Source organism: Actinoallomurus liliacearum (assembly GCF_039542035.1).
In the GTDB taxonomy this organism is placed as follows: domain Bacteria; phylum Actinomycetota; class Actinomycetes; order Streptosporangiales; family Streptosporangiaceae; genus Actinoallomurus; species Actinoallomurus liliacearum.
This window is the reverse complement of sequence record NZ_BAABHJ010000039.1, coordinates 1-57,671: the sequence shown is the minus strand read 5'-3', so window position 1 is coordinate 57,671 and position 57,671 is coordinate 1. Positions and strand designations below refer to the sequence as shown.

Sequence of the window (57,671 nt, the reverse complement as noted above, 5' to 3'; positions counted from 1 at the left end):
CTCGGCACGCCCGCCGTCCCTTGCGCGGAACCCCTCAAGGATCTCCATGGTGGTGGTCTTGCCTGCGCCGTTACGGCCGAGCAGCGCGAAGATCTCGCCGTGTTCGACCGTGAAGCTCACGCCGTTCACGGCCCGTACCGTGCCGTAGGTCTTGTGCAGGCCTTCCACCACGACCGCGGTGGTCATAGTCCTTCTCCCCTGTGCTTCGGTGGTCGTCGAGGTCAGCGATGCACGCAGGTGACGTCCAGCGTCAGGTCGACGTGCCGCCCGGCCATCAGGCGGGACGCCGTCACACCGAAGTCGTGACGGTCGACCCGCGTCGTGGCGCGTACGGTGAATGTCTCCGCGGCCACCTCGGAGCCTGCGATCGCCAGGCTCACGGGCCGCGAGACGTCGCGCACGGTGAGCGTGCCGGAGACCGTGGTGGTGTTCACGCCGTCGGAGACGAACGTGATCAGAGGGTGGCGGCCGGTGTCGAGGAACGTCGCCGACCGTACGTGCGCGTCCCGTTGGTCGTTGCCGGTGTGGAAGCTCGCCGCGTCGACCTCCACCCGAAGGTTCGAGTCGGCGAGCGGCTCGGCCACATCGATCGTTCCGCTGCGGATCGCGAAGGTGCCCTTCACCGGCAGCAGGCCGACGAAGTGGCGGCTTCGGAACGTGATGGAGGAGCGGTTCGGGTCGATCGTGTAGCGACCCAGCCGGGGGGTCGTCGTGACGGGATCGTTCGTCGTGGCCATGCCCCTATTCCAGGGCGGCGGGGCCCCGGTGCGGCAGGGCCGGCCGTCGGTTCCGGGAGCGACGAAGGGGCCACGCGCAGGGGGTGGCATACGACTTTCGTAGGGTCCGCCCAAGACGGACGTTCTGCGTGATTCCCGCGCGGGTGATACCGCAGCCCGCATTCCCTACGGTATGGGGCATGGCAGAGGGACCGTGGCACCAAGAGCACCGGGTCGCCCTGGACGTGGCGATCGCCGTCGCGTTCGGACTGCTCGACACCGGACTGACGCTGGTCCACGCCACCTGGTGGCCGGACCGCCCGGGCCCCCTTGCCTGGGTCATACTGGGCGTGCAGGCGCTCGCCTGCGGCTCGCTGGCCATCCGCCGCATCGCCCCGCTCACCGTCATCGGCGTGCTCGGCGCGTTCACGCTGGCGGTGACGCTGCTGATCTCACCGGTGGGCGCGCTGACGCCGGCGCACGACGGGAACTCCTGGGCCCCCCTGTCCACCGTGCTGGCCGCGTACGGGCCACTCTTCTACCAGCGCAACCGCAAGGCGGCGCTCGTCGCGCTCGCCGCCTTCACCGTCGTCATCATGCGGCCCTGGGACCCGTCGGTGACGACCATGACGATAGGGCTGCTGCGCACCGCGGTCGGCCCGCTGCTGGCGCTGTACTTCGACGCCCGCCGCCGGATGGTCTGCGCGCTGGTGGAGCGGGCCGAGCGGGCCGAGCGGGAGCAGCACCTGCTGGCCGAGCGGGCGCGCGCGGAGGAGCGCGCGCGGCTGGCCGGCGAAATGCACGACGTGGTCACCCACCGGGTGAGCCTGATGGTGCTGCAGGCCGGCGCGCTGCGCGTGACCGCCAAGGACGAGGCGACCCGGCAGGCCGCGGAGGACCTGCGGGCGACGGGCTGCCAGGCCCTGGAGGAGCTGCGCGACGTGGTCGGCATCCTGCGCGCCGCGTCCGACGGCGATCACACGCCCTCGGTGGGAGGCTTCGACGACCTGGTCGCCGAGTCGGTCGCGGTGGGGATACCCACCGAGCTGATCCAGGAGGGCGACCCGGCACTCGCCTCACCGGTGATGGGGCGCGTCGCCTACCGCGTGCTGCGCGAGGCCCTGACCAACGTGCGCAAGCACGCGCCCGGCGCGCGGGTGACCGTACGGGTCGAGTACGCGGAGACGCGGTTGCGGCTCACGGTGCACAACACGCCACCGACCGGCAGACCCAGCAGTGCCCTCGCCGGCTCCGGTTCCGGCCTGGGCATCACCCACCTGCGGCAGCGCGTCGAGCTGGTGCAGGGCAGACTGCGTGCCGGGCCCAGTCCCGACGGCGGGTTCGGCGTGGAGGCCACGCTGCCCGCGTACGTACCTACTGCGGAATCGACGGTGTGAGCATGCCCCGAGTGCTGTTGGTCGACGACGAGCCCATGGTGCGGGCGTTCCTGCGCACCATCCTCGGTTCGGCCGAGGACATCGAGGTCGTCGCCGAGGCACACGACGGGGCGGCCGGTCTTGAAGCCGTCCGGCGGAACCGCCCGGACGTCGTCCTGATGGACCTGCGCATGCCGGGCATGGACGGCCTGACCGCGATCGAGCGCATCAACGAGCTGGCGGACCCGCCGAACGTCGTGGTGCTGACGACCTTCGACGCCGACCCGTATGTGCTGCGTGCCCTACGGGCCGGGGCGACCGGCTTCCTGGTCAAGTCCACGCCGCCGGAGGAGCTGATCGGGCTGGTGCGCGCGGCGGCCCAGGGGCACACCGTCCTGTCGCCCGCCGCCGCCCGCCGGCTCATCGCGGTGTCGACGGACGGCCTGGCGGCCCGGGAACGCGCGCGCGAACTGGTCGGCACGCTGACCGAACGGGAGGCCCAGGTGCTGGCCGGCCTCGGCGAGGGCCTGTCGAACGCGCAGATCGCGGCGCGGCTGTTCCTCTCCGAGGCCACCGTCAAGGGCTATGTGTCACGCACCCTGGACAAGCTGGGGTGCGTCAACCGCACGCAGGCGGGACTGCTCGCGCACGACGCGGGGCTCATCGACTCGTAGCCGCGGGGGGGCGTCGGAGCTCCGTTCCGCCGCGGGACGAGCTCCGGCCGACCGCCGATACCTTGGGTTCCCCGCGCAGGCCAAGCGGTCTTTTTCATCGCCTCTTGATGATTTATTTGCACTCTCTTTACCGACATCGCCGGAAGAGGCCATCTCGCGACGGTGGAGTGCCCTCATCGATCAGCCAGTTCCTGTAGAGGAGAGCTTGATGGCCTCGTCTTTGAGGTTGTTCCGCCGGAGCATCGTCGCCGTCACCGCGGTCGGCGTCTGCGCGGCGGCCGCGGTACCCACCTTCGCGTCGGGCGGTGACCGGACCGACTCCGTACGCGCGGCGATCAAGAGCGGCCGGGCTCGCAACGTCATCCTCTTGATCGGCGATGGCATGGGCGACTCGGAGATCACGATCGCCCGCAACTACGCCAAGGGCGCCGCGGGTCGCCTGGCGATGGACACCTTGCCGCTGACCGGTGCGTACACCACGTACTCCGTGAACAAGGACGACCCGAGCAAGCCCGACTATGTCACCGACTCCGCCGCCAGCGGGACCGGCTGGGCCACCGGGCACAAGTCCTACAACGGCGCGATCTCGGTGACGCCGGACGGCAAGCCCCAGTCCACGGTGCTCGAGCTGGCGAAGAAGGCCGGATTCCGCACCGGCGACGTCACCACCGCCGAGCTGGGCGACGCGACCCCGGCGGTGCTGGCCGCCCACGTCGCCGACCGCTCCTGTGAAGGGCCCGCCGACATGGCCAAGTGCCCGCAGCAGGACAAGGTGAACGGCGGTCCGGGCTCGATCTCCGAGCAGCAGGTGCAGACAGGCGCCGACCTCTACCTCGGCGGCGGCAAGGCACGGTTCGCCCAGACGATCAAGGCTGGTGCGTTCAAGGGCAAGACCGTCCTCGACCAGGCCGCCGCCTCGGGCTACAACGTCGTCACGGACGCCTCCGGGCTGGCGGCGGCCAAGCCGGGCAAGAAGCTGCTCGGTGTGTTCGCGGACGGCAACCTGCCGCTGGAGTGGACCGGTCCGCTGGCGAAGGTCGGTGGGACGGATCCGGCCCGGTGCACGACGAACAGTCAGTTCAGCGGCCCGCACCTGCGCGACATGGCGAACAAGGCGATCAGCCTCCTCGACGCCCAGACCGAGCACGGCAAGAAGGGCTTCTTCCTGCAGATCGAGGGTGCGTCGATCGACAAGCAGGACCACGCCGCCAACCCGTGCGGGCAGATCGGGGAGCACGTCGAGTTCGACCGGGCGGTCCAGGCGTCGCTGGACTACGCCCGCCACCACCGTGACACCCTCGTCGTCGTCACGGCCGACCACGGGCACACCAGCCAGATCATCCCGGTCGAGACCCAGAGCCCCGGTCAGACCGCGACGCTGATCACCGCCGACGGCGCCAACATGAAGATCAACTACGCGACCAACACGCCGGGTCAGTCCCAGGAGCACACCGGCACCGAGGTCCGGATCGCCGCGCAGGGCCCGCAGGCCGCCAACGTGGTCGGCGTGACCGACCAGACCGACCTGTTCCACACCCTCGGCCGAGCGCTCGGCGTCCGAGGCTGAACCCACCCTTGACGCGTCGGCGGCCGTACGGCCGCCGGCGCGCGAAGCGAACAGACGAAGAGACGCGGACGCGTAGCCGGTTCACGGCGTCTGGACCTTGTCTGCGCGTCCGCGTCGCCGGGGACCGCTGACACAGTGATGGGATGCCGGCGGGCTCGTGACACCGGGCGGTCCGGCGGCATGAGAGCAGCGGACCCTCAGCCCGCGGGTTCGGGGAAGGGGTCGGACGGTAGCCGGGCCCACACGACCCGGCTACCGTCCGGCTGCCGATAGGTGCCGAATCGGCGCGCCAACGCGCCGACCCCGCATAGACCGAGCCCGCTCTCGGGCGGCGGCTCGCCCCGGGCGACGACCGTCTCGGCATCGGCCCGGGGAAGGACGGGTCCGCAGCCGCCTCCGGCATCGGTGACCTGGATCTGCGCGAAGCGGCCCCAACGCATCACCTCTACGGTGAACGCCCCGTCCGCCGACCCCGACCGTGAGTGCCGGACCGCGTTGGTGGCCAGTTCTCCGACCACCCAGGCGGCGTCGAACGCCGCAGCCGAGTCGGCCAGTAGGAACCGGATGAACCCGCGAGCGTGGCTGATGTGCTCCGCGGTTCCGGGGAACCGGCGCCGCCAGTACAGCGTCCCGGGCCGTCTGACCCGAAACCGGCCGCTCCGCGCGAGCCACTTCGCGCGCGCGATCGCGACGCTCGGCTGGAAACCGGTCGCGCCGACCTCACCATCTGGGCTGGAACCTCTCGTAGTGCTCACGGGACCAGAGTGGGCAGGCCCCGATGAGAGGAGTGTGAGACCGGGATGGCCGGCGCGCGCGCCGCACCACCGTGGACCGTCGTCCCTCAGACGGGCAGGTGAACGGCGATCACCGCGCCGCCGAGAGGCGGCCCGTTTCTCGCGTCCACGCTGCCGCCGTGGGCGGCGGCGATGCTGCGAACGATCGACAGCCCCAGACCGGCACCTGCCGAGCCTCGCGTACGGGCCGTGTCCGCCCGGGTGAAGCGCTCGAAGGCCGAGTCGACGAAGTCCGGCGGGAATCCAGGGCCATCGTCGGCGACCTCGATCGTCACCTGGTGCGGGTGGCGACGAATCGTCAGCAGCACCGCTCGTGCCCCCGCGGCGGCGCTGTTGCCGACGAGGTTCGCGATCAACCGGCACAGCCGGTCCGCGTCGGCGTCGACCACCGCCGGGTCTCCGGTGACGCCGATCCGCACGCCCAGGACCGGTTCCAGGCGGCGTGCCTCGGCGACCGCCAGATCGAGCAGGTCGAGGGGCTCCCGGCGCAGGAGCAGCGTTCCGGCGCGTTCCCGGGCCAGCAGCAGAAGATCATCGGTAAGCCGGGTCAGCCGGTCGGTCTCGATCAAAGCCGCCCCCAGCAGCCTATCGACCTGGCGATGCTCGCCGACGGTGGCACGGGCGAGTTCGAGCTGTCCCCGCAGGACGGCGATCGGGCCGCGAAGCTCATGACTGGCGTCGTCGACGAACGCGCGCTCTCGCTCGAACGCGACGCGCAACCGGGCCAGCAACGCCTCCAGGGTACGAGCCAGCTCCGCGATCTCGTCGTGGCCCGGCACGGTCGGCAACCGCCATCCGGTATCCAGCGAGGAGATCGCAGCCGCCTCCCGCGTCAGCCGGCGGACCGGCCCCAGCGCGGCGCGGATCACTCCCCAAGCGGCCAGCGCCAGCACGCCCACCAGCGTGGGAGCGGCCAGGAACAGGACCCACCCGAGACGGCTCCGGGCGACGTTCATCGGCCGGGTCGGTACCGCCACGGCGAGCACACGTCCTTCGCGGATCCGGCGCGTCAGCATCCGCACCGGTGTGCCCCGCGGCGGCAGCGATCGGTGGACCACCCGCCGGCCGGTCAAGCCGCGCACCTCCGAGACGCTCAGCAGCCGGACGCGAGCAAGCGGGGGCGAACCGATGATCAGCGTGCCGTCATCGGCGTACAGCTGCGCCAGCGGGTCACGACCGGCCGCGCCGATGTCCCCCCGCGTGGCCGCGGTCGCCACATCGTGACTCCGCTCGGCCAGGTCCTCGTCCAGGGCGGCGTTCAACTGCTCGACGAGCAGGACGTACAGCAGAATGAGGCAAAGGATCAGCGCCACCGACGTGCCCAGCGTGAAGGCCAGGAGCAGCCGGCCGCGCAGCGAGCCCGGTGCCATCCGCACGGCGGCTCACCTCCCCGATCTCATGGTCCTCTCATCCGGGCCGGCCCACTGTGGACCCATGAAAGCGACCACACCTTCCATCCACTCGGCGGGACCCGAGGTCACTCACCACTGCGGCCACGGGCGCGACCGGACCCGGCGCGCTCGCCGGCTCGCCGGCGACCTGCTGGGGTCCTGGTCCTTCCTGGGTGTCGTCCTGGTCGTCATGGCGGTCGCTTTGGCGCTCATCGGCTCGTACGGTCGTGGCCTGAGCTCCGCCGCAGCCCTCGACGTCATCATGCCCGGTATCGCCCTGGCCTCCTTCTCCCTGGTCTTGATGGCGGTTCACCGCGCCGACCGCACCGCCGACCTGTTGGCCATGCGTCACCTCGCTGCGGCCAGGCGGATCGAGGCGGCCGGTAAGGAGATCTTCAGCGAGCTCAACCAGATCAACTCCGGGCTGGCCCGGCTGACCGCCCGGGTCGAGACGATCAGGTTCCAGTGCCGGGTCACGGCCGAGGCGGAGCAGGACGAAGCCGAGCGAAGCGGCAGGTCATAGGCTGTGTGCATGCGGTTGCTCCTCGTCGAGGACGACCCCGCGATGGCCGCTACGCTCCAGCGCGCCCTGCGAGGAGAGGGATACGCCGTCGATGCCGTCGCCGGCGGCACGGACGCGTTGTGGAGCGTGTCGGAGATCGACTACGACGTGGTGGTCCTCGACGCCATGATCCCGGCCCCGGACGGGTTCGAGGTCTGCCGCCGCATGCGCGAGCAGGGCCGGTGGACGCCGGTGCTGATGCTCACCGCCCGCGACGCGGTTCCCGACCGAGTCCGCGGCCTGGACGCGGGCGCGGACGACTACCTGACCAAACCGTTCGCGCTCGAGGAACTGTCCGCGCGGCTGCGCGCGCTGATCCGCCGCGACCCGGCCGATCGCCCGGCCGTCCTCCGGGTGGCCGACCTCACCCTGGATCCGAGCACCCGCTCCGTACGGCGTGGCGACGTCGACATCCGGCTCTCGCCGAAGGAGTTCGAGCTGCTGCACGAGCTCATGCGCCGACCCGACCAGATCCTCAGCCGCACCCACCTGATCGACCACGTGTGGGACTTCGCCTACGAGGGCGGCTCCAACGTCGTCGACGTCTACATCCGGTACCTGCGCGACAAGGTCGACCGTCCCTTCGCACGCGACACCATCAGGACCAGCCGAGGCGTCGGCTACCGCATCGACTCCGGCGCCTGATCATCGGCACGAACCGACGGAGGCGCTCAAGACTCCCGGCGACCCGCCGGCTCAGTGCCGGAGACGGACCGGGCCGATGAGACCGGACACGCACTGGCCCGGGAAGACGAAGTGGGTGGGGCTCACCACGTCGAGATAGGGCGCGAGCGTGCCGAACACCACGATCTCCAGCTCGTTCGGGCCGGACCGGACCAGCTCCGTCAGGTCGAAGCGGTACGGCGAGCACACCCTGACGCCCGCCGACCGGCCGTTCACGATCACCTCGGCGGTGCCGCGGACGCGGCCCAGGTCGAGCGTCGTGTTCGTCCCGTGGTCCAGCTCGATCCGGCGGCGGTACCGGACGCCTCCGCTGTGCTCCGCGAGTCCCACGGTCGCCCAGTCGCCGAGTTCGATCCGGCCGGGGCCGACCTCGAAACGGACGGGTGCGGCGAAAGCGGCACCTTCCTCGTATCCCGGCAGCGTCCGCACCCGCACGGCGGCGCACCGTACGCCCGGCCCGCCGTCGAGGTCGACGCCGCGGGCCGGCGGTCCGGCGGTCCCGGCCGGATCCGCCGTGGTCACGGGGCGCTCGGTGCCGTCGACGAAGACCCGCACGTCACCGTGCAGCCGCAACTCCATCCGGGTGGCACCGGGCGGGACGGCGAGGCGGAACCATTCCACCCGCTCCGGCCCGGTCCGCGGCACGGCGAACACCACCGGAAGCACACAGGTGTCGTCGCCCGCCTCGGACGGCTCCAGCCAGGCGGTCCCGGGCAGCGGATGGGGTCGCCGCCACAGGTGCAGCGCGGCCGGATCGCCGTACTGCCGGCGGCGCGCGGCGACTCCGACCGCCACGCCGTCCCGCACCGCCCGCCAGGTCCCGTCCGGCGACGAGACCCCCGGCTCCGCCGCCGGGCCCGGCGCGTCGTCCGCCCGTAGGGGCGGGTCGCCGTCCGGCGGGAGTCCCGCGCCGGACGACGCTCCCCCGGTGGCGGCCGGTCCCCGCCCCGCCGGACCGCCCGGCGGCGTGCCGCCGAAGTCCCGGTCGACGAGGATCGCGGCGGGGACGTCCCGCTCGGTCAGTTCCACGGTCAGCTCGTTGGCCCCGGCGCGCAGCGCGCCCGCCACGTCGTACCGTCGCACCCGCGGGGCGTCGTGCTCGGCGTAGGGGTCGAAGCCGCCCTGGCGACCGGCCTCGGTGCCGTTGACGAGCACCCGGCAGGGCTCGGCCGCCGCGATCTGCAGCACGGCGCGGTCCGGCACGGCATCCAGGTGGAGGCTCGTGCCGAGCGCGACGTGGGCGCCGGGCCGTGGGGGTCCCGCCGGGCCGATCCACTCCGGCCTCCGGTACCGACGCGGGTCCCGGACCAGGGCGATGTGCGCCCGCAACCGTACGTCCTCGTCGGGGACGAGACGCAGGTCGAGCACGTGTCTCCCCGCGCCGAGCCGCACCGGGGCGGTGGCGAGGTACCCGCCGTCGTCGACGGGCGGTTCCGCGCCGTCCAGCCAGACGGTCTTGGCGGCCGGCGCGCCGACCGCGAGCGTCGCCTCGACGGCCTCCGGGACGATCAGCACGGTGCGCAGCCGCACCGCCTGCCCCGCGGCCACGTCGCCCAGGTCGAGGAACTCCTCCGGCACGTGCCCCTTGGGACCCAGGGTCTCGCGGTGGATCGGGTCCTTGTGGATCCCGCGCGACGTGGAGTAGCCGAGCGGCCGCCACCCCGCGCCGGCCTCGGGCCACGGCCCGGGCAGGTCGCCGGGGCGGGCGGGTCCGACGGCGAGCGCGTGCGGGCCGAACGTCGCGTGCGCGAGCGTCCAGGCCGCGTCGTCGTACCCGGCGTCCGCCCAGCCGTCCCGCAGGCCGTCGTCGCCCGCCGCCTCGACCCGATGCCGGAACGTCCGCCGTGCCGGTCCGGGCGGCTCGCCGGCCGGCCGGGCGAAGTCCCCCCAGGTGTTGTCCAGCGTGCCGATGAGCTCCATGTCCCAGGTGGCGCCCAGGTCGCGCCACCCGGCGGCCTCCTCGGACGCGGCATCGTCCTCGCCCGGGAGGTCGTGCAATCCGGCGGGTCCCTCGGACGCGACACCGGCTCCACCGGATGCGCGGCCGTCGCCGGAACCGGCGGTCTCCGGCGTGCCGTCGCGAGAGCCCGCTTCGGCCGTGGCCGTCGGGGCCGCACCCGACGCTCCGAACGCCGGACCGTTCGGAGCGTCGGGCGGTCCGGCCGTGGCCGGGTCCGGGAAGATGAGGAGGGCGGCGGGACCGTCGTCGAACGGGACCACGACCTCGGTGACGTCGCCGTTCCGCTCGTACGCGAGCGGGCGTACCGTCCCGCCGAACGGGCCGGCGAGCAGCGGCTCGCCGCGTACGCCGCGCACCCGCACGCGTGTCTCGGTCGCATACCGGCCGGGGTCGAAGTCGTACGTCGCGTCCAGCCAGCCGAGGTCGATCCCCCGCTCGTCGGGACGGCCGACCGACACGTCACTGGCGTGCGGGACGGCGGCGGTCACGAAGACGAGCGTCGCGCCGTCGACCGCGCGGACGAGGACGGGCACCGGAGCCTCGACCCGCGGCGGTCCGGGCACGGTCAGCTCGCCGGCGGAGCCGACGAAGGCCGCGCCGGGCACCGACGGGTCGGCGAAGCGTTCGCGCAGCCGCGTCAGGACGTCGCCGGTCCCCGGCGATGCGCCGACGGTGCGTTCGGGCAGCGCGCCGACGGCGATCACGTTGCCGCCGGCGGCGGCGAACTCGTCCAGGCGGCGGGCCGTCTCGGCGTCCAGCACGGTGCAGCCCGGCAGGATGATCGTCGCGTACGCCTCTCCGGCGACCCGGAGCCGCCCGTCCGACACGGTGGCCCGGTGCACGGAGTCGTCGTCGATCACGTCGGCGTCCAGCCGCAACCGGTCGAGGGTGCCGGGGACCGTGTGGAACCACGCCATGTCGCCGACGAGTTCGCGGTAGATGCTCTGGGCCCGCGCGGCGTCGTCGTCGACCCCGTCGAGCCGGGCGCCGGCCTGCGCGGTCGTGGTCGGCAGCAGCACCGCCACGTCGCACACGTGGTCGCCGAGGGACAGCGCGGCGCACAGCCGGGTGACCGCGTCGGCGAAGACCTTGTGGTGCGCCCAGTACGGCTGACGCCAGTCGGTGGACGGCGGCGCCCACTCCCACCAGCCGCCCTTCGTCGTGTAGTAGACGGCGTGCGGGTTGTAGAGGTTCGCGCCGGTCCGCAGCCAGGGCAGCAGCCAGTCGAAGGTCTCCTCCAGCGTGCCGCCCCAGCCACTGGAGTGGAACGCCTCGATCCAGGTGCGCGGCCGCCCGTACAGGTGGGCCAGGGACGAGTGGATCCGCGCGTCGCCGTGGTGGTCCGAGCCGGGCGCGCCGAACCACCGGTGGGTGCGCGCGTAGTCGGCGTACAGCCGGACGCCGTCCACCGGGTCCCCGGCGCGGGCGGGGTCCTGCTGGTCGCAGCCGTGCAGGAGGCCGTGCCGGTCGTGCCACTCGGCGAGCGGGCGGAAGAACGCCTCCTCGGCCAGCTCGGCGCGGGTGCGGTGGTAGTCGTGCCGGACGTCCGCGCCGCCCGGCTCGCCGGTCCACAGGACCGGCAGGTACGGGGTGAGGTCGTAGCCGCGCCGCCGCTCGAACTCCTCGGCGAAGTGCGGCGACCACGTCGGCAGGGCCGGCAGCTCGTCCTGGAACGACCCGACGATGACCGAGCCCAGCCGATGCGGCAGGCGCCGTTCGAACTCCCCGTGCACGCGGTCGAGGAGGGTGGCGCAGGCGTCCGCCGACAGGTAGTCGAAGCCGCGGCGGACCACGCCGGTGCGGTGCAGCCAGCGGCCGGCGTACTCCGGCACCTCCTGGACCAGCCGGGCCTGCAGGTCGGCGCCGGAGAACCCGAGCTGGTCGTAGAACCACAGGGAGGCGCCGAGTTCCGCGGCGTCGGCGCAGACACCGTCGAGCAGTTCCCACCACGGCTCGGTGAAGAACGCCGGGTCGTCGGCGTCGGAGCCGAACATCGGCCCCGACGGCGCGAGGTTGAGCACGACCAGGTTGTGCACGCCGCCCGCGACGAACCGCTCGAGCTGCCACCGCAGGCGGGCGCGGTCCAGGCGTTCCCCGCTCCACCACCAGATCGCGGCCGGGGAGAACTCCGGCGGCGGATCGCGCAGCACCGCCGCCAGCCTCGAGGGCAGGCCGATCATCCCTTCAGCCCCCCGGCGAAGCCACGGATGACGTAGCGCTGCAGCACCAGGAAGACCACGATGATCGGTAGCGCCGCCAGCACGAGACCGGCGAAGACGAGACCGTAGTCGGAGACGTACTGCCCGACGAACGAGAACACCCGCACCGGAACCGTCTCCTTGGCGGAGCCGCCGAGGTAGAGCAGCGGCGTGAAGAAGTCGTTCCAGATGAACACGGCGTTGAGGATCAGCACCGTGCCGGTGATCGGCCGCAGCAGCGGGAACACCACGCGGGTGAACGCCTGCAGGTGCGACGCGCCGTCGATCAGCGCCGCGTTGGCGTAGTCGCGGGGCAGCGCCCGGATGAACCCGGTGTAGAGGAAGATCGTGAACGGCAGCTGGATGCCGGTGTAGAACACGATCATTCCTTGGTACGTGCCGAGCAGGCCGAGCTGGTCGACCAGCTTGAACAGCGGGATCATCCCGAGCTGGAACGGCAGCACGATGCCGAGCAGGAAGAGGACGTACAGCGCGTAGCCGAGCCGGGAGGCGCAGCGGGCCAGGAAGTACGCGGCGAAGGAACCGAGCGCGATCAGGCAGACCAGGCTGGCCACGGTGATCATGGTGCTGTTGAGCAGCGCCGAGCCCAGCGACGCCTTCGACCACGCGTGGGAGTAGTTGGCCAGCGTCGGCGCGGTCGGCGGGGACAACGGCGTGCTCGCGATCTGCTTGGGATCCTTCAGCGAGAGCACGATCAGCGCGTACACCGGGAACAGGAACGCCAGCCCCACCGCGATCATGACGAGTTCGAGGGCGAACGTCCGCAGGCCGTACCGCAGGTGCGTCATGCCGTGACCTCCCTTCTCCGTAGGTAGGCGATCTGCACGAGCGACACCGCCGCGACGAACAGGGCGAGCACGAGCGCGATCGCGGTGCTGTACCCGTACTTGCCGTACACGAAGGCCTGCTTGTACAGCACCGTCGACAGGGTCTCGCTGGCGTAGCCGGGGCCGCCGCCGGTCGCGGCGTACACCTGGTCGAACAGCTTCAGCCCGCCGATGGTGGACAGCATCACGTTGATCGTCAGGGACGGCGCGAGCAGCGGCCAGGTGACGTAGCGGAAGCGCTGCCAGCGGCCGGCGCCGTCGATCATCGCGGCCTCGTGCAGCTCCGGCGGTACCCCTTCCAGCCCGGCGAGGAAGATGACCATCGAGTAGCCGGCGTACTGCCACACGACCATCCCGGCCACCGACCACACCGTGAGCGAGGGGTCGCCGAGCCAGTCCTGCCGCAGCCCGCCCAGGCCGAGCATGCCGAGGATGCCGTTCAGTCCGGCGTGCGGGTCGGGGTTGTAGACGTACTTCCACAGGAAGGCGATCATCACCGGGCTGACCACCGCGGGCGCGAAGAAGATCACCCGCAGTGCGGTCCGCGACTTGATCCGCGCGTGCACGCCGAGCGCGAGCAGCAGCCCGACGCCGTTCTGCACGATGACGATCGCGACGGTCAGCAGCAGCGTGTTGCGCAGGGCGCCGACGGCCCGCTCGTCACCGAACAGCGTCCGGAAGTTCGCCAGGCCGTTGAACGACTTGTCGCCGATCCCGCTCCAGTCGGTGAAGGCGTACACGACGCCCGAGACGCTCGGGTAGAGGACGACGAGCGCGTATACCAGCAGCGCGGGAGCGACGAACCACCACGGCGGGATCAGCGCGCCCGTCCGGCGACCGCGCGCCGCCGGGCGCGTGGTCGCCGAGCGGGTGGCACGACGGGTGACGAGCGTCATGACTTCTTCCGGTAGATCTCGTCCATCTTCGCCAGCCCCTTGTCCACGGTGGTCTTGCCGGCCAGCAGGTCCTGGACGACGGCGAAGTGGGTCGGCTGGACCTCGGCGTTCGGCCACGCCTGGTCCATGAAGGGCACGGCCTTGTTGCCCTCGATGAACGGCAGGAACGGCTCCAGCACCGGGTCGATCTTGGAGTTCGCGTCCCGCTTGAGCGGGATGCAGGCGACCGCCTGCGCCCAGCGGTTCATGTTCTCCGGCTTGCCGAGGAACTCGATGAACGCCTTGGCCGCGTCGGCGTTCCGGCTGCGGGCGCTCACGCCCAGGCCGACGACGACGCCCGCGGGGATCCACACGCCCGCCTCGGTGTCCGCGCCCGGGAACGGGAACATCCCCAGGTCATCCGCGTTGGTGGCGGCCTTGCGGAAGTCGGGCAGCACCGCCGACACCTGGACGGCCATGGCGGCCTTGCCGGTGGCCACCATGGACGTCTGCTGCTCGTACGTCGTGCCGTTGGGGTCCGGGTTGAAGAATCCGCGTTTCTGCAGCTCCAGGTACATGTTCATCGCGTCCCGCCAGCCCGACTGCGCGAAGCTCGCCGAGCCCGCCTTCATCTGGGCGTCGAACTGCGGGTTCTTGGCGTACACGGTCGACGGCACGAGCGCGTACGTGATCAGCTGGGTGACCCAGGCCGTCTGCGCGCCGAGCGCGATCGGGATCTTGCCCGCCTTCTTGAGCTTGTCGCACACGTCGAGGAGCTCGGTCCAGGTCTTCGGCGGTTCGACCTTCGCCTGCTCGAAGACCTTCTTGTTGTAGATCGCGCCGATCACGCTGGACCCCGCGGAGTACATGAAGGTCTTGCCCTCGAGCTGGAACGCGGGCTTGAGGCCGGCCGGGATCACCTGGGTCCACTGCTGCTTGCTGAGGTCGGCGAGCAGTCCGGCCTGCGCGATCTCCACCATCGACATCGCGCTGCCGCTGCCCGGGTAGACGACGTGCACGTCGGGCGCGTTGCCCGCGCCGAGCTGGGTGCGCAGCGAGGTCTGCACCTGGTCCGTCGGCGCATAAGACGTCGCGAACTTCGCCTGTGTGTACAGCTTGGTCAGCTCGTCGAGCGCCTTCTGCTGGTCGGCCACGCCGACGAGGCGCAGCGTCTTCCCGCCGCCGCCGCCCGAGCTCGATGATCCGCCGCACGCGGTCAGCGCCGCCGGCATCGCCGCCACGGCGGCGAATCCTCCCGCCGCCCGCAGGAACTGCCTGCGGTTCGGCTCGAATCGCGATGTCATCGGGTCCTCCTTGTGGTTCGGTGAATCCCCCGAGACGTGATGTGTTCTTTCAGCGCCGCCACGCGCGGTGATCTCGCACCGGGGCCATGCCCGCGGTCATACGGCGACCTCGTACGCGATCTTGTGCTCGTCGAATTCGCGGAGCGCCTCCGCGGACGCCCCGGCGTCGACGATCACTCGGTGGAACGCGCTCAGCGGGGCGACCCGGTGCAGCGCGGTCCGGCTCAGTTTGGTGTGGTCGAGCAACAGCACGTTGCGCGCGGCGCGGGCGAGCATCGCGCGCTTGACCGAGACGATGTGCTGCTCCTGGTGGTACGCGAAGCCGCCGGAGACCGCCGAGGTGGACACAAAGCACAGGTCCACCTGGAGAGAGTCGATGGCCTCGATGCAGGACACGCCCAGGAAGGAGTTGTGCAGCGGGTCGTAGTCGCCGCCGAGGGCCATCAGCCGTACGTCGCGCACCTGGGACAGCAGGTTGAGCGACTCCATGAAGTTCGTGACGACGGTGAGCGGGGTGATGCCCGCCAGCCGCCGGGCGAGCGCCAGCGTGGTCGTGGAGTCGTCGAGCATCACGGCCATGCCCGGCTCGATCATCTCGGCGGCCTTCGCGGCGATCGCGTCCTTCTCGAACTGCATGGCCTTCATGCGGAAGGCGACGTTGCTCTCGAACACGCCGGAGGGCTGCGCGGTCACCCCGCCGTGGTACTTGCGGACGATGCCCTGGTGCTCCAGCTCGTCCAGATCCCGGTGGATCGTCATGAGGCTGACCTGGAACCGCTCGGCCAGCTCCGCGGCGGTGGCCGAGCCGTGCGTCAGCACGTGCTCGGCGATCTCCTCTTGCCGTCCGGCGGGTCCGCGCCTGCCGGCACGCGTTCCGGTACCGTCCATCCGCTCCTCCGTCAGATCAGCGACATAACACTCAATGCCGTGATCTTCACATCCACGTCGGGTGGTTTCCGGATCTTGTAGCACGCATGTAACCGACGTCAAGCCCCCGTTATCGATCGGACATAAGTCCAGCGGAGACCTGCCGTAACCCGGGCGACGCGTGCGCCGCGCCCACCCGGCCCGGCCGGAGTTCACGCGTTGACGTGTGGTTTTAAAACCGAGATAACGCGCGAATCAGGCGTCCGGGAGAACCGGCTCGCGCGGCACGAGCGGGAACGGGGCCTGCTCGGCGAACCGCTGCCGGTAGGCGGTCGCGGTGAGGCCGAAGTGCGCCTTGAACCGGCGGGCGAAGTAGTTCTGGTCCGGCCAGCCCACCGACCGGCTGATCTGCGTGATCGGCTGCGCCGTGCGCAGCAGGAGCGAGGCCGCGATCTCGGCCCGCAGCCGGGACAGGTAGGCCATCGGCGGCAGGCCGGTGGCGGTCTTGAACACCCGTACGAGGTGGCTCGGTGTGATGTGCAGTTCGCCGGCGAGCTCGGCGAGCGTCCAGGCGTGCGCGGGACGCGACTCCAGCAGTCGCATCGCCCGCACGGCGGCCGGATGGGTCGGGGGCCGCCCGGCGGGCACCCCTTCGGCGGCCGCGACGGCGCGGGCCAGCCGGGTCGTGAACAGCAGCAGCCGCCCGATCACGGCGCCGCGGTCCGCCGCGGGCCCGAGCCGGCTCAACTCGCGGAGCTGCGCCGTGCACTCCTTCAGCGCGGCCGGGTCGAGCGTCGTGCTCAGCGTGCCGCGCCGCTGTGCCGACATCGGCCCGGTCCACAGCAGGTGCCCCAGGAGTGGGTCCTCGCGGGTCCAGGACAGCTCGTGCTGGAGCAGCCCGGTGCTGACGCAGCAGTTGTAGAGGGCGAGGTCGCGGCACCGTTCGTAGCCGTGCCACACACCTGGGCGCAGCACCATGACGTCGCCGGACCGCAGGTCACGGCGGCCCGCCGGGGAGTGGTGCACGCCGACGCCGCCGACCACCACCGCGATCTCCAGGAAGCTGTGCGTGTGCGCGACATGGGACCGCGCGTGCACGTAACGGCCCGCGTACGCGGGCGCGCCGCCGGTGAGATACGTCAGGCCGGCCCGCGACAGCTCCACCGGCTCGGTCATGGGGCGAGATTAGCGCGATATCAATTTCGTGCTACTCGAAGCTCATCGCGGGCTATTCGGCCGGGTCGGCCACGCCGCATGATCCCAATACCGACGACGCGAAGAGTCCGAGGCCGGAGCGGTGCCCTCGGCCCGACGGCGGACTCGAAACGGCACCGGGACCTGCCCGGTGCCGCAGCGGACGGATCAGAACGTCCAGCGAAGGACCCCTCTATGGCCGACGACCGACCGAACTTCCGCCACACGATGACCCGGTGGAGTGCCGCGTGAAGGTGACGGACGTCCGTTTCGAACACCACCGCGAGGCTCTCGGCATCGGCGTACACCGGCCGCGGGTGTCGTGGACGACGGTCACCGACGCGACGGGCTGGCGGCAGACCGTCCGGCAGATCCAGGTGCTCGACGAGGCCGGCACGGTGGTCTGGGACACCGGCCGGGAGAAGACCGGCGAGTCCGTGCTGGTGCCCTGGCCCGCGCCGCCGCTCGCCTCCCGGGACCGGCGCCGGGTACGCGTGCGGGTCTGGGGACCCGACGGCGCCGGCCCGTCGCCGTGGAGCGAGGCGGTCCCGGTCGAGGCGGCCCTCCTGAGACCGGGCGACTGGACCGCCGCGTTCGTCACCGGCGGCGCGGACCGGTTGCTGCGCCACGGCTTCGACCTGCGGGACGGATTCGTCTCCGCCCGGTTGTACGCCACCGCGCTCGGCGTCTACGAGATCGAGCTGAACGGCACGCGGGTCGGCGACCACGTGCTGGCGCCCGGCTGGACCAGCTACCGGAACCGCCTGCGGTACCAGACGTACGACGTCACGGACCTGCTGCGTCCCGGACCGAACGCGCTCGGCGCCCTTCTCGGCGACGGCTGGTACCACGGGCGGCTCGGCTGGGCCGACGGCTCGGCGTACTACGGCGACGAGGTCGCGCTGCTCGCCCAGCTGGAGGTCCGGTACGCCGACGGCACGATCGACCGCGTCGGCACCGGCCCCGGCTGGACCTGCGCGCCCGGCCCGATCGTGGCGTCCGACCTGTACGACGGCGAACGCCACGACGCCCGGGCCGAACCTCCCGGCTGGTCGATGCCCGGCTTCGACGACGAGGCGTGGGGGGCGGTGCGCGTCGTGGCCGCCGACCCGGCCCGGCTGGTCGCCCCCGACGGGCCGCCGGTGCGCCGTACCGAGGTCCTCGAACCCGTGGCGGTCACCGAGTCGCCGGACGGTCACCCCATCCTCGACTTCGGGCAGAACATCGCCGGGCGGCTGCGCATCCGGGTCAGCGGCCCGGCCGGGCGCGTGGTGACCCTGCGCCACGCGGAGGTGCTCGACGAACGCGGCGGCCTGTGCGTCCGGCCACTGCGCACGGCCCGCGCCACCGACGAGTACGTGCTGCGCGGCACCGGGACCGAGGAATGGGAGCCGCGTTTCACCTACCACGGGTTCCGCTACGCCGAGGTGCGCGGCTGGCCGGGGACGCTCGACCCGGCCGACGTGCGCGCCGTCGTCTGCCACACCGACATGACCCGCACCGGCCGGTTCACCTGCTCCGACCCGATGCTGAACCGCCTGCACGAGAACGCGGTGTGGAGCATGCGCGGCAACTTCGTCGACCTGCCCACCGACTGCCCGCAACGCGACGAGCGGTTCGGCTGGACGGGCGACGCGCAGGTGTTCGCGCCGGCCGCGGCGTTCCTGTACGCGTGCGGCGGCCTGTTCGCCTCCTGGCTGACCGACCTGGCCGCCGAGCAGCACGACGACGGCCTCGTCCCGCCGTACGTTCCGTACGTGAAGGTCGAGGGCGACGGCGCGCAGCCGGCCGCCGCCTGGGGCGACGCGGCGGTGATCGTGCCCTGGACGATGTACCGGCGGTTCGGCGACCGGGACGTGCTGCGCCGCCAGTACCCGTCGATGCGCGCGTGGGTGGACGGCATCGCCGCGCTGGCCGGTGACCGGTACGTGTGGGACACCGGCTTCCAGTTCGGCGACTGGCTCGACCCGGCCGCGCCGCCCGACCGGCCCGACGCGACCCGTACTCCGCACGGCCTGGTCGCCACGGCCTACCTCGCGTACTCCGCCGGCCTGGTCGCCCGTACGGCGGAGGTGCTCGGCGAGACCGCGGACCGGGAGCGGTACGACGACCTGGCCGGACGGGTCCGCGCGGCGTTCCGCGCCAAGTACCAGGGCCCGGACGGGCGGCTGACGGGCGACTCGCAGACCGGGTACGCGCTGGCGCTCGGCTTCGGCCTGCTGGAGGACGCGGCGAGCCGCCGGGCCGCGGGCCGGCGCCTCGCCGAGGTGGTCCGCCGCGATGGGCACCGCATCGGCACCGGGTTCGTCGGCACGCCGCTGGTCTGCGACGCGCTGTGCGACGCCGGCGAGCACGAGACCGCGTACCGCCTGGTGCTGCAACGCGCGTGCCCGTCGTGGCTGTACCAGGTGACGATGGGCGCCACGACGATCTGGGAGCGCTGGGACAGCCTGCTGCCCGACGGCACGGTCAACCCGGGCACGATGACGTCGTTCAACCACTACGCCTACGGCGCGGTGGCCGACTGGCTGCACCGCGTCGTCGCCGGTCTCGCCCCCGACGAGCCCGGCTACCGGCGCCTGCTCGTCCGCCCCCGCCCGGGCGGCGGCCTGACCCACGCCTCCGCCACCCTCGACACCCCGTACGGCCGGGCCGAGGCCGGCTGGCGGCTGCTGCCGGCCACGCGGGAACTCCAGGTCGAGGTGCTGGTCCCGCCGAACGCGACCGCGCGGGTGATCCTGCCGGCCGGCGAGACGACGGACGTCACCGCCGGCCGCCACACCTTCCGCGCGCCGTTCGGCTGACCAGTGCCCCGTCGGGCTCGTCGACCAGACGTTTTGCCCGGCCATGGCGAGGGCGGGTGTGTCACCGGGGTGGGCGTGGTGGGCCTGCGGGAAGGCCGCTCGTGACGCGGCCGCATACCCCACCGAAAGGGAAACCATGACACTGCAGATGATCAACACCCTCATCGAGCCCGCCGCCAAGCATGGCGTCACGGCGATGTCCGGTGGCTGGGGCTACTTCACCGCGAACGGAGACGTGATCCTCGACGTCGGAGCGCCCTGGATCACGCCGACCACTCTGGTGTTCGCCTCGATCGTGGAGGTTGACGGAAACAACGCGCCGATAATGGGAGACGCGCGCATGACCGTCCGCAACATCGAGCCCTACCAGGGGGGCATCCGGACCTGGGTCACGATCGATTGGGGCAGCCCCCTGCGAGTACGGGTCAGCTATTCCTGGTCGGAATGACCTGTCACCGCGCCGACGGGGAGATCCGCACGGTTCGGTGACGAGTCCCACGCGCGGCCCCGCAGGACTGCGGGGCCGCCTCGCCTGGTCTCCGGCACCATGACGGACTGCGGGGCGCCGCGATCAGTGATGGTGGTCGTCGTGGATCGCGGGGTCGGGCTGATCCTGGGTGGCGGCCCAGGTGGCCAGGAGGCGGAGGTTGTCGGCGCTGGGAGTGTCGGGGGTCGCGGTGTAGATGATCAGGGTGAGGCCCGGTTCGGAGGTCAGGGTCATGGCCTCGAAGTGGAGTTCGAGGTCGCCGACGGCCGGGTGGTGGATCCTCTTGACGCCGGTGCGGTGGTACCGGACGTTGTGGTCGGCCCAGCGTCGCCGGAAGACCTCGCTTCGGGTGGACAGTTCCCCGATGAGATCGGTGAGGGTCTTGTCGTAGGGGTTACGTCCGGCGTCGGCGCGGAGGATGGCCGCGATGTCGTCGGCGGCCTTGTCCCAGTCGGTGAAGAACTCGCGGGCGGCGGGGTCGAGGTAGATGAAGCGGGCGGTGTTGGCGGGGCGGCGGGGATCGGCCAGGATCGGCGCGTACAGGGCACGGGCCAGGCGGTTGGTGGCCAGCACGTCGTGGTGGTCGTTGCGGATCCAGGCGGGCGCGTCGCCGATGGCGTCCAGCATGTGCTGGAGCGCGGGCCGTAGCCGCCGGGCAGGGGCCTTGCGGCGGGTCGCGGCGGACGCGGGAGCGCGCCGAGCGAGATCGAAGAGGTGCTCGCGTTCGGCGTCGTCGAGTTGCAGGGCGCGGGCGACGCCGTCCAGGACGCCGTCGGAGGCGCCGGACAGGTTGCCGCGCTCGAGCCGCACGTAGTAGTCGACCGAGACGCCGGCCAGCATCGCGACCTCCTCCCGGCGCAGCCCCTTCACCCGGCGGTTGCCGCCGTAGGCGGGCAGGCCCGCCTGCTCGGGGGTGACACGGGCCCGGCGGGAGGCGAGGAACTCCTTGATCTCGGCGCGATCGTCCATGCCCCCACGGTATGCGCACGGCCGCTCGGCGAAGCAGGTACTGGCATTACCTGGAACGACAGGCACTGCCGCCACCTGGCAAAAGGCCGTTTCCTGGAGATGGGCCGCGTCGGCGGCCCGGGCCGTCCCGGCCGCCCTGCGGCGGGCGAGCGGCGCACGACGGCAGCGAGCAGACCAAGGAAGAGAACGAGGCCCAGATGCGCATGATCGGCCGCTGACCCCGACCATCCGGCCTCGTACGATCTGTTCCCCCCGATTAGCCAGACAGGAGTTGCCCATGCGCGGCACGATCATTCACGGCCCCGGCGACATCCGTTTCGAGGAGCGCCCCGACCCGACGATCATCGAGCCCACCGACGCGATCGTCCGCACGGTCGCGACCTGTGTGTGCGGCTCGGACCTGTGGCGGTACCGCGGCATCAACGAGGTGCCGCAGCCCACGCCCATCGGCCACGAGTACGTCGGCGTCGTCGAGGAGGTCGGCTCCGCGGTGACGTCGGTCCGGCCCGGCCAGTTCGTCGTCGGCGGCTTCCTCACCAGCGACAACACCTGCCCGCTCTGCCGGGCCGGCGCGCACGCCAACTGCCGGAACCGCACCGGTTACGACGGCTGCCAGGCCGAGCTCATCCGCGTCCAGAACGCCGACGGCACCCTGCTCGCCACCCCGGAGCGGCCGGCCGACGACCTGGTGCCCGGCATCCTGGCCCTCTCCGACGTGATGTGCACCGGCTGGCACGCCGCGGTCTGCGCGGACGTGCGGCCCGGCGGCACCGTCGTCGTGGTCGGCGACGGCGCGGTCGGCCTCTGCGGTGTGCTCGCGGCACGTGAGCTCGGCGCGGAACGGATCATCGCGATGAGCCGCCACGCGGACCGGCAGGCGGTCGCCCGCCGGTTCGGCGCCACGGACGTCGTCGCCGAGCGCGGTGACGCCGGTGTCGAGGCGGTCAAGGAGCTCACCGGCGGCGTCGGCGCCGACTCCGTCCTCGAATGCGTCGGCACCGACGAGTCCGTGGCGCAGGCGCTCCGCTCCGCCCGCCCCGGCGGCATGGTCGGCTGGGTCGGCGTCCCCCACATCACCGACATCCCGCAAGAGCACATGTTCTGGAAGAACGTCGGCCTGCGCGGTGGCCCGGCCCCGGCACGGGCCTACCTGCCCGACCTCCTCGAGCGGGTCTGGGAGCACCGCATCGAGCCGGGCGAGGTCTTCGACCTGACCCTGCCGCTGGAGAAGGTGGCCGAGGCGTACGCCGCGATGGACGAGCGCCGAGCCATCAAGGCCCTGCTGCGGCCCTGAACCGGCGCCTTAAGCGATCTCAGAGAGATCTCAATCGCCTTTCACGTTCGTCTTGGCGGGCTTTCAGCCGGGCCTTCTAACGTCTTTCCTGTCAGCGCCGAACGGCGAGGATGACGAAGGAAGGATACGGCAATGAGCTTCCGTAAGATCGCCCCGATTCCCCCGAAGAAGAAGCCCGCTCCGAAGCCGCCGCGCAAGCACCACGGCAAGACCACCAAGCCGCTGCCCAAGCCGGCCGGCCAGCGCTGACCAGCCGAAGAGGGGAGCCGACGGGCCTCATAGGCCCGTCGGCTCCCCTCTTCACCGGCCCGAGGAATTGGTGGTCATGCATCGCTCGCCCGCGAAAGAGGGGTCTTCCGGAATTTCATCGCGGGAGGCGTTCCGCCGTTTCTGGCCGTACACCCGCGGAATGCGCCGATGGCTCGTGGCCGGCGCGCTCCTCCTCATCCTCTCCACGGCCTGTGAGGTCGTCGCGATCCGGCTGTTCGGTGACATCACCGACCGGGTCCTGGCCGCCAAGAACCTGCACGCCTTCTGGACACCGGCCTTGATGTGGCTGGGGGTCACGGTCCTGTCGGGCGTCGCGACCTTCGGCGGGAGCTACCTCACCACCCTGGTCGGAGAGCGGTTCCTGCTCCGGCTGCGCGACGCGGTGTTCGCCCACGTCCAGCGGCTGTCTCCCGACTTCCTCGACAACCGCGACCTCGGTGATCTCATGATCCGGCTCACCGGGGACATCGAGGCGATCGAGCAGTTCGCCGCCTCCGGCGTGATCAGTGCGGTCACGGCGGCGGTCGGCGCGGTCTTCTTCGCGGGCGCGGCGCTGTCCGTGCGGTGGGACCTGGCGCTCGTGTCGTTCGCCGTCGCCCCGCTGTTCTGGCTCGCGATGCGGAACTTCACCGCGCGGTTCCGGGACGCCGCCGTCCAGGAGCGGGAGAGCGACGGCGCGCTGACGAGCGTGGTCGAGGAGAGCCTGTCGAATCAGGCGCTCGTCCAGGCGTACAACCGGCAGCGGGCCGAGCAGCGGCGGCTGCACCGGGAGGGCCTGTCGTGGCTGGAGGCCAAGATGGCCGAGACACGCCTGGCCGCGCTGTACGAGCCGCTCGTCCAGGTCATCGAGACGGTGTGCGTCCTCGTCGTGCTCGGCCTCGGCGCCTGGGAGCTCACGAACGACCGCGTCACCCTGGGCGGCCTGCTGTCCTTCGCCGCCTACCTCGGCTACCTGTACCCCCCGATCCAGAGTCTGGGGCAGGTCACCCTGACGGCCTCGGAGGCGACCGCGAGCGCCGAGCGGATCGTCGAACTCATGGAGACCCCGCCCGCGGTGGCCAACCGTCCGGCGGCCCGTACGCGGACCGCGCGACGGGGACGGGTGGCGTTCGACAACGTCACGTTCTCCTACCCCGGCAAGGACCGGCCCGCGATCGAGAACCTGTCGTTCCGCGCCGGGCCCGAGGAGCTCGTGCTGCTGACGGGGCCGAGCGGTTCGGGCAAGTCGACCATCACCAAGCTGCTGCTGCGGTTCTACGACCCGCGGTTCGGACGGATCCGCCTCGACGGCGTCGACATCCGCGAACTGTCGCTGGCGACCCTGCGGGACACGGTGACGCTGATGCAGCAGGAGACCATGCTGTTCCCCGGCACCGTACGCGACAACATCGCGTACGGCAGGCCGGACGCCACCGACGAGCAGATCGTCGCCGCGGCGCGGTCCGCCGAGGCGCACGACTTCATCGCGGCGCTGCCCCAGGGGTACGACACGCCCGTCGGGCAGCGGGGCCGTCTGCTGTCCGGCGGGCAGCGGCAGCGGATCGCCATCGCGCGGGCGATGCTCCGCGACAGTCCGGTGCTGATCCTCGACGAGCCGACCACCGGCCTGGACGCGCCGACGGCCCGCCGGGTGCTGGAGCCGCTACGGCGGCTGATGGCCGGCCGTACGACCATCCTCATCACCCACGACCTGCACCTGGCGCCGGAGGCCGACAAGGTCATCGTCATCGGCGGGACGCCCGAGAACACGGGAGGCCTTCAGCGAACGGCGGCCGTGCCGCACAGGTAGACCGCGTCGTCGAGCAGGGCCTCGGTCACGCGGACTCCGGTGAGCCGCTCGGCCAGCGCGAAGGCGGCCGTCGTGGTCGGGCCGGTCTCCTCACGATCCTCCTCCAGGTCGAACCCGATCTGCCTCATGTCCTCGAGGAGGGCGTCCGGGGTGCCGCCCTCCCGGTTACGGGCGAACAGCGGCTCGAACTCCAGCCGGACGTCGCCGTCCTCGATCCAGGAGAAGTCGCCGACGCCGTTGCCGCCGTTGTAGCGGTGCGAGACGAGCCGGGTCCCCGCCGAGACCGGGCCCATGGTCGAGGGAGTCACGCCCAGGTGGCCGTTCACCTCCAGCGCCAGGGTCCAGTCGCCGCCGTCCCCGGCCACCGTCGTGGCGCCGATGAACTGGACGTCGCCGTAGTGCGGCTCGTCCCAGTACTGGAACGAGAGGTCGATGAACTCATCGGCGAGTTCCAGGGCCTCGAACATGATCCGCGCACCGAGCCGGTCCATGAACTCCTGTGGCGTGATGCCGCGTACGAGGGTCAGGCAGTACGCCGAGAACAGGCCGCCGTCCTCATCGGCGCCGATCCACGCGTAGTCGGCTGCGACGGCCTTCGACCGTCCGAAGTTCGTTGACACGAAATCAGGATCATAGGTGTGCGGCGCCCTGCGGCGAGGGCAGCGCGTCCTCCCGGCCGGGCCCATGGCAGGGCGAAACGGCGGGACGACCGTCGAGCTACATCCGGTTCACCATTAATTCTGATTTTGATACGCCCAAATCGGCATGGAACGCGCCATAATCCATCTGTCGGCCAGTCGACAGCCCCGGTTTCGGACCTGCCGACCCCCACCTCGGCACCGACCGCGGATCGGCCGTTCCACCGACCGCGCCCGCCACCGGCCGGCGCGCCGCATGACGCAAGGAGTCCCCGCGAATGCCGCTCATGGAGCCCTACCGGATCAAGGTCGTCGAACCGATCCCGGTGACCACCCGCACCCAACGCGCGCAGGCCCTGGCGCGCGCCGGGTACAACCTTTTCGGACTGCGCGCCGACGAGGTCACCATCGACCTGCTGACCGATTCGGGCACCGGAGCGCTCTCCGCCGCCCAGCAGGCGGCCGCGGCGATCGGGGACGAGTCGTACGCCGGAGCGCGATCCTTCCATCGCTTTCGCGAGGTGGTCGAGGATCTGACCTCCTATGAGCACATCTACCCGGTGCACCAAGGACGCGCCGCCGAACGGATCCTGTTCGCCACGCTGCTCAAACCAGGCCAAATAACGCTCAGTAACACGCATTTTGACACGACGAGGGCGAACTCCGAACTGATCGGGTGCGAAGCCCGGGACCTGCCCTGCCCGGAGGCCGCGGACCTCGACAGCCACGAGCCGTTCAAGGGGAACATCGATCTGGCGGCCCTGGAGGCCGCGCTGACCGGCCCGGACGCCGGCCGGGTCGGCCTGGTCATCATGACGATCACGAACAACGGAGGCGGCGGCCAGCCGGTCTCCATGGCCAACCTGGAAGCGGCGTCCGAGCTGTGCCGGCGGCACGGCGTGCCGTTCTTCCTCGACGCCGGGCGCTTCGCCGAGAACGCCTGGCTGGTCACCCAGCGTGACCCCGAGTACGCCAATACCGACCCCCGCGACGTGGCCAAGGCCGCGTTCCGCCTCGCCGACGGGTGCCTGGCGAGCCTCAAGAAGGACGGGATCGCCCACATCGGCGGCCTGCTCGCGATGCGCGACGGCGACCTGGCACAGCGGTGCGAGGTGATGCTGACCGCGACCGAGGGCTTCCGCACGTACGGCGGCCTGGCGGGCCGGGACCTGGAGATGCTGGCCCAGGGGCTCGTGGAGGTGACGGACCCGTACTATCTCCGCTCGCGCGAGGCTTCGGCCGCCCACCTGGCCGAACTCGTGAACGCGGCCGGTGTCGACACCGTGCAGCCGCCCGGCCTGCACGCCGTCTACCTCAACGCGGGACGCCTGCTGCCGCACATCCCGCCGGAGCGCTTCCCCGGTCACGCGCTGGCCTGCGCGCTGTACCTGGAGGGCGGCATCCGGACCGTCGAGCTCGGCACGCTGATGCTCGGCAAGGAGGGCGCCGAGGGCGAGGCGGCGACCCTCGCCCCGTTCGAGCTGGTCCGGCTGGCGCTCCCCCGCCGGACGTACACCCAGAGCCACCTGGAGTACGTCGCGGAGGTCATCGGCATGGTGGCCAAGCAGGCCACGCTCGTGCCGGGCTACCGCGTCGTCGAGTCGCCGCCGATCCTGCGGCACTTCAACGCGCGGCTGGAGCCGGTCACCGAGTAGGGCGCCCGGCTCGGCGAAGGACGATTCGAGGGGCGCGGCCGTTTCATGACCTCTCACGTAATCGCCACGGTGCGGGCCCAGGCGGCAATCTCGATCTCGCAGCCGCCGAACAGAGCAGGAGACGACGACATGACCGCCATCAAGGCGCCCGCAGCGGCCCCCGTCCGGGTGACGGCCGCCCCCGGCTGGGGGACCCTGCTGGTCCTCCTCACCGGGGTCTTCATTACCACTCTCGACTTCTTCATCGTCAACGTGGCGATCCCGGCCACCCAACGGGACCTGAACGCGACTCCGTCGCAGGTCCAGTTCCTCGTCGCGGGCTTCGGGGTGGCGCTGGCGGCCGGGCTGATCACCGCCGGGCGGCTCGGTGACCTGTACGGGCGGCGGCGGATGTTCGCGATCGGGCTCGCCGCGTTCACGCTGGCCTCGGCGGCCTGCGGGGAGGCCCCGACCGCCGGGTTCCTCATCGGCGCGCGGGTCGCGCAGGGGCTGGGCGCGGCGCTGCTGATGCCCCAGGTCCTGGCGATCATCAACACCGTCTACACCGGCGAGCACCGGGCCAAGGCGTTCAACGCCTACGGCGTCGCGATGGGCTTCGGCGGCGTGTTCGGGCAGCTCATCGGCGGCATCCTGATCAAGACGGACATCGCCGGTCTCGGCTGGCGCACCATCTTCCTGATCAACGTGCCGGTGGGCGTGGCCGCGCTCGCGCTGGTCCCGCGCCTGGTGCCCGAGTCCCGCTCCGCCGCCGGCGCCCGGCTGGACCTGGCCGGCACCGTGCTCGTCTCGCTCGGCCTGGTCGCGATCGTCTTCCCCCTGGTGCAGGGCCGCGAGCAGGGCTGGCCGATGTGGACGTGGGAGTGCCTGGGAGCGGCGGCCGTCCTGCTGACGGCGTTCGCCCTGTACCAGCGGCGGGCCGCCGCGCCCCTGGTGGCCCCGGCGCTGTTCCGGAACCGCTCGTTCACCGTCGGCGCGACCGTCAGCCTGCTGCACGCGATGACGATGGGCTCGTTCTTCCTGGTCCTGGCCCTCTACCTGCAGCAGGGACGCGGACTGTCCGCCCTGGAGTCCGGGCTGATCTTCCTCCCGCTGGGCCTCGGCTACTTCCTGTCCTCCACGCGCGCCGCCGCGGTCGCCGCGAGGCTCGGACGTCAGGTCATCGCCGTCGGCGCGCTGGGCATGGCGCTCGGGTACGTGGTGCTCGCGCTGACCGCCTCCGAACTCGGCGAGCACGGCGCCGTCGGCTGGGTCATCCCCGGCCTGGTGGTCGCGGGCGCCGGGATGGGCCTGGTCATGGCGCCGCTGCCCGCGCTGGTGCTGGGCGGGGTCGAGCCCGCGCACGCCGCCGCCGCGTCCGGCGTGCTGAGCACCGCCCAGCAGGCCGGCGGCGCGATCGGGGTGGCCCTGATCGGCGTGGTCTTCTACGGCGCGCTCGGCACCTTCCCGCACGCCTTCGCCGCCGGCCTGATCCTGCTGATCGTCCTGGACGCGCTGGTCGCGGCCCTGGTCCAGGCCCTCCCCCGCGCACGGTAAGAGCCGCGTCTCCCCTGCCGCGGCCCCGCCTCCGGACGTTCCTCCGTCCGCCCCGCCTCGACGCGCCGCGTCGAGGCGGGGCGGACGTCTGTGCGGCGTGACGCCCACCCCACCTTGGGTGACGCTTCGGTTACTCGATGGGATCAATGTCGCACCACGTGGCGATTGGCGCACGGACCGTCACTCACCATCATGAAGCTGGCCTTCACCCCAACACCGGACGTACCGGAAGGACGAGCAGATGGCGAGCGAGTTCCAGCGGAGAAAGATCGCCGGAGTGTTCGAGGCGATGGACACCGACGGCGACGGTTTCCTCCGGGAGGGCGACTTCGCGGCGCTGGCCGACCGCTGGATCGCGATTCGCGGCACCGACGACCATGCCCGGCTGAGCTCGATCATGATGGGCTGGTGGGACACCCTGCTCGCGGCGGCCCGTCCCGGCGACGGGCGCGAGGGGAAGGTCACGCTCGATGAGGTCCTGTCGGTCGTCGATCGGCTCGGCGCCATGCCCGACGCGGTCACCGGCACCGCCGAGGCGATGTTCGAGGCCGTCGACGAGGACGGGGACGGGCGTGTCTCCGCTGAGGAGTACAACCGGCTCATCGAGGCGTGGAACGGCCGCCCGACCGACACCGACGCGATCTTCCCTCTCCTCGACCTGAACGGTGACGGCCACCTCTCCAGGGAGGAGTTCGTCCGGCTGTGGACGGACTTCTGGGCCGGCGACGACCCGGAGGCGCCCGGCACCTGGGTGTTCGGACGCTTCGAGCTCCCGATCGGCTGACCGCCGCCGAAGAGGCGCGCTACCCGTGAGACGGGCGCGCCGCACCGGCCAGGCCGTGCCGGTGGAGGAACGCGTCGACGAGCCCGTCGGTGAAGTCGTGGCCGACGGGCTCGCCGGTGACCAGCACGCGGTAGTAGAGCGGACCCACGAGCCGATCCGTCCCGGCCGTCAGGTCGAGGCCGGCGGGAAGCCGGCCCCTGTCCACGGCCCGCTCCAACGGCATGCGGTCGCGGCGGCGTTGCGCGTCGAGGTACCTGGACCGGAAATCCCGGGCGAACGCCGGATCCTGCTGCGCCTGGGCGATGAGGGCCCTGAAGACGGCGCCGGGGTCGGACTCGCCGAGGAACCACGCCAGCCGGCGCAGATGGTCCCGCAGGTCGACGGCGAGATCGCCGGAATCGGGCGGGGCCAGGTCCTCGGACGCGTCCTCCAGCGGGGCGTCCATCAGGACGTCGGTCTTGGTCTTCCACCACCGGTAGATGGTCTGCATGGCGACGCCGACCCTGACCCTGAGACGAAGACCTGCGGCGCGTCGGGGCGCCCGCTGCCCGTCGGGTCGGAGAACAGCAGGGCCACGCGCCCGTCGCGGCGTACGTTGAGCGCCTTCTGCGCGAACGCCAGCGAGGTCGTGACCAGGAACGTCCCGTCGTCGTACCGCCAGGCGGCGGTCGGCCAGGTCAGCGGGGTGCCGTCCCGGCCCAGGGTGGTGAACTCGCAGGTCCGGTACGCGGCGATGGTCGCGGCGAGCTCCGCGTCGATGGTCGTCATCACGATCAGTCTCCCGGAATCGCTTCGGGTCTCGCGGCGAAACGCGGCAAACTCGGGCATACGGACCGAGCGGCTCAGGATCATGGGCGTTCAGAAGGAGGCGGCGTCGAACTGCTCGAGCAGGACGTCGGCCAGTGTTCCGCCCTCGGTGGTGGGCTCGCGGCCCTCGAGGGCCTGGTCGGCCCAGATGACCTTGCCGTTGGTCGTGTAGCGGGTTCCCCAGCGTTCGGCGAGCTGCGCCACGAGGAACAGGCCCCGCCCGCCTTCGTCGGTGGTGGCGGCGCGCCGGAGTCGTGGTGAGGTGCTGCTGCCGTCGGAGACCTCACAGGTCAGGGAGCGCCCGTAGAGCAGCCGCACCTTGATCGGCGATGCTCCGTATCGGATCGCGTTCGTGACCAGTTCGCTGAGGATGAGTTCGGTGGTGAAGGCGATCTCCTCCAGGCCCCACTCCCGTACCTTCGCAGCGCACGCGGCCCGTACCGAGGGGACCGCCGCCGCGTCGACCGGAACGTCCCACTCGGCCACGTGTGAGCGTGGGACCAGCCGCGTACGCGCCACCAGCAGCGCGATGTCATCGGCGGGATGGGCCGGCGCGACGGAGTCGATCACCGCCTGACAGATCTGTTCGGGGGTGCGTCCGTCGCTGTGCCGCAGCGTGCGGCGCAGTTGCTCCAGCCCGGTGTCGATGTCGCGGGTGCGGTCCTCGATGAGCCCGTCGGTGTACAGCACCAGTCGTGAGCCCTCCGGCAGGTGCAGCTCGGTGGTCTCGAAGGGGTAGCCGCCGAGTCCGAGCGGAGGCGAGGCCGGTACATCCGGATAGGTGACTGTTCCGTCCTGGTACACCACCGCCGGGCCGGGGTGTCCGGCGCGGGCGAGCGTGAAGGTGCCCGCCACCGGGTCATAGATCCCGTACAGGCAGGTGGCTCCGATCACCTCGTTCCCGCTGTGGCCTTCGGGGTTCGGGCCGGTGTGCTCCTCCCCGTCCATACAGGCGACCAGTTCGTCCAGGTGCCACAGGACCTCCTCCACCGGCAGGTCCAGCGTGGCGAAGTTGTGGGCGGCGGTGCGCAGCCGTCCCATCGTCACCGCGGCGTGCATCCCGTGGCCGATGACGTCGCCCATCACCAGGGCCACGCGTGCTCCCGGCAGCGGGATCAGGTCGAACCAGTCCCCGCCCACCCCCGCCTCGGCGGGCAGGTACCGCCAGGCCACCTCCAGCGCGTCCTGCTCCGGCTGCCGACGCGGCAGCAGACTCCGCTGCAGCGTGACCGCCATGGCGTGCTCCCGGGTGAAGCGCCGCGCGTTGTCGATGGCGACCGCCGCCCGCGCGGTCAGCTCCTCCGCCAGCAGCAGGTCCTCGTTGTCGAACTCCGGGGTCTCCCGGACCCGGTAGAAGCTGGCCACGCCCAGCGGGACACCCCGCGCCTGCAACGGCACGGCCACCAGCGAGCGCAACCCCTGCTCCAGCGCTTCGCCGGCGCGCTCGGGAGCCTCTTCCCGCCATGCCCGGGCCTGCCGCAGGTCCGCCTGCAGCAGGCCGTACCCGCGCTCCAGCGCCCGGTTCTGCGGCGCCGCCGGTGAGAACCACACCTGCTCGCCCACCGGCCACAGCGGCTTGATCCGCTGATCACCGCCGATCGCCACACGCCGCAGCCGCCATCGCCCCGCCGCCGGCTCCTCCCCGCGCAACGTCGCGTCGATCAGGTCCACCATGACCACGTCGGCGAACCCCGCAACGGCCACTTCGGCCAGTTCCCGCGCCTCACGGACCACGTCCAGCGTCGTTCCGATCCGTACCCCCGCCTCATAGAGCAGCTTCAACCGCTCCCGCGTCGCCTGGGCCCGCCCCGACACCGCGGCCAGTTCCGTGGTGTCCCGCAACGTCACCACGCTGCCCGTCTGCGCCCTGCCCGGGAACGTCGGCCGCTTGTTCACCGCCAGCAACCGGTCCTGCGCCAGATGAACCTCGTCGGTCACCGCCTCACCGGACATCAGCACCCGCGTCATGTCCTCCGGCAGCCCCAGCTCCCGTACATCCCGCCCCTGTGCGTCCGCCGACAGGCCCAGCAACCGCTGCGCCTCGTCGTTGGCCAGCACCAACCGCCCACCCGCGCCGGTGATCAGCACTCCCTCCCGCACCGCGTGCAGGACCGCGTCGTGATGCTCGTACATCCGCGTCATCTCCGCCGGGCCCACACCGTGCGTCTGCCGTCGCAGCCGCCGGGACACCAGCGCCGTCCCGGCCGCGGCCAGCGCCAGCGCCGCCACTCCGCTGCCCACGGTGATCGGCAAGTCCGAAACCCACTGGCTCGTCACGCCCTGGATCGTCTTCCCGGCGGACACCATCCCCACCACCGCGCCGTGCTCGTCGAACACCGGCACCACGGCCTGGACGAACATTCCGCCGCCCGCGGGGGTGGGCGGCCCGCCCGCCCGATTCTCGATGGTGGTGTGGCCGTGCAGCGCCGGTTCGATGGTGCCGACGAAGTGCTTCCCTATCTCGCTCGGATAGGGGTATGTGTAGCGGATGCCGTGGGTGTTCATCACGACGATGAAGTGGACGCCCGACCTCTTGCGGGCCGCTTCGGCACGCGGCTGCAGCACCGCCGTCGGGTTCGGTCCGCGCAGCGCCTGCGCCACCCCGGGGGCGTTGGCGAACGCCTCGGCGGCGACGACCGACTCCCGACGCCCCTGCCGCAGAGCGTCATGCGCCGCCTGATACACCTCCATCGCCACCGCGGCCGCCACCAGCAGGACCACGATCACGACCTGCAGAAGGAACACCTGCCCGGCGACGCTGCGCAGGCTCAGTAGAGACACCCGGCGATCGCGCGGGCGTCCGGCGGACAACTGACGGGAAGGCTTCCGGAGATGCCGGAAAGCTGCCTTCATGTCCCATTCATAACACCACGATGAGCGCCCAAACGCCCCCGCCTGGCCATTGCCACAAGCCGCGGGCGGGGTCATCGCCTGATCGCGGGCGAATGATGTGTCTCCCGGCGGCCGTCGCCACGAGAACGGCACACTGTTCATGTGGCCGAGATGATCGGTTCACTCATCCATCACCGGCACCGGCGATCGTGCTCCCCGGTATCGATCGACAAGGAGTACCTGATGGCCGAGTCCCCGAACGAGTCACCCAACCGGGTCGCCAGGCGACAGGTCCTGCGCGGACTGGGCGGGCTGGCCGTCGCCGGGCCTGTCCTGGGCCGGGCGGGCAGCGCCGCGGCCCTGGTGACCACCCCGGACCAGGCCGGAGCGCCCGCACCGGAACAGTTGCACCTGCAGTTCGGCGCGGACGCCGCCCACGAGATGGCGGTGTCCTGGGCCGCGCCGCAGCGGGTCCGCCGTCCGGTCGTCCGGCTCGGCAGGCGGGGTCACGGCCTCGGTTCGGAGATCCCGGCCGAGGAACGGGTCTACACCGAGGCCCTCACCGGGGAGACCGTCTTCACGTACCACGCCGTCCTGCCCCGGCTCGCCGCCGACACCCGCTACGAGTACCACGTGGCGCACCGCGGCGCGGAGCCGCTCAGCGGGTCGTTCCGCACGGCGCCGCACGGCCGGTCCAAGGGCTTCCGGTTCACCAGCTTCGGCGACCAGGCGGTTCCCGCCAAGGTCGGCAAGGGGCTCGGGCCCGCGACGCCGAACGCCGGCTACATCGTCGACGCCGTGGAACGGCTCGACCCGCTGTTCCACCTGCTCAACGGCGACCTGTGCTACGCGAACGTCAGTGACGCGCCGGTACAGACGTGGCAGTCCTTCTTCAACAACAACCAGCGCTCGGCGCGCAACCGCCCCTGGATGCCCTGCGCGGGCAACCACGAGAACGAGGTCGGCAACGGCCCTGAGGGCTACCTGTCGTACCAGACCCGCTTCACGCTCCCGGGCAACGGATCGCGGGAGTTCGCCGGCAACTGGTACGCCTTCACGGTGGGCCCGATCCGGGTGATCTCCATCAACAACGACGACGTGTGCCTGCAGGACGGCGCGTTCAGCGCGTACCGACGCGACAACGTCCCCGGTTACAAGGCGAAGGGGTACGACCCCTACATCCGCGGATACAGCCACGGCGCGCAGAAGGCCTGGCTGGAGCGGACGCTCCGCGCGGCGAGCGAGGACCCGGCCATCGACTGGATCATCGTCTGCATGCACCAGGTGGCGATGTCCTCCGCGCACTTCAACGGCGCCGACCTGGGGATCCGCCAGGAGTTCCTGCCGCTCTTCGACAAGTACGGCGTGGACCTCGTCGTCGCCGGGCACGAGCACCACTTCGAGCGGACGTTCCCGGTCAAGGGGGTGCTGCCGGGCAGCTCGCTGCTCACGCCGGCGCCGCAGGCCGACGACGCCTCCGTCATCGACACCACCAAGGGCGCGGTGCACATGATCATCGGCGGGGGCGGGCACTCGTCCGCGACGCCGTGGTCGGCGTTCGACTCCCCGCACGACGGCGTGGTGATCTACGACGTGGGTCCCGGCGACCCGACGACCCAGCGCGCGTCCAAGCTCACCACCGAGCCCGCTCCCTGGTCCGCGTACCGCGACCTGCAGCGGCCGTACGGCTTCGCCTCGTTCGACTTCGAGCCGCACGCCCCGGGCGGGAACACCCAGATCACCGTCACGCACTACGGCGCCGACCTGGGCTCCGCCGACTACCAGGAACTGGACCGTTTCGTGCTCCGCAAGTCCCGCGGCGGGCACCGGGACTGACGGCCACGGGGCGACGTCCCCGCTCGTCATGTCGCATTACGGCCGGGCCGGTCGGTGTCAGCGCACCGATCGGCCCGGCCGTAATTCGTCTGTCAGGTAATCGATGAAAGGTCGTTGACAGTCCGGAACGGGCGTCTTAACGTCCAGGCGACCACTTTCGAACATTGTTCGATATGCCGAACAATAGGACGAGAGGCCCGCCATGAATTTCCTGTCCCGGCTTCGCCGTGTGCGAAAAAGACTGATGTCGGTGGGCGCGGCGAGCGCGCTCGCCGCCGGCCTGCTGGCCGGCGTCTCCACTCCCTCGAACGCCGCGACCTCACTGCCGTGTGACATTTACGCTGCGGGCGGCACGCCGTGCGTGGCGGCGCACAGCACGACCCGCGCCCTGTACGCCTCCTACAACGGCCCGCTGTACCAGGTACGCCGTTCCTCGGACAACACCACCCGCGACATCGGCGTGCTCAGCGCCGGTGGATACGCGAACGCGGCGACCCAGGACTCCTTCTGCTCCGGCACCACCTGCCTGATCACCGTCATCTACGACCAGTCCGGCCGGGGCAACAACCTCACCCAGGCCCCCGGTGGCGGTGCCGCGGGCGGCCCCGACAACCTCGCGGTCGCGACCGCCGCGCCCACCACGGTGGGCGGCCACAAGGCCTACGGCGTCTACGTCGCCCCCGGCACCGGATACCGCAACAACCACACCAGTGGGATCGCGACCGGAGACCAGCCGGAGGGGATGTACGCCATCTTCGACGGCACCCATTACAACGGCGGCTGCTGCTTCGACTACGGCAACGCCGAAACGAGCAGCAACGACACCGGAAACGGCCACATGGAGGCCGTCTATTTCGGGAACATCAAGGTCTGGGGTTATGGCGCGGGCAACGGCCCGTGGGTCATGGCGGACCTGGAGAACGGCCTGTTCTCCGGCGTCAATCAGCACTACAACGCGAACGACCCGACCGTGAACTACCGGTACCTGACCGCCATTGTCAAGGGCGAGCCGAACCACTGGTCCATCCGCGGCGGCAACGCGCAGTCGGGTGGCCTGTCCACCTTCTACAACGGGGTGCGGCCCAACGTCTCGGGCTACAACCCGATGCACAAGGAAGGGGCCATCATCCTCGGCATCGGCGGCGACAACAGTAAGGGCTCGGCCGGCACCTTCTACGAAGGCGTGATGACCTCCGGCTACCCCTCGGACGCCACCGAGAACTCCGTCCAGGCCAACATCACCTCCGCCGGGTACTCGACGTCGACCGGCGGCGGCACCGGCGGAACGCTCACCCCCGGATCGTCGATCTCGCTGCGCGCGACGACGGCCTGCTGCACCGACCGCTACATCCGGCACCAGAACGACCAGGCCGTCACCTCGGTGATCAACTCCTCCAGTTCGTCGCTCGACAAGAACGACGCCACGTGGATCGTGCACAACGGTCTGGCCAACAGCTCCTGCGTGTCGTTCGAGTCGAAGAACTATCCCGGCGACTACCTGCGGCACCAGAACTTCCATCTGTACCGGCAGACCAATGACGGCAGCACGCTGTTCGCCGCGGACGCCACCTTCTGCCCGCAGACCGGCAAGAGCGGCCAGGGCACCTCACTGGCCTCCTACAACTACCCGGACCGGTTCATCCGCCACTACGACAACACCGTCTACATCGCCAGCGACGGCGGCTCGAACTCCTTCGACAGCGCCACCTCCTGGGCCGACGACGTGAGCTGGGTCGTCGACCAGCCCTGGGCATAGCCACCGGCGCGCCACCCGAGGCCCGGTGCGGAGGCGGCACCTCCGCACCGGGCACCACCGGTTCCGGGAGCCGGCCGGCGGCCGGGGTCACGGCAGCAGCAGGAGCTTGCCGGTGGTGGCGCGGGACTCGATGTCGCGGTGGGCCCGCGCGGCGTCCTTCAGCGGGTACCGTCCGCCGATCTCGACCTGGAGTCGTCCGTCCTGGACGAGGTCGAAGATCTCCGCGCTGTGCCGTAGCAGCGCCTCACGGGTCGGGATGTGGTCGAAGAACGTCGGGTAGCAGATCTTGATGCTGTTCGGCAGTTCCGTGATGGTCACGACGGGGACCGAGCCGATGAGGACGCCGTAGTACAGCAGCGTGCCGTTCCTGCGCACGACCCGCATCGACGCCCGGAACGTCGTCTCTCCCCCACCCTCGAACACGGTGTGCACGCCCTCGCCGCCGGTCAGCTCCAGGACCGGTTCCACGAAGGCGTCTCCGGTGGAGACCACGACGTGGTCCGCCCCGATCCGGCGGGCCAGCTCCGCCTTCTCGGGGGTGGAGGCCACCCCGATCACGGTCCCGCCGCGCGCCTTGATGAGCTGGGTGAGCTTCTGGCCCACCCCGCCGGCCGCCGCGTGGACCAGCGTCACCTGCCCGGGCTCGACGGGCGCGGCCTCGGTGACGAAGTGGTGGGCGGTGATGCCCTGCATCATCACGCTCGCCGCCACCTCGTCGGAGACGCCGTCCGGCACGGGTACGGCGCTCGCGGCCGGCAGCGCCAGTTGCTCGGCGTACGAGCCGTAGGCGTAGACCCAGGCGACCCGGTCGCCGACGCGGAACCCGGTCACGCCCTCCCCGAGCGCACTGACCTGACCGGCCCCCTCCACTCCCGGCACGAACGGCACCGGGCCCACCGCCGTACCGAGACGCCGCGTCCCGGTGTCCATGAAGTTCACTCCGGCCACGCTGACATCGACGCGGATCTCGCCGGGGCCCGGTTCCGGCGTCGGGCGCTCCCCGATCCGCAGTTCCTCCGGGCCGCCCAGCCGTTCGACGGTGATCGCCTGCATTGTCCTGCACCTTCCTGTCGGTCGGCGTCCACACTCGCTCCGATAAAATGGACCCGCAAGTCCAAACCGGGGGGTGCCATGCTGACCGCCAAAGGAGCCGCGACCCGGCGCCGCATCATCGAGGGCGCGGCCGCCGAGATCCGGGAGAACGGCATCGCCGCGCTCACGCTGGACGACATCCGCGCCCGCACCTCGACCAGCAAGAGTCAGATCTTCCACTACTTCCCCGGCGGCAAGGAGGACCTCCTGCTCGCCGTCGCCGCCCGTGAGGCCGACCGCGTCATCGAGGACCAGCAGCCGCACCTCGGCGACCTGACCACCTGGCAGGCGTGGCAGGACTGGCGGAACGCCGTCGTCCGGCGCTACGAGCAGCAGGGCGTCCACTGCCCGCTCGGGGTGCTGATGACCGAGCTGGGCCGTAGTACGCCGGCGGCGCAGGCGCTCACCGCCCGGCTGATCGAACAGTGGCAGGCGGCCCTGCGGGCCGGCATCGCGGGCATGCAGGCGACCGGCGAGGTCGACCGGCGGCTCGACGCCGACCGTACGGCGGCCGCACTGCTCGCCGCGGTGCAGGGCGGGGTGACCATCCTGATGTCGACCGGACGGATCACCCACCTGGAGGCCGCCCTGGACACCTCCCTGGCCCTGCTGCGCCAGAGCGTCGACGGCGAGCCAAATGTAATCGGTTAAAACGATGACACCCCTTGAAATCCTCCTCGGTCATCGGCCAGACTAATTACATGCGACATGCGTTCCCCTGTGGCAACACCGCCCTCGACTTCGTGGGGACCCTCCGCGCCCGGCGCAACCCGGCCCCGCTGGAGATGCTGGACTCCCCGGAGAGCCTCGACGCGTGGTTCCACGAGTCGGGACTGGTCGACGGCGAGACCCACTGCCGGCCGGCCGACGTCTCGACGGCGGTGGCGCTCAGGGAGGCGATCTACTCACTCGTCGCCGCGCGGCCGGCCGGCGAGGATCTCGACGAGAGCGCGCTCGCGCTGGTGAACCGCACGGCGCGCACCCCCTCGGCGATCCCGCAGCTCACCTCCGCCGGGCGGCGCGTCGAGGCCACCGCGGAGCAGGCCCTGTCCTCGGTCGCGCGGATCGCGATCGACCTGCTCAGCGGGCCGGAGGCGCAGTTGCTCAAGGAGTGCGGCCGGCCCGAGTGCACCCAGGTCTACGCCGACCACTCGCGCGGGTCACGCCGTGAATGGTGCTCCACGAAATGCCGCAACAAGGTGAACGTCGCGGCTTACCGCGCCCGCGTACGGGAGGGGCGGCGGCCCGCCGACACCCGACCGCGATGACACCGGTCTCCGGGAGACCCCGGAGACCTCCACCCTGACCACGCCGGGTCGCCCTGCGACCGCGGTGGCGGACACGCCTGCCCTCGATTCCCCGGGCACGCCTGCCCTCGATTCCCCCATGACCCCTTGATCAGTGGGCCGGCCCATGCGCGGGCCGGTCCACCGATTCCCCCTGGAAAGGACCAAGCCTTGAGACGACTGGTCGTCTTCATCATGGCGATGGTGCCGTTGCCGGCGCTGGCGCCGGTCACCGCCGACGCGGTGACCACGAAAGCGCGCACGAGTTGTACGGCGCCCGCGACGACGGCTCCCCCAGGAGCGCGGGTGGAGTCGGTGAGCGCCGTCCACGAACCGGGCGGCACGATCTCCTTCCCGCCCCAGCCTCCGGTGCCCGCCCCGCCGCCGATCAGCGGAGTCCCGGCCTACTGCGACATCACCGTCACCCTCACGCACCCGGGGGCGAACGACCACGTGCGGATCAAGGTGCTGCTGCCCGAGTCGGGGTGGAACGGCCGCTTCCAGGCGGTCGGGGGCAGCGGGTACGCCGCCGGCGACTTCGGCGCTCCGCTGATCGGCGCGGTCAAGGCGGGGTACGCGGCCGCCTCCACGGACGCGGGCCATTCACTGTCGTTCGTCGACGCCGGTTGGGCGCTGACCGCCGACGGGAAGGTCGACCTGCCGCGGCTCCGCGACTTCGCCTCCCTGGCCCCACACGAGACGGCGGTGGTCGGCAAGCAGGTCACCCAGCGCTTCTACGGCCACGGCCCGGCCTACTCCTACTGGAACGGCTGCTCCACCGGCGGCCGGCAGGGCTATATGGAGGCCCAGCGCCACCCCACCGACTTCCAGGGCATCGTCGCCGACGCACCCGCCCTGGGCTGGGACCGATTCGCCGTCGCCACCCTGTGGCCGTACGTCGTACAGAACCAGCAGCACACGTTCCTGACGTCCTGTGAGTTCGAGGCGTTCAACGCCGCTGCCGTCAAGGCCTGTGACGGCCTGGACGGAATCCGCGACGGCGTCATCGGTGACGCGCTGCACTGCCACTACGACCCTCGGCGGCTGATCGGCACCACGATCGTCTGCGACGGCGAGCCGGTCACCATCACCGCGGCCGCGGCCGACGTCGTCGCCAGGATCTGGGAGGGTCCCACCACCCTGGCCGGCACCAGGCTCGGGAACGGCCCACTGCCCGGAGCGAGCTTCACGGGGCTGTCCGCCCCGGTCACCGGACCCGACGGCACCCCCAGTTGGCAGCCCTTCATCATCGCCGCCGAGTGGGTGCAGAACTTCCTCGAGCGCCGACCCGGCTTTGACACGAGCGGCATCACCTACGCCGAGTTCGCCCGGCTGTTCCGCCAGTCCCAGGCCGAGTACCACGACATCATCGGGACCGACGATCCGGACCTGTCCGCCTTCGCTCGCGCCGGCGGCAGACTGCTGACCTTCCACGGGCTGGCCGACCAGCTCATCCCCACCCGGAACACCGTCGACTACCGGCGCCGCGTCGAACAGACCATGGGCGGTTCTGAGCGGGTCGACCGGTTCTACCGCCTGTTCCTCGCCCCCGGCGTCGCGCACTGCGGCGGCGGCGGCCCGACCCCGGCCGACCCGCTCGCGGCGGTCACCGCGTGGGTCGAGCACGGCAAGGCGCCGGACACGCTGCCCGCCACCGTGCCGGGCACGAACGCCACCCGTCAGCTGTGCCGTTATCCCCTGATCTCCCGCTACACGGGCGGCGATCCCGCCGACCCGGCCGCCTACCGCTGCGCCCACGCCTGAGCCGTCTCACTCCAGGAAGAGGAAATCACCATGGCCACCAGCTACACCGCGTTCGTCACCGCCACCGGCGAAGGACGGAACGGAGGCCGCGTCACGGCCGACGACGGCCTGCTCGACCTCGCCCTCGCCATTCCCAATGAGCTCGGGGGCGCCGGAGGGGCCACCAACCCCGAGCAACTGTTCGCCGCCGGTTGGGCCTCCTGCTTCATGGGCGCGGTGAAGAGGGCCGCCGCCCAGCGCAAGGTGCGCCTGCGCGGCCTGACCGTCGCCGCCGAGATCACCCTGCACCACGGCGACGACGACGAGTTCGAACTCAGCGCCGTCCTTCGCCTCGAACTCAGCGGCGTCGACCAGGAAACGGCCGACGAGCTCGGCGCGCAGGCCCACCAGATCTGCCCCTATTCCAAGGCCACCCGCGGCAACATCCCCGTCCTCATCGACGCCACCGCCGTCGCATGACCTCCCGTGGTGGCCGGCGGCCCGTCCCGGGCCCCGGCCACCACGGCCGCAGCCGGACGAAGAAGTCGATGTAATCACCTTGACCGATTACATATCGAGCTGCCATGCTCGTAATCAGTTGAGCTGATTACATGTTCGGGAGGGATCACGGATGATCACCAGGCGCGCATTCGCCAAGGCCCTCGGCGCGAGCGCCGCGACGGCCTCGCTGGCCGGCCTCCCCTGGGGACCGGCCGCGGCCGCCACGGCCGAGAAGACGGCCGCTTCTCGCGGGGCCGAGCCGGGGACGCGCACCTCCTTCGGCACGCTGAAACAGGTCAAGGCCGGCGTCCTCGACATCGGATACGCCGAAGCCGGCCCGGCCGACGGACCCGCGGTCATCCTGTTGCACGGCTGGCCGTACGACATCCACAGCTACGTCGACGTCGCGCCGCTGCTGGCTGCGGAGGGCTACCGGGTGATCGTCCCGTACCTGCGCGGCCACGGCACGACCCGGTTCCGATCCGAGCGCACCTTCCGCAACGCGCAGCAGTCGGTGATCGCCCTGGACATCATCGCCCTGATGGACGCCCTGAAGATCGAGAAGGCGATCCTCGCCGGCTATGACTGGGGGTCCCGCACGGCCGACATCATCGCGGCGCTGTGGCCGGAACGGTGCAAGGCCCTCGTCTCGGTGACCGGCTATCTGATCACCAACCGCGAGGCCAACGAGAACCCGTTGCCGGCGAAGCTCGAATGGGCGTGGTGGTACCAGTACTACTTCACCACCGAGCGCGGCCGCATGGGCCTTGACCGGCACCGGGACGACCTGGCGCGGCTGGTGTGGACGTTCAACTCCCCGACGTGGCGGTTCGACGACGCGACGTTCGAACGGACCGCGGCGGCGTTCCAGAACCCGGACTACGCGAGCATCGTGGTCCACAACTACCGCTGGCGGCTGGGTCTCGCCCAGGGCGACCCGCGGTACGACGGACTGGAGAAGCGGCTGGCCGCCGGACCGGCCATCGCCGTCCCGACGATCACCATCGACGGCGACCGCGACCCGTTCACCCCGGACGGCGACGGCTCGTCCTACCGGAATCACTTCTCCGGCGCGTACGCGCACCGGACGTTCCACGGCATCGGTCACAACGTGCCGCAGGAGGCGCCCGAAGCCTTCGCCCAGGCGATCATCGACGTCGACCGTCTCCGGCGCCGCTGATCACCTCCGGCGGCACCCCAGCGCGTTGCCGTCCTGGTAGTGGCCGTCGATCACGTCAGCCTCCCGATGGGCCGAATCGCTCGGTCTTGATCCGGCGTGCGTCGTGGCCGAGAGACAGGAGGATGTCCGCGGCGGTCTCGACGAACCCGGTCGGTCCGCAGACGAAGCAGTCCGGCATGAACTCCGCGGGCCAGCCTCCGGAGTTCAGGTCGGCGACGGTCAGCCTTCCCGGCGGGCGGGGCCGGCCATCGGGCGCCGCCCGGGTGTAGATGTGGGTGACGTCGAGACCGGGGTCGGGCCGGCGGAGCTCCGCCGCGTAGTACCGGTCGGCGGGGGTCCGTACCGAGTGGACGAGGCGGAACGGCGTACGGCTGCCCGCCTGACGGCGGGCGCGGATCATCGCCATCAGCGGCACGATCCCCGAGCCGCCGGCCACCAGCACCACCGGGGTCGTCTCGGCCGGCCGCCAGACGAACCACCCGCCGATGGGACCGCGGATCTCCACCGGGTCACCGAGGGACAGTCCCTCGGTGAGGTAGGAGGAGACCTCGCCGTCCGGTACGAGCTGCACGGTCAGCTCGACGCGGTCACCGTCGGCGGGTGCGGCGAGCGAGTAGCTGCGCTGGGCGCTGTAGCCGTCCTCGGCGGTGAGCCGTACGTCGACGTGCTGGCCGGCCAGGTGGCCGGGCCAGCCCGGCACGTCGAAGACCAGGGTCCGGGCCGTCGCCGTCTCCGCCCGCGTCTCGGCGAGACGGCCGACGCGCCAGGTCAGTCGCCCTGATACCGCTGCTCGCGCCATGGGTCTCCGTAGTCGTGGTATCCGGCCGTCTCCCAGAAGCCCGGCTCGTCCTCGTCGAGCAGCCGGATGCCGCGCACCCACTTGGCGGACTTCCAGAAGTACAGGTGGGGCACCAGCAGCCGGGCCGGGCCACCGTGCTCGGATACGAGGTCCGCGCCGTCGTAGCGGTACGCGATCCACGCCTGGCCGTCCAGCAGGTCCTCCAGCGGGAGGTTCGTGGTGTAGCCCCCGTAGGAGTGGACGAGCGCGTAGTCGGCGGCGGTGTCGACGTCGGCCAGCAGAGTGTCCAGCGAGACGCCTTCCCACCGGGTGCCGAGCTTGGACCACTTGGTGACGCAGTGGATGTCCACCGTCGGCCTCTCGCTGGGCAGATCCATGAGTTGCCGCCAGTCCCAGCGGTACTCCTGCCCGGCCTCGGTCGTGACGGTGAACTCCCAGTCCTCCTGGTGGACCCGCGGCGTCGGACCGGCCGACAGGACCGGGAAGTCCTCGGTGAGGTACTGACCGGGAGGGAGCTCGACCTCCGGCCGTCGGCCCCGGCCGTGGAACCCCGGTGACACGATGCCCATCATCGGCGCCTTTCGCTGATCTCCGCGTCCCGCCCGGCGGCTACGCCGTGAACGTCACGGTGGCCTCGTCGGTGTAGACGAGGAACGTCAGGGTCTCCTGGAAGTAGAGCTGGACCGTGTCCGCGTCGTGGGACAGGTAGCCGATCGACAGGTCCTGGCCGATGCGGAGTTCGAAGTCGCCGCCGCGCGTCGACAGCAGGAACGCTCCATCGATGGCGGGCGCCCAGATGATCTTTCCGTCCAGGACCCGGGCGATGTGCTCGTGGATCGGGTAGCCGTGGTCGGAGGTCTCGTTCACGGCGGTGTAGGCGTCGGCGCTGAGCACCAGCGCGTACGGCCCGCCGACGCCCGCCAGCCGCAGGGCGCTCACCGCCCGGCTGACCGCGTCCGGATAGTCGCGCACGTCGGCGGGCAGGGACAGCGCCGGATTGGCGGAGCTCTCCCCGAGCCCGGCGATGCCCCCGGCGGCGTACCCCTGGAAGATCGCACGGTCCTCGGCGAACGCGATCCGCCGCGCGGCGTCCTTCACCGGCTGCCAGTCGGCGTCCCGGGCGCCGCGCTCGACCGCGTCGACCTGCCGGCGGTCGACGGTGAACGGCACCCGCAGCTCGACGAGCGGCTGCGACCGTCGCGCGTACGCGGCGATCCCTTCGGCGGGCGCCGCGATCGGGTCGACATGCCCGGTGGAGACGGCGGACAGTTCGATCCCGCCCGGCTCCGGGACGTCGACGACGCGACGGCCGGCCACGTGGCGCCGGAAGGTCCGCCGCGCCTCCTCCTCCAGGTCGGCCCACGCGGCGTCGGAGATGGGCGCGAGTTCGCGGTGCAGGTTGTTCAACGGATGCTGCTCCTCTTCAGTCCGCCGATTCCCAGGGAACCGTCGGGTGGGCTTGCCGGCCTGTCGGAGGCCGTCTCCGCCGTGACCACGTCGGTGTCCGCGCCGAGGACGTCGGTCACGGCGGCGCCTTCGGTGGCCTCCGGCGGGAGGTCGTCGAGGAAGTCGGCGGTCGGCGCGAAGAACAGCGTCCCGGTCACCGGGGTGGAGAAGTCGAGGATCCGGTCGTGGTTGCCCGGCGGATCGCCGATGAACATGTTCTCCAGCATCTTCTCGGTGACGGCCGGGGTGCGGGCGTAGCCGATGAAGTAGGTGCCGAACTCCCCACGGCCGACGTTGCCGAACGGCATGTTGTCGCGCAGGATCTGGCGCTCGGTGCCGTCGGGGTCGGTGATGGTGGTCAGGGCGACGTGGGAGTTGGACGGCTTGACGGCGTCGTCCAACTCGACGTTCTCCAGCTTCGTACGGCCGATGACCCGCTCCTGCTCCTCCACCGGCAGGGCGTTCCACGCCTCCAGGTCGTGCAGGTACTTCTGCACGATCACGTAGCTGCCGCCCGCGAAGGCGGAATCCTCGTCGTCGATCAGGACGGCGGCCGCCGCGGCGGGGCCCACCGGGTTCTCGGTGCCGTCGACGAAGCCGAGCAGGTCGCGCACGTCGAAGTACATGAACCCCTGCACCTCGTCCTCGACGGTGACCGCTCCCCGCAGCCGGTTCATGATCTGGGAGGCCAGTTCGAAGCAGAGGTCGAGCTTCTCGGCGCGGATGTGGAAGAGCAGGTCGCCCGGGGTGGCGACCGCGCGGTGCACGGCTCCGGCCACCTCACGGAAGGGGTGCAGCTCGGCGGGCCGAGGACCGTCGAACAGACGGTCCCAGACCTCCGATCCGATGCCGGCGACGCAGCTCAGCCTGCCGTCCGGCACCCGGAAGCCGACCGACCTCGTCAGTCCCGCGAGGTCGGCCAGCAGATCCCGTGCCGTGGACTCCCCGCCGGGATCGACCGTCAGCACGAGGAAGACGGCGGCGGTCGTCAGCGGACTCAGCACCGGCTGCGGTACGCCTGCCCGCTCAGCGTCCACCATCCAGGTCCCCCCTTTTTTCGGCCGCTTCGGGAAAGCGTGCCATGAGGGGTTCCTTCCCCGCTTTCCGGGGTGGCGTTCGGTCAGACGGGCACGTTCGCCCTGCTCCGGCGCGTCCGTCCACGATGCCGCCGCCAGGACGGCCCGGACTCGGCCGCCGAGACGTACATCGGGCAGGCCGTGACCGTACGGCGCAGCGGGCGGGACCCGGGGTCATTGGCCTGGATCGCGAGGCTCACCAGGGACTGCAGGAGGAACAGGTCGCCGTCGGTGTCCAGATGGACCTGCGCCCAGCCGGCGGCCGGAGAGAGGTCGACGCGGCCCGAGGCGGTGAGGGCGGTGCCGAGCCGGGAGATGACCTCTTGGGTCAGGAGGACCTCGGCCAGGTCCCCTCCGTGGAGATGAACGATCTGCAGGCCGTGCAGGGCCAGGGCACGGCCGGGTGGACAGTCGGCGCGGCATTCCGTCAGTGGCCACTTCTGGAATCGATCGATCACCAGGTCGGCGTACGAGATGGGGCGGTGTCCTGCGCTCATGGATGCCAGAGTGGCGGAATACCGGACCGTAGCGCCGATCGGCGGATGACCTGGTGCGATTCGCCGTTTCCAGGTGCTCTCCCGGAATTCCTGGTGCGTTCCTGGAACCCTTCCGAGCGGGGTCCTCGGCCGTACAAACGGGTACGAGAACGCGAACTTCTGGATAACTGGCAGGTTCGGCACCGGTTCCGGCGGCACTGTGGGGAGCGCCGCGCGACGCGCGCCCGCGCGGCGAAGAGCGCGAGACGGACGGAGCGGGTGTTGGACTCCCATGTCGACCGGAGGGCGGAGTTCACCCGCGGCCTGGCCGTCCGTCTGGCCGGGACCGAGCCGGCCGTACTGGCCCAGCGCACGGGGCTGCTGGAGGAGACGGTCAAGGCGGTGTCGTCCGGCGACGGCGAGCTGATGTCGTGGGAGGTCGTCAGCGCGTGCCTCGCCGCGGCGGGCGCCGACGGCGTCGAGGTGGGCGAGGCGCGCGGCCGGTGGAGTGCGGCCGAGCACGCCCTCTGGGACGAATGGGGCGAGGAACTGCGCGCGGCGTTCGAACGGAACGGACACGGCAAGCCCACGAAGGTGGTCGAGGCGTACCGGGAGAAGGTCCCGTGGCGGCAGCTGACCGAGCGGTACCCGGTGACCTTCAAGCCCTGGACCGAGCCGACGTTCGCCGCCGAGCGGCGGCTGCCCGATCCGTCGGCGGCGGGCGACATCCGGGACTTCTACCTGCTCCTGGCGGAGCTGCGCGGCTGGGCGGGCTCGCCGCGGCAGACCGAGATCGAGAAACGCTCGTGGGGCACGCTCCCCGACGCCACGATCAGCGCGATGCTCCAGAAGGACCGCTGGCGCACCACCAGCGACCGGGAGCGCGTCAGGGTAGGGCATTTCGCGCGGGCCTGCGGGCTGCCGGCCGCGGAGGTCGCGCGCTGGGTCGAGGCGTACGAGCGTCTCCGGCACGTCCCCCCGACGGACGACCTGGCCCGTGCCCGCGCCGAAGGAGCCGAACTGCGCCGGCGACTCGCGGCGGCCCAGGCCGAGGCGGAGGCGCTTCGCGAACGCCTGGCCGAGGCGGAGACGTTCCGGGAACACCCGCCGGTGGCGGAGGGACTCCGGGAGCGCCCGGCGGAGGCGGGTGGGATCCGCGAACGCGTGGCCGAGGCGGAGGGGTTCCCGGAACGCCCGGCCGCGGCCGAGAGCCGGCCGCGCACCGAGCAGGAGGCCGCCCCGGCGAGGGGGGCGCCCCCACGGGAGCGGTGGTTCTCCCGCAGGCGGCGGTCACTGTCGGTCGCCGCCGCCGCGCTGGTGTTCGCCGCCGGCGCCGGGGCGGCCCGGCTGGCCGGCGTCGCCACGTCGCCGGCGGACCGTGCGCTGTGCTTCTCCGGAACGCTCCACCTGGTCGGCTCGACCGCGTTCGAGCGGACGGCCGACATCATCCGGCGGGGCTACGAGGCCCGGTGCCGGGACGCCCGGATCGAGGTGAGCGCCATCGGGTCCAACGAGGGAGTACGCGCCCTCACCACGGGCAACGCCGCCTCGACCATCGCGATGCACGACGGCTATCTCACATCCGACTCCGACGAGGTGCGGCTCCGGGGTTTCCGGGGCTTCCCGGTCGCGCTGGTGGCGTTCGCCGTCATCGTCGACAAGGGCACGAACGTGACCGGTCTGTCCCTCCAGGACCTGCGCTCCATCTACGCGCCGGACGGCCCCACCGACTGGAAGTCGATCAAGGGCGGCAGGGACCTGCCGATCCGGCTGGTCAGCCGGACCGAGGGGTCGGGGACCCGGGGCATCTTCGAGGAGCACGTGCTGAGGGGGCCGGAACCGGACCTGTCGTCCAGCGACTGCCGGCGCAAGGACGATCTCCGCGCCGCGCTGCACGTCATCCGCTGCGAACGCAGCAGCCAGGCGCAGGTCCTCGACACGGTCGACACGGTCCCCGGCACGATCGGGTACGCCGAGGTGCACGTCGCCTCGGACGCCCGCCGCTATCCCAACGTGCGCATCATCGCTCTGGACGGCAGGATGCCGACGGCGTCCCCGACGATGGATCGCTACCCGTTCGTCGCCCCGGAGGTCTTCTACACCTACGGGCCGCCGCCGAACGGCAGCGCCGCCGCGGCGTTCCTCACCTTCCTCGCCGATGACGACGCCAGGAGGCTGCTCCGCCAGGCGGGCGCACCCGTCTGCGTCGGCCCGGGTTCGCTGATCACGGCACCCTGCCAGCCGAATTGAGCTCCCGGGGCACCACCGGACGAGGCGAACGACAACGTTGTCACGGACGTCAGCCCGCACGGGGTTCGGGATCCGTCGGCCACGCGGGGCCGCCGGGCAGATCGGCGGGATCGCACGGATGGCCGATCCACCGCTCGAGCTGATCGAGCTGCCGGCGAGCCGTGGCCGCCGCGTGCCGGGCCTCCGCCCGTACGCCGGGATCGTCCGCCAGCGCGGCGGCGTGGTCGAACCAGAGTGCCGCCTCGGCGTGCTGGTCGTCCTTGGCGCAGCGGTTGCCGGCCGCGAACGCCGCGTCGACCAGGTCCTCACGGGCGATGAGCGGGCCGGCGGCCATGAGGTGACGGGCGATGTGCACGGGATGGCGGTGCGGCAACTCGGCCAGCGCGCGAGCCGCGGCCGCGTGCAGCAACTGCCGGCGGGCCGGGGTGAGGTCCTGCAGCACCAGCTCGCGTACGAGGTCGGGCATGAGGTATCGCCCGGGGCGGCCGGGAGCGGTGCCGTCCTCCCAGTTCAGCACCCGCGCGGTGACGGCCGCGTCGATGAGGGACAGCAGCTCCTCACGGCTGATCGTCCGGATCCGGAGCAGGAGCTCGGGGTCGAGCTCTCCACCCGTCACCGCGATGGCCTGCAACATCGTGAGCACGCGTTCGTCCAGCAGGTCCATGCGCGCGCGCAGCACCCTGCTGACGGACGCGGGAAGCCGCGCCCCCGGTCCCGTCCGTTCCTCACTGGGCAGCTCGAGGATCTCGGTGATGAGGAAGGGGTTCCCCTCGCCGCGCCGGTGCAGCTCGGCCGCCTCTCGCTGATGGAGCTCGCTGCCCGGGGCGCTCGGGTTGAACGGGGTGGCCCGGCGTTGCATCAGCTCGTGGACGTCCGCGACGGTGAGCGGGTCCAGCGGCAGGAGGGTGGCGCGGGTCTGCCGGACGAGCAGCGCGAGGAGCTCGCGCAGCCCCGCGTCATCGGTGTCCTGCGTCGTGCAGACGACGATGAGCGGCACGTCCCGCAGCAGCGCGGCGTAGCTGGCGAGCAGGCGCCGGAAGCGCGGGCCGGCCCGGTGCAGATCCTCGATCAGGCAGATCGTCGGCTGTCGGGTCAGCCGTTCCGCGAGCTCGCCGACGACGGCCTCGGATCCACCGTCCAGGCGGATGTCCGGGTACGCCATCGAGATGAGCCGGCCCATGGGGTCCGCCCCGTCCGCCTCCGAACCGATGTCGATGCCGCACCGGACCCACACGGTCTTGAACCCGGCGTCCACGGCCCGGGACGCGAACTCCTCGGCCAGCCGCGTCTTGCCGATGCCCCCTTCCCCGGACAGCACCACCCAGCGGGTACGGCCCTGGCCCGCGTCGCTCAGGATCTCCTCGAACCGGGCCAGTTCGCCGGTCCGGCCGACGATGGACGAGGTCATACCCGCCGGGCGTCCCACGAGCGGGGCAGGTGCCGCATGCGAGCGGAACGGAGCGAGAGCCGCCACGTCCTGGCGGAGCACCGCCACGTGGACGTCGCTGAGCTCGGGTCCCGGCACGGCGCCCAGTTCCTCGCCGAGCAGCGTACGGATCGCCTCGAAACGCCGTAGCGCCTCCGCGGGCCGGCCCGCCAGGTACAGGGCGCGCAGCAGCAGCGCCCACGCGGCCTCGCGCAGCGGAGACCGCGTGGTGAGCTCCTCGGCGATGACGGCCGCCTCATCGGGACGACCCTCGTGGAGGAGAACGGTGGCGTGCAGTTCACCCGCCGCCAGCCGGATCTCCTCCAGCCGGGCGATCTCCCTCTCGGCGAAGGCGTAGTTGGCCGCGTCGGCCAGCGCGGTGCCGCGCCACAGGGCCAGACCGCGCTGCACCTCCCGGCGGGCCTCGGCGAGCCGTCCGCGGGTCAGCAGCCCGCGCGCGTGGCTGACCGTCTCCTCGAACCGGGTCGAGTCCCGGGTGTGAGGCGGCGTGTTGAGCGTGTACCCCGCCGACCCGCTGAGCAGGACGGTGTGCCCTCCCCGCCGCGTACGATCCGGCTCCAGCACGGCGCGCAGCCGGCTGATGTGCGAGTGGATGGAGGACAGGGCGCCCGCGGGCGGGCTCCCTTCCCACAGGTCCTCGCCCAGGCGGTCCGCCGACACCGGACGGCTGTCGGCGATCAGCAGCCGGGCGAGGAGGACACGCCGTTTGGGCGGGCCGAGGTCGAGCCGGGCGTCACCCGACCAGACCTCCAGCGGGCCCAACAGCACGAACCTCAGGTGCTCGCTCAATCGTTCGCCTTCCACAACCGCGTTCGCCTGCTCCGCCGGCTCGGGGCATGGCGTGTCGGAGATCGGCAAGGCCGGTGGTCGATCAGCCGAAGGACCAGATGTGGTCGTCCTTGGGGTCACATGGGAAGAGGGTGAGCCGGGCGTCCTTCCCGCCGGACCCGTAGTAGCCCGACACGTCCAGGCAGAGCTTGTGGCTGACGTAGTTGCGGATCCAGAAGTGGCCCGTGCTTCTCTTCTCGAGGTACCACATCTGGTTGTCGTGCAGCCCTGGGTAGCAGTAGTTCTCCGACAGGGCGGTACGGGCGGGCGCGGCACCCGCGCCTGGCACATCGAAGCAGTAGTTGTCCTTGCTGTTGCGGATGGTGAACAGGTCGGCCCCGTGCGGTCCGGCTCCCTTCATATTGACGACAAGATCCCAGAGTTGGTTGTCACCATTTGAGCGGGTGCAGGTGAACTGGTTGATCGGGCCCTCGATGCTGCCGTTGCCATAGCCGGGGACGTCGGCGCACAGGCCGGTCATCGTGTTGTGCAGCAGGACGCGCGTGACCGTGGAGAACTTCGGTCCGGTCGGGAAGCGTCCGCCGGTGCTCGTCACGCCGACCTTGCCCTTGTCCGCCTTGGTCCCGTGTTTGCCGGCGGCCGCCGTGGCGGAGGACTTGGCCGCGGTCTCCCCGCCCTTCGTGCCCTTCTTCGGGGTCGCGGACGCCGACGGTGACGGTGACGCGGCGGGGGTCGGCGAGGTGGAGACGTACGCGCCCGGCGCCGCCTGCCCGTCGCCGGCCATCACCCTGTCCGCCGCCGCGATGGTGCGTTGTTTCTTGCCGTCGTGGTGTCCCGTCCCGATCAGCAGGATCGGGATCGAGAGCAGGACGACCCCGCCGATCGCCACGGCGGCGAGTACGGGTTTGCGCGGCCGGTCCGGCGGCATCTCGTCGCCTGCCGCCGCGGTGCCGTCCGACGCCGCCGGCACCACCGCGACGTTCCGCAGCCACGCGGTGCGCTTCTCCTTCTTGGCGGCCTTGTCGTCCTTCTTGGCGGCCTTGTCGCCGGCCGCCGGCTCCGTGGCCTCAGCCGGTGACGCCGTCGGCTCCGGAGCGCTCTCAGAGCCCTCAGAGCCCTCCTCGGACGCGGCCGAACCGGCCGTACCGGCGTCGGCGCTCTCCCCTCCGGTGGAATCGGACCGGTCGCCCTCCGGTTCGGACGCGGATCCGGTGGCCGGGGTCTGCTCCTCATCGGGCGTGGAAGCGGGGGCGGGAGCCTGCTCGTCCGCCGAGGCGATAGCGGCGGCCGAAGTCGGCTCGTCCGCGGGGCTGAGGTCGGAGGCCGGTGCCAGGTCCGCCGCCCCCTCCATGTCCCCTTCGGGCAACTCGACCGGTCGGCGGATGCCGAGCGGCTTCGTGTGGTCACCGGATCCCGGCTGGGAAGACACGATGTTTCTCCTTTGATGTTCGTATCAGTTCGCGGATGGGGCCGGCGGTCAGCCTGGTCTTGAGGGCTCCTGCCATCCCGTGGCTCCATCCAGTGGCTCGGCGCAGCGGACGGGCCAGACGGCCGGAGACGGTCCTCCGGCCGAGGGCGCCTGCCGGCGCAGCGCTTCGTCGAGCCTTTCCAGAGCGGCCTGATCGGCGTCACCGAGCACGCCGGGCCGGTCGCCGGTCGCCGATCCCGTACGGAGGATCTCGCTCAGCAGGACGATCGGAGCCTGACCGGCGGACCGTACGCCGAGCACGCGGAAGGCGGTGCCGGGAGGGAAGACGATCTCGTCCGACGCGGCACCGGATCCGGAACCGAGCAGCGGGCGCACCCGCCGACCGGTCGAGGACCAGATGACGTATCCACCCGTCGCGGCGGACAGCCCCACCGCATCCCCGATCGGCAGCGCGCTGACCGGTCCCGGCCCGCGCAGCACCGTTCCCGGCACGAACCGCTCCAGGTCGCCGTCGGCGGGCAGCCCGCCGCGCACGGCGGCCCCCCGGTACGACGGCAGGCGGCTCAGGCCGGAGGCGAGGCAGGCGAGGTACGAGTCGGGCAGCCCGGCGCCGCCCGGTGATCCCGGCTCCTGTCCGTCCGGCTCGCCGAGCCCGCCCGACAGGTGGACGTGCACCGCGACGAGGTCGGTCCGTGCCGCGTCCACCTGCCCGCCGCGCAGCGCCGGCATCCGGGTCATCGCGCGATTCACCGCGGCGCCATGCCGCTCCCAGATCCGTTGCACGAGGGACCGGAACTCCGCTCGTTCCGCCTCCGTGCTGCGGCGGAGCGGTTTCACGGCAGGTCCGGGCCGTACTCCCCCGGTGGCGGGGGCGGGACCGGCGCGGTGCTCGGCGGGCGGGGACGGAGGAGACACCCGGGCCTCAGTGGCCGCCGGAGGCTGCGTGGCGGCCGGAGGTCGCGGCATGGCCGGAGGCCCCGGAGCGACCAGGGGCCCAGGGGCGACCGACGGCCCGGGAGCGACCAGGGACTCCGGGGCGGCCGGAGGTTCGGGGGGCTCGGGAAGGGCCGAGGTCGTCGCCGGGGGCTCCGGAGGGCCCGGGAGCTCCGAGGGCTCCGGAGGGGCCTCGGCCTCGGGCGCGGTCGGGGTCGGGGTCCTTGGAGCGGATGGCGGTTCCGTGGGCGCGCCGGGGGCTTCGGATGCCTCCGGTTCGCCGGACGTGACGGACACGGGCGGAGTCTTCGCCGGGTTCGGCGAGAGCGGTTCCGCGCCGCCTCCCTCCCCCGGCCCGGTCGACGGCGTCGCACCGGTACGGTCCTCCGGCGCGGGGGCCGGTGGGGCGGGATGTTCCGGCACGGAGGCCGGTGGGGCCGGATGTTCCGGCGCGTGCAGCGGCTCCTCGACTCGGTGCGGAGCCGAGCCTTCCGTCACGTCCCCGGGAGGATTCGGGGCCATTGGTGCTTCGCGCTCGGGCGGGGGCAGACTCGACTGCGCGGCCACGAGATCGGGGAGGTCGATCCGGGCGGAATGGGCGAACGCGTCGGCCGCCGGTCCGGCGGAGTTCGCTCGTGCGGGTTCCGAGTGAACGGTCGCGTCGCCGGAAGCGTCCGTTCTCGCCCCAGGTGGCGCGGCGGGCGGCTCGGCGGCCCGCTCCGCCTGAGACCAGGCGGAGCGCGGCGTCGCGACGGTCCGTACGGTGGGCGACGCGGGAGCGGGCGCGGCCTCGACCGGTCGCGGCTCCACCAGCGCCACGTTGTGCTCGATGGCCAGCCGGAGCAGCCGGAATCCCGCGTCGTCCGCCCCCTCCGGCGGTGCGGCCCGGTGCAGGGCGACGAACTCACGCACCCCGGTACCCAGGTCGGACAGCAGGCGGGACAGACCGGTGAAGAGCGCGTCGTCGGCCGGCGCGCCGCGGAGGTTCACCTCGATCGCCAGTTGTTCCGGTGCCACGGGCCGCCCGGCGACGGCGGACGGCTCGCCGTGGGGGCCCACCACCAGCCCGGACCTCGTCACCGCGACCTGCCAGCGATCCGAGAGACGAATGACGCCGTCGTCCGTCCGGACGCCCTCGGACAGGGGCGACCGCCAGCGCAGCAGCCGGGGCTCGGCGGGAGCGTCCGCCCCGTCGGCGCCGTACGGGCGGCAGGCGACGGCCTCGACGAACGGCGCCCAGGTCGGCTCGGCGTCGGCGCCGATGAGGACCGGCCGGACGCCGGCCTCGGTGTCGGAGCCGACGACCAGCGGGAGGCCGGTCCACACCTCCACGTCGGCGCCGAGGATCTCGGCGGTGTCCTGAGCGACGGACAGCAGGTCCACGGGACCGCACGGAGCGAGCCGGACCGCCGAACGGGTCGAAGTGGGCAGGGCCGTCAACAGGGAGGCGATCTCCTGCGCCGGGACCTCCGCGTCGCCGCTGAGCCGGGACGCGCCGACCAGGACGGTGAGGTGGTCACCGTCCACCGGAACGGAGTAGCAGAGCTCCGCCGCCCAGGCTCTCGGCTCCCGCGCGGACCGCAGGAGGAGGCCGGCGGGAACCTGCTCCACGACGTACCCGCCCGCGGTACGGCCGGGCAGCCGCGCGAGCGCGGGCTGCCAGACCGGCGCCGGACTGCGCGGCCCGAGAGGCGACGGTTCCGTCCCGGACGTGAACGACCGCCAGCCGAGGCCGGGCCCGTCGGTGCCCTGGGCCAGCAGGGAGCCGCCGGGCAGGATGAGGACGCCCGCGTCCGGGGCGATCACCTCGATCCCCCAGGCGTCGGCGATCCGCTGCGCGAGGGCGGGGCGGTCGGCGCGTTCACCGCCCGCGCCCGACAGCACGAGCCGAACCGTGGTGACCCCCTTGGCGCGCAGGGAGTCGAGGACGGTGCCGAGCCGGGCCCAGAGTTCGCCGCCCGCGTCGTCCGCGCCGACGACGAGGGTGAAGTACTCGTCCACGCCGGCGACGGCGCGGGCGAGTTCGGCGACGTCCTCGGGGCGTGGCGCCGCGTCCGGAGAGGAGCGCAGCAGGATCAGACCGTCGTACTCGTCGACCACCACCGGGGCCCGGCTCTTCGCGCGGGCCGCGCCGCTGCTCCCCGGCCCTGTCGAGGCGGCGGCGCCCTGCCTGCCCTGCCCGGGACGGCGGATGGGCGTCCTTCTCCAGCGGGTCACGATTCACCTCCGGCGACGGCGGCGGTGGCGGCGAAGGACCTCCCGATCACCGGATCCGTCACCGCACACCTCCTTCGCGTTACGCACAGCGAGCCGAGGCCACCCCTCGATCCGTACGGAGGCGATTCGGCGAGAGGTTGCCTCGCATACGCATACGGACGCGATGGCGCTTTCGGTTCACCACAGGCGACCGTATTTTCACCGTCGCACCCACCTCGACCGTTTTATACGGTCGCGCCGCCTCTGCGGCGCCGATGGGCGAAATCGGATCAGGTCTCCTCACCTGCCGGGATACGGGATCAGGCCTCCTCGGCGGCCGGACGCACCGGCGGCCCGACGTCCGCACTCTGATCACCGACCTCGCCGGCGTCCGCATCCTCATCACCACCGGCGTCCGCGCCGGTCTCTTCCAGCGCCTCCAGGAGCATGTCGGTCTCCACCGTCATGCTCACCGGGGCCGAGGGGTTGAGGTAGAGGACGTGCTCCTCGGGCAGCGAGTCGACCAGTTCCCACAGGTCCATCAGCTCGAACGCCAGCCGGCCTGCGGCGTGGAGGTAGACGGGCGAGGTGAACACGGGGATCACCGGCGTCTTTCCGTCCGGTGCCGTCGCGGCCAGCGGGTCGCCGTCGGGGGTGACGAGGACCGCCACCTCCTTCATGGTGGCCAGCGCCCGGGGCACCGCCTCGCCGGGTCCGTAGCCGGTCGCCGCGAGCTGCACCGCCGCGTCCACGTCATCGGCCGGCTCGGGCCAGCCGAGAGCGGTCGGCGACGGCCGGTAGTCCTCGTTCTCCCGCCACTCGACGATCTCGCCCTCCGGGCTCGACCGCCACTGGCCGAGCATCGCCCACGAGGGCGGCTCCCCCTCACCGGTCCAGGCGGGGTCGACCATCCCGAGCCAGTGGTCCGGGGCGAGCCGGGCGGCCTCCCGGATCGAATCCGGGATCGGGGGCATGTTGTCCGTCGTCATGATTCCAACCAGGTGATGTAGAACCCCGAGAAGGCGGACCTGAATCCCTGAGCCGTGAGCGGTGGGGGATGCAGTCGGTTCCACGGGTTGTACAGGTGGATGAAGCCTTGGTCGTCCACGAGGACGACGTCGTAGTAGTGGCCCTCGAGAAGGCCGGCGGCGAGTAGCTGATCGCCGCCTTCCTCCGGCGATTGTGTGCCCACCACGATCGGCTTGTTCGCGGCGAGCAGCGTACGGAAGCCGTCGAGGAGCCGCTGGTCCGCGTCGGGACCGGACGGTTCGTAGAAGCCGGGGATCTCGAGGAACGACGAAGGCAGGCCGGTCAGCTGGGTGAGCATCTCGGCGCCCTCCTCCTGGAGGTTGCCCTGGTGGAGGCGGACGTACCCCTGCGGGACGGCTTCGTCGTCTCCCCCCATCGCCGTCCATCCGTCGATCCATCGCTGCCATCGTTCGGCGCTCCAGGTCTGGTCGATTCCGGCGAACGCCTTCTCCATGATCGGCGCCCATGCCGTTCCCCCTCCACGCGCGAAGGCGGGCGTCCCGGGGTCGTCGGCGAAGACGGGAAGGTCGGGCGTCACGGTGAGGGTGATGAGCCTTCCGGTCGGCCGGTACAGGTCGCCCTCCTCCACGTATTCCGCCTCGTTCAACGACACCTGGTAGTTGCCGTCCCCGGTCTCTCGTACGCGGCCGGCGATGACCTGCGGGTATCGCGCCGCGACCGCGCCGATCAGGGTGATCAGCTGGCAGTCGTCGAGGCCGCCCTGATGGATCTGCAGGCGCGTCGGCACCCCGTCGAACAGCGGAGCGCGGGTGCCGTCCGCGTACTGCAGGGGCCAACCGTAGCCGTCGGGAACCGACTCCGGGTCTTCGTTCGCGTCCTGGAACTCGGGGCGCTCCACGTAGGCCGTCAGCCGGCCCGCGTCCGTGCCCGTGGCGGTGGACGCGTTGTGGAGGGCGGGGTCCGGAAGGGCCGGCGCTTCGGGCGGCTGCGGGATCTCGCCGAGCACCAGCCGTACGCCCAGCGCCCGGGCCGCGGAGTCGACGGCCGCCAGCATCTCCGCCCGCGTCTCATGACCGGCGAGCGGATCCTCCATCGCCAGCCGGAACCGCTGGACACGGGTGAGGCTCGCGACGGGCAGGGCACCGCCCTGCAGGACCGCCTGGGTGTCCTGGACGGTCGTCAGCGGGATCCCGGCGTTCTTCAGGTCGTGGACCCGGACGGGTCCGTCCTCGCCGAAGAGCGGCGCGGACGCGGGCAGGCTCTCCTCGGTCAGACCCGCCATCAACCGGTCGAACGGGGAGCCCGTCGCCGTGGACGGCTCACCCGCCGTAGGCGGTTCGTCCCCGGTCCGCAGGAGGGACGCTCCACGGTCGAGCGCCCGTGCCAGCGCCCTGCCGAACGCCTCGCCCTCCTGCGGGACGATCGGCAGTTCGGCCAGGCCTCCACCGGGCTCCTCCGGCACTTCGGAGCCGGGGGCGGTGACGGTCTCGCCGCCGGGTGACGCCTGCGGCAGCGGTTCCGCGATGCGCTCCGACGCGGGACCGAAGTGGTCTACGCCTCCGTCGGGGCGGTAG

The 57,671-nt window shown here is 71.7% G+C and carries 46 protein-coding genes (1 of these 46 running past the window's edge); 20 read left to right on the top strand and 26 right to left on the bottom strand.

Translation table 11 applies throughout. The features are described from left to right. Positions 1-186: the 5' end (the start) of an ABC transporter ATP-binding protein gene (locus tag ABD978_RS37775; protein ID WP_345365388.1), read on the bottom strand. 756 nt of this gene lie to the left of the window's left edge; the window shows 186 of its 942 coding nt (coding positions 1-186); the start codon lies at positions 184-186; the stop codon falls past the left edge of the window. A 35-nt stretch (positions 187-221) separates the two neighbouring features. Continuing rightward, positions 222-737: a YceI family protein gene (locus tag ABD978_RS37770; RefSeq protein WP_345365386.1), complete on the bottom strand. Its 516-nt coding sequence runs from the start codon at positions 735-737 to the stop codon at positions 222-224. Between the two features lie 179 nt (positions 738-916). On the opposite strand from ABD978_RS37770, the gene ABD978_RS37765 reads away from it, so the two are divergent. The 3 genes from ABD978_RS37765 to phoA all read left to right on the top strand — a co-directional run bounded on the left by ABD978_RS37765 (position 917) and on the right by phoA (position 4,333). Continuing rightward, the gene (locus ABD978_RS37765; RefSeq protein ID WP_345365384.1) at positions 917-2,113 is read left to right on the top strand and encodes a sensor histidine kinase; all 1,197 of its coding nucleotides are present in this window, start codon (positions 917-919) and stop codon (positions 2,111-2,113) included. 2 nt (positions 2,114-2,115) lie between these two features. Next, on the top strand, positions 2,116-2,766 hold the full coding sequence (locus tag ABD978_RS37760; RefSeq protein WP_345365382.1) for a response regulator transcription factor: 651 nt from the start codon (positions 2,116-2,118) through the stop codon (positions 2,764-2,766). Positions 2,767-2,974: 208 nt separating this feature from the next. Further along, positions 2,975-4,333, top strand: coding sequence for an alkaline phosphatase (gene phoA / locus ABD978_RS37755; RefSeq protein WP_345365380.1), 1,359 nt, complete (start codon positions 2,975-2,977; stop codon positions 4,331-4,333). A gap of 197 nt (positions 4,334-4,530) precedes the next feature. On the opposite strand, the gene ABD978_RS37750 is transcribed toward phoA, so the two are convergent. Beyond that, complete coding sequence (locus ABD978_RS37750) at positions 4,531-5,088, bottom strand: ATP-binding protein (RefSeq protein ID WP_345365378.1); 558 nt, start codon at positions 5,086-5,088, stop codon at positions 4,531-4,533. 86 nt (positions 5,089-5,174) lie between these two features. Continuing rightward, on the bottom strand, positions 5,175-6,497 hold the full coding sequence (locus ABD978_RS37745; protein ID WP_345365705.1) for a sensor histidine kinase: 1,323 nt from the start codon (positions 6,495-6,497) through the stop codon (positions 5,175-5,177). Positions 6,498-6,561: 64 nt separating this feature from the next. Here ABD978_RS37745 and ABD978_RS37740 point away from each other — a divergent pair, with 64 nt between their 5' ends. Both ABD978_RS37740 and ABD978_RS37735 read left to right on the top strand, forming a co-directional pair. Beyond that, complete coding sequence (locus ABD978_RS37740; protein ID WP_345365376.1) at positions 6,562-7,041, top strand: hypothetical protein; 480 nt, start codon at positions 6,562-6,564, stop codon at positions 7,039-7,041. 9 nt (positions 7,042-7,050) lie between these two features. Beyond that, the gene (locus ABD978_RS37735; RefSeq protein ID WP_345365374.1) at positions 7,051-7,725 is read left to right on the top strand and encodes a response regulator transcription factor; all 675 of its coding nucleotides are present in this window, start codon (positions 7,051-7,053) and stop codon (positions 7,723-7,725) included. A gap of 51 nt (positions 7,726-7,776) precedes the next feature. On the opposite strand, the gene ABD978_RS37730 is transcribed toward ABD978_RS37735, so the two are convergent. The 6 genes from ABD978_RS37730 to ABD978_RS37705 form a co-directional block, all read right to left on the bottom strand. After that, positions 7,777-11,904, bottom strand: a complete 4,128-nt coding sequence (locus tag ABD978_RS37730; RefSeq protein ID WP_345365372.1) for a glycosyl hydrolase — start codon at positions 11,902-11,904, stop codon at positions 7,777-7,779. Further along, positions 11,901-12,731 (bottom strand): carbohydrate ABC transporter permease, encoded by an 831-nt coding sequence (locus tag ABD978_RS37725; protein WP_345365370.1) that lies wholly within the window; start codon positions 12,729-12,731, stop codon positions 11,901-11,903. The genes ABD978_RS37730 and ABD978_RS37725 overlap by 4 nt, the downstream gene beginning before the upstream one ends. Further along, positions 12,728-13,666, bottom strand: a complete 939-nt coding sequence (locus tag ABD978_RS37720; RefSeq protein WP_345365368.1) for a carbohydrate ABC transporter permease — start codon at positions 13,664-13,666, stop codon at positions 12,728-12,730. The genes ABD978_RS37725 and ABD978_RS37720 overlap by 4 nt, the downstream gene beginning before the upstream one ends. After that, on the bottom strand, positions 13,663-14,949 hold the full coding sequence (locus tag ABD978_RS37715; RefSeq protein WP_345365366.1) for an ABC transporter substrate-binding protein: 1,287 nt from the start codon (positions 14,947-14,949) through the stop codon (positions 13,663-13,665). The genes ABD978_RS37720 and ABD978_RS37715 overlap by 4 nt, the downstream gene beginning before the upstream one ends. A gap of 96 nt (positions 14,950-15,045) precedes the next feature. Further along, complete coding sequence (locus ABD978_RS37710) at positions 15,046-15,837, bottom strand: DeoR/GlpR family DNA-binding transcription regulator (RefSeq protein WP_345365365.1); 792 nt, start codon at positions 15,835-15,837, stop codon at positions 15,046-15,048. A gap of 234 nt (positions 15,838-16,071) precedes the next feature. Beyond that, on the bottom strand, positions 16,072-16,992 hold the full coding sequence (locus ABD978_RS37705; RefSeq protein ID WP_345365364.1) for a helix-turn-helix transcriptional regulator: 921 nt from the start codon (positions 16,990-16,992) through the stop codon (positions 16,072-16,074). Positions 16,993-17,258: 266 nt separating this feature from the next. Between ABD978_RS37705 and ABD978_RS37700 the strand changes: the two genes are divergently transcribed. Further along, the gene (locus ABD978_RS37700; RefSeq protein WP_345365362.1) at positions 17,259-19,814 is read left to right on the top strand and encodes a family 78 glycoside hydrolase catalytic domain; all 2,556 of its coding nucleotides are present in this window, start codon (positions 17,259-17,261) and stop codon (positions 19,812-19,814) included. Between the two features lie 136 nt (positions 19,815-19,950). Then, complete coding sequence (locus ABD978_RS37695) at positions 19,951-20,262, top strand: hypothetical protein (RefSeq protein WP_345365360.1); 312 nt, start codon at positions 19,951-19,953, stop codon at positions 20,260-20,262. Positions 20,263-20,385: 123 nt separating this feature from the next. Here ABD978_RS37695 and ABD978_RS37690 read toward each other — a convergent pair whose 3' ends face one another. Further along, positions 20,386-21,270 carry a helix-turn-helix transcriptional regulator gene (locus tag ABD978_RS37690; protein ID WP_345365358.1) on the bottom strand — a complete coding sequence of 295 codons (885 nt, stop codon included), beginning with the start codon at positions 21,268-21,270 and terminating at the stop codon, positions 20,386-20,388. Positions 21,271-21,547: 277 nt separating this feature from the next. Here ABD978_RS37690 and ABD978_RS37685 point away from each other — a divergent pair, with 277 nt between their 5' ends. Beyond that, positions 21,548-22,564 (top strand): zinc-dependent alcohol dehydrogenase family protein, encoded by a 1,017-nt coding sequence (locus tag ABD978_RS37685; RefSeq protein WP_345365356.1) that lies wholly within the window; start codon positions 21,548-21,550, stop codon positions 22,562-22,564. Between the two features lie 409 nt (positions 22,565-22,973). Then, entirely contained in the window at positions 22,974-24,623 is a 1,650-nt protein-coding gene (locus ABD978_RS37680; protein ID WP_345365354.1) for an ABC transporter ATP-binding protein, read from the top strand. On the opposite strand, the gene ABD978_RS37675 is transcribed toward ABD978_RS37680, so the two are convergent. Beyond that, positions 24,593-25,243, bottom strand: coding sequence for a DUF6461 domain-containing protein (locus ABD978_RS37675; RefSeq protein WP_345365352.1), 651 nt, complete (start codon positions 25,241-25,243; stop codon positions 24,593-24,595). The two genes, ABD978_RS37680 and ABD978_RS37675, sit on opposite strands and share 31 nt — an antisense overlap. Positions 25,244-25,539: 296 nt before the next feature. Here ABD978_RS37675 and ABD978_RS37670 point away from each other — a divergent pair, with 296 nt between their 5' ends. From ABD978_RS37670 to ABD978_RS37660, 3 genes are all read left to right on the top strand, one after another. Further along, positions 25,540-26,916, top strand: coding sequence for a tryptophanase (locus tag ABD978_RS37670; protein ID WP_345365350.1), 1,377 nt, complete (start codon positions 25,540-25,542; stop codon positions 26,914-26,916). Between the two features lie 129 nt (positions 26,917-27,045). After that, a complete protein-coding gene (locus ABD978_RS37665; RefSeq protein ID WP_345365348.1) occupies positions 27,046-28,449 on the top strand; it encodes an MFS transporter in 1,404 nt (467 codons plus the stop codon). Between the two features lie 241 nt (positions 28,450-28,690). Beyond that, entirely contained in the window at positions 28,691-29,233 is a 543-nt protein-coding gene (locus ABD978_RS37660; protein WP_345365346.1) for an EF-hand domain-containing protein, read from the top strand. Between the two features lie 19 nt (positions 29,234-29,252). On the opposite strand, the gene ABD978_RS37655 is transcribed toward ABD978_RS37660, so the two are convergent. The 3 genes from ABD978_RS37655 to ABD978_RS37645 form a co-directional block, all read right to left on the bottom strand. Continuing rightward, a complete protein-coding gene (locus tag ABD978_RS37655; protein ID WP_345365344.1) occupies positions 29,253-29,723 on the bottom strand; it encodes a TetR-like C-terminal domain-containing protein in 471 nt (156 codons plus the stop codon). Next, positions 29,678-30,001, bottom strand: coding sequence for a pyridoxamine 5'-phosphate oxidase family protein (locus ABD978_RS37650; protein ID WP_345365342.1), 324 nt, complete (start codon positions 29,999-30,001; stop codon positions 29,678-29,680). The genes ABD978_RS37655 and ABD978_RS37650 overlap by 46 nt, the downstream gene beginning before the upstream one ends. A 90-nt stretch (positions 30,002-30,091) precedes the next feature. Beyond that, positions 30,092-32,821, bottom strand: coding sequence for a SpoIIE family protein phosphatase (locus ABD978_RS37645; protein ID WP_345365340.1), 2,730 nt, complete (start codon positions 32,819-32,821; stop codon positions 30,092-30,094). Positions 32,822-33,115: 294 nt separating this feature from the next. On the opposite strand from ABD978_RS37645, the gene ABD978_RS37640 reads away from it, so the two are divergent. Further along, positions 33,116-34,708, top strand: coding sequence for a purple acid phosphatase family protein (locus ABD978_RS37640; RefSeq protein WP_345365338.1), 1,593 nt, complete (start codon positions 33,116-33,118; stop codon positions 34,706-34,708). A gap of 229 nt (positions 34,709-34,937) precedes the next feature. Next, complete coding sequence (locus ABD978_RS37635) at positions 34,938-36,464, top strand: alpha-L-arabinofuranosidase B (RefSeq protein WP_345365336.1); 1,527 nt, start codon at positions 34,938-34,940, stop codon at positions 36,462-36,464. Positions 36,465-36,551: 87 nt separating this feature from the next. Here ABD978_RS37635 and ABD978_RS37630 read toward each other — a convergent pair whose 3' ends face one another. Continuing rightward, positions 36,552-37,517, bottom strand: coding sequence for a quinone oxidoreductase family protein (locus ABD978_RS37630; RefSeq protein ID WP_345365334.1), 966 nt, complete (start codon positions 37,515-37,517; stop codon positions 36,552-36,554). Positions 37,518-37,595: 78 nt separating this feature from the next. On the opposite strand from ABD978_RS37630, the gene ABD978_RS37625 reads away from it, so the two are divergent. From ABD978_RS37625 to ABD978_RS37605, 5 genes are all read left to right on the top strand, one after another. Beyond that, positions 37,596-38,207, top strand: a complete 612-nt coding sequence (locus tag ABD978_RS37625; protein ID WP_345365332.1) for a TetR/AcrR family transcriptional regulator — start codon at positions 37,596-37,598, stop codon at positions 38,205-38,207. Positions 38,208-38,257: 50 nt separating this feature from the next. Beyond that, positions 38,258-38,824 (top strand): CGNR zinc finger domain-containing protein, encoded by a 567-nt coding sequence (locus ABD978_RS37620; RefSeq protein WP_345365330.1) that lies wholly within the window; start codon positions 38,258-38,260, stop codon positions 38,822-38,824. Positions 38,825-39,013: 189 nt separating this feature from the next. Beyond that, the gene (locus ABD978_RS37615) at positions 39,014-40,606 is read left to right on the top strand and encodes a tannase/feruloyl esterase family alpha/beta hydrolase (protein WP_345365328.1); all 1,593 of its coding nucleotides are present in this window, start codon (positions 39,014-39,016) and stop codon (positions 40,604-40,606) included. Between the two features lie 30 nt (positions 40,607-40,636). After that, the gene (locus ABD978_RS37610; protein ID WP_345365326.1) at positions 40,637-41,065 is read left to right on the top strand and encodes an organic hydroperoxide resistance protein; all 429 of its coding nucleotides are present in this window, start codon (positions 40,637-40,639) and stop codon (positions 41,063-41,065) included. 151 nt (positions 41,066-41,216) lie between these two features. Beyond that, positions 41,217-42,266 (top strand): alpha/beta fold hydrolase, encoded by a 1,050-nt coding sequence (locus ABD978_RS37605; RefSeq protein WP_345365324.1) that lies wholly within the window; start codon positions 41,217-41,219, stop codon positions 42,264-42,266. Between the two features lie 55 nt (positions 42,267-42,321). On the opposite strand, the gene ABD978_RS37600 is transcribed toward ABD978_RS37605, so the two are convergent. The 5 genes from ABD978_RS37600 to ABD978_RS37580 all read right to left on the bottom strand — a co-directional run bounded on the left by ABD978_RS37600 (position 42,322) and on the right by ABD978_RS37580 (position 46,084). Further along, positions 42,322-43,065, bottom strand: coding sequence for a ferredoxin reductase (locus tag ABD978_RS37600; protein WP_345365322.1), 744 nt, complete (start codon positions 43,063-43,065; stop codon positions 42,322-42,324). Beyond that, positions 43,035-43,634 carry a sulfite oxidase-like oxidoreductase gene (locus tag ABD978_RS37595; protein WP_345365320.1) on the bottom strand — a complete coding sequence of 200 codons (600 nt, stop codon included), beginning with the start codon at positions 43,632-43,634 and terminating at the stop codon, positions 43,035-43,037. Before ABD978_RS37595 ends, ABD978_RS37600 begins: the two co-directional genes overlap by 31 nt. 40 nt (positions 43,635-43,674) lie before the next feature. Continuing rightward, positions 43,675-44,472 carry a family 1 encapsulin nanocompartment shell protein gene (locus tag ABD978_RS37590; protein ID WP_345365318.1) on the bottom strand — a complete coding sequence of 266 codons (798 nt, stop codon included), beginning with the start codon at positions 44,470-44,472 and terminating at the stop codon, positions 43,675-43,677. Beyond that, positions 44,469-45,551, bottom strand: coding sequence for a Dyp-type peroxidase (locus ABD978_RS37585; protein ID WP_345365316.1), 1,083 nt, complete (start codon positions 45,549-45,551; stop codon positions 44,469-44,471). The genes ABD978_RS37590 and ABD978_RS37585 overlap by 4 nt, the downstream gene beginning before the upstream one ends. Positions 45,552-45,631: 80 nt before the next feature. Further along, positions 45,632-46,084, bottom strand: a complete 453-nt coding sequence (locus tag ABD978_RS37580) for a luciferase domain-containing protein (protein ID WP_345365314.1) — start codon at positions 46,082-46,084, stop codon at positions 45,632-45,634. 261 nt (positions 46,085-46,345) lie between these two features. Between ABD978_RS37580 and ABD978_RS37575 the strand changes: the two genes are divergently transcribed. Further along, entirely contained in the window at positions 46,346-48,313 is a 1,968-nt protein-coding gene (locus ABD978_RS37575) for a substrate-binding domain-containing protein (RefSeq protein ID WP_345365312.1), read from the top strand. A gap of 49 nt (positions 48,314-48,362) precedes the next feature. On the opposite strand, the gene ABD978_RS37570 is transcribed toward ABD978_RS37575, so the two are convergent. The 5 genes from ABD978_RS37570 to ABD978_RS37550 all read right to left on the bottom strand — a co-directional run. Further along, positions 48,363-50,549: an ATP-binding protein gene (locus tag ABD978_RS37570; RefSeq protein WP_345365310.1), complete on the bottom strand. Its 2,187-nt coding sequence runs from the start codon at positions 50,547-50,549 to the stop codon at positions 48,363-48,365. An 82-nt stretch (positions 50,550-50,631) separates the two neighbouring features. Next, positions 50,632-51,978, bottom strand: coding sequence for an RICIN domain-containing protein (locus tag ABD978_RS37565; RefSeq protein ID WP_345365308.1), 1,347 nt, complete (start codon positions 51,976-51,978; stop codon positions 50,632-50,634). A gap of 48 nt (positions 51,979-52,026) precedes the next feature. Then, on the bottom strand, positions 52,027-55,128 hold the full coding sequence (locus ABD978_RS37560) for a hypothetical protein (RefSeq protein ID WP_345365306.1): 3,102 nt from the start codon (positions 55,126-55,128) through the stop codon (positions 52,027-52,029). 299 nt (positions 55,129-55,427) lie between these two features. Further along, positions 55,428-56,096, bottom strand: coding sequence for a type VII secretion system-associated protein (locus ABD978_RS37555; RefSeq protein ID WP_345365304.1), 669 nt, complete (start codon positions 56,094-56,096; stop codon positions 55,428-55,430). Further along, the coding region (locus ABD978_RS37550) for a hypothetical protein (RefSeq protein ID WP_345365301.1) at positions 56,093-57,671 on the bottom strand (1,579 nt) is incomplete at its 5' end. The genes ABD978_RS37555 and ABD978_RS37550, both read right to left, overlap by 4 nt.

Bases quoted from the DNA above. Each gene is read 5' to 3' on its own strand.
- ABD978_RS37725 (WP_345365370.1), bottom strand. From the start codon at position 12,731: ATGACGCACCTGCGGTACGGCCTGCGGACGTTCGCCCTCGAACTCGTC.
- ABD978_RS37580 (WP_345365314.1), bottom strand. From the start codon at position 46,084: ATGAGCGCAGGACACCGCCCCATCTCGTACGCCGACCTGGTGATCGAT.
- ABD978_RS37620 (WP_345365330.1), top strand. From the start codon at position 38,258: ATGCGACATGCGTTCCCCTGTGGCAACACCGCCCTCGACTTCGTGGGG.
- ABD978_RS37770 (WP_345365386.1), bottom strand. From the start codon at position 737: ATGGCCACGACGAACGATCCCGTCACGACGACCCCCCGGCTGGGTCGC.
- ABD978_RS37715 (WP_345365366.1), bottom strand. From the start codon at position 14,949: ATGACATCGCGATTCGAGCCGAACCGCAGGCAGTTCCTGCGGGCGGCG.
- ABD978_RS37735 (WP_345365374.1), top strand. From the start codon at position 7,051: ATGCGGTTGCTCCTCGTCGAGGACGACCCCGCGATGGCCGCTACGCTC.
- ABD978_RS37685 (WP_345365356.1), top strand. From the start codon at position 21,548: ATGCGCGGCACGATCATTCACGGCCCCGGCGACATCCGTTTCGAGGAG.
- ABD978_RS37670 (WP_345365350.1), top strand. From the start codon at position 25,540: ATGCCGCTCATGGAGCCCTACCGGATCAAGGTCGTCGAACCGATCCCG.
- ABD978_RS37605 (WP_345365324.1), top strand. From the start codon at position 41,217: ATGATCACCAGGCGCGCATTCGCCAAGGCCCTCGGCGCGAGCGCCGCG.
- ABD978_RS37745 (WP_345365705.1), bottom strand. From the start codon at position 6,497: ATGGCACCGGGCTCGCTGCGCGGCCGGCTGCTCCTGGCCTTCACGCTG.
- ABD978_RS37710 (WP_345365365.1), bottom strand. From the start codon at position 15,837: ATGGACGGTACCGGAACGCGTGCCGGCAGGCGCGGACCCGCCGGACGG.
- ABD978_RS37665 (WP_345365348.1), top strand. From the start codon at position 27,046: ATGACCGCCATCAAGGCGCCCGCAGCGGCCCCCGTCCGGGTGACGGCC.
- ABD978_RS37640 (WP_345365338.1), top strand. From the start codon at position 33,116: ATGGCCGAGTCCCCGAACGAGTCACCCAACCGGGTCGCCAGGCGACAG.
- ABD978_RS37730 (WP_345365372.1), bottom strand. From the start codon at position 11,904: ATGATCGGCCTGCCCTCGAGGCTGGCGGCGGTGCTGCGCGATCCGCCG.
- ABD978_RS37760 (WP_345365382.1), top strand. From the start codon at position 2,116: ATGCCCCGAGTGCTGTTGGTCGACGACGAGCCCATGGTGCGGGCGTTC.
- ABD978_RS37660 (WP_345365346.1), top strand. From the start codon at position 28,691: ATGGCGAGCGAGTTCCAGCGGAGAAAGATCGCCGGAGTGTTCGAGGCG.
- ABD978_RS37765 (WP_345365384.1), top strand. From the start codon at position 917: ATGGCAGAGGGACCGTGGCACCAAGAGCACCGGGTCGCCCTGGACGTG.
- ABD978_RS37680 (WP_345365354.1), top strand. From the start codon at position 22,974: ATGCGCCGATGGCTCGTGGCCGGCGCGCTCCTCCTCATCCTCTCCACG.
- ABD978_RS37655 (WP_345365344.1), bottom strand. From the start codon at position 29,723: ATGCAGACCATCTACCGGTGGTGGAAGACCAAGACCGACGTCCTGATG.
- ABD978_RS37585 (WP_345365316.1), bottom strand. From the start codon at position 45,551: ATGGTGGACGCTGAGCGGGCAGGCGTACCGCAGCCGGTGCTGAGTCCG.
- ABD978_RS37610 (WP_345365326.1), top strand. From the start codon at position 40,637: ATGGCCACCAGCTACACCGCGTTCGTCACCGCCACCGGCGAAGGACGG.
- ABD978_RS37650 (WP_345365342.1), bottom strand. From the start codon at position 30,001: ATGACGACCATCGACGCGGAGCTCGCCGCGACCATCGCCGCGTACCGG.
- ABD978_RS37595 (WP_345365320.1), bottom strand. From the start codon at position 43,634: ATGGGCATCGTGTCACCGGGGTTCCACGGCCGGGGCCGACGGCCGGAG.
- ABD978_RS37695 (WP_345365360.1), top strand. From the start codon at position 19,951: ATGACACTGCAGATGATCAACACCCTCATCGAGCCCGCCGCCAAGCAT.
- ABD978_RS37555 (WP_345365304.1), bottom strand. From the start codon at position 56,096: ATGACGACGGACAACATGCCCCCGATCCCGGATTCGATCCGGGAGGCC.
- phoA (WP_345365380.1), top strand. From the start codon at position 2,975: ATGGCCTCGTCTTTGAGGTTGTTCCGCCGGAGCATCGTCGCCGTCACC.
- ABD978_RS37690 (WP_345365358.1), bottom strand. From the start codon at position 21,270: ATGGACGATCGCGCCGAGATCAAGGAGTTCCTCGCCTCCCGCCGGGCC.
- ABD978_RS37630 (WP_345365334.1), bottom strand. From the start codon at position 37,517: ATGCAGGCGATCACCGTCGAACGGCTGGGCGGCCCGGAGGAACTGCGG.
- ABD978_RS37740 (WP_345365376.1), top strand. From the start codon at position 6,562: ATGAAAGCGACCACACCTTCCATCCACTCGGCGGGACCCGAGGTCACT.
- ABD978_RS37720 (WP_345365368.1), bottom strand. From the start codon at position 13,666: ATGACGCTCGTCACCCGTCGTGCCACCCGCTCGGCGACCACGCGCCCG.
- ABD978_RS37625 (WP_345365332.1), top strand. From the start codon at position 37,596: ATGCTGACCGCCAAAGGAGCCGCGACCCGGCGCCGCATCATCGAGGGC.
- ABD978_RS37705 (WP_345365364.1), bottom strand. From the start codon at position 16,992: ATGACCGAGCCGGTGGAGCTGTCGCGGGCCGGCCTGACGTATCTCACC.
- ABD978_RS37600 (WP_345365322.1), bottom strand. From the start codon at position 43,065: ATGGCGCGAGCAGCGGTATCAGGGCGACTGACCTGGCGCGTCGGCCGT.